Genomic DNA, 57,671 nt, shown 5'->3' on the forward strand with positions numbered 1-57,671 from the left:
ACTGTATATCCTTCCATAAGAGTCGGTTGGGCAGTCGCCGCCTGCGGTTTCGCAGGGGGAGGAAAGTCCGGGCTCCATCGGGCAGAGTGCCAGGTAACCCCTGGGGGGCGTGAGCCTACGGAAAGTGCAACAGAAAGGATACCGCCTGAGGGCTTCCCGGCTGTCAGGTAAGGGTGAAAAGGTGCGGTAAGAGCGCACCGCGCGGCTGGCAACAGGCGTGGCGATGGTAAACCCCACTCGGAGCAAGGCCAAATAGGAATCCAGCGCTGTGGCCCACAGTGGATTCGGGTAGGCTGCTTGAAGCCAGCGGTGACGCTGGCTCTAGATGAATGACTGTCCCAGACAGAACCCGGCTTACAGACCGACTCTTTTTTTCTCTTCATCGCCGTCCGGCGATACCAATCCTATATCAGTCAGTACCTGTCAATAAACTCTTAAGAGTTTACCTGAGGTTTGCGCCTTATTGCCTTGATTCTTATTGGGATTGAGGGTTTTCAGGGTGGGCTTTTTTCAGACGATGCCTACATTTTTACCGTAAATTCCAGATAAATCAAAGCATTTACAGTGTATTTCCCTTGACACCCCTCTTCGACCGTCCCTATAGTGTGCAAAAGTGGAGAAAAGTGGTTTTTAGTGGTTTTTAGTGGTCTGCAAGGCCATAGGGGTGGGGACTGGTGTTCACCGGTAGTAATAATGTCACGATGGATACGAAGGGGCGTTTGGCGATTCCAGCCAAAATTCGCGATGCCCTTGCGGATTCCTGTGGCGGCCGGATAGTGATCACCGCTCATACCGAAGACCGCTGCCTGCTGGTCTATCCCGAGCAGGAGTGGGCCGAACTTCAGGAAAAAATCGCCGCTCTTCCCAATATGAATGCCAAGGCGCGCCGTATTCAGCGCCTCGTGCTCGGCTATGCCACACCACTTGAGCTGGATTCCAATGGCAGGGTCCTGCTGCCACAGACGCTTCGCGATTACGCCCAGCTGGAGAAGAAACTGATTCTCGTTGGCCAGAACAACAAACTTGAGCTCTGGAGCGAAGCGCTCTGGAACAGCTGGGTAGATGAGGATGAGCCGGAAGGCGACATCCCGGATGCCGTCAGTGCTCTGTCACTGTAGGCGAGCAGAATGAACGAACATTTGTCGGTGTTGTTGCATGAGGCCGTGGAGGCGTTGGTGACCAACCGCTCGGGGTTTTACATAGATGGCACGTTTGGCCGCGGCGGGCACAGTCGGGAGGTGCTGTCCCGGCTGGACAAGTCCGGCACGGTGCTCGGGGTTGATAAGGACCCTCGGGCCATGGCCACCGCTCACTCCATGCAGGCGCAAGACAAGCGCCTGCTGTTTTATCGGGGGTCCTTTGCGGAATTTGATCGGGCCCTGGTTGAGCAGGGTGTGACTGAGGTTGACGGCATTTTGCTGGATCTCGGTGTTTCGTCGCCGCAGCTGGACGAGGCAGAGCGTGGTTTCAGCTTTACCCGCGACGGCGCTCTCGATATGCGCATGGATCCCGAGTCGGGTGAGAGTGCGGCGGATTGGCTGGCGCGGGTGGAAGAGAAAGAGCTGGCTCGCGTGCTGAAGGTTTACGGCGAGGAGCGTTTCGCCCGTCGAATTGCGGGAGCGATTGTAAAAGCCCGGGAAGAAGAGCCGATTACCCGCACTCTGCAGCTGGCGAAACTGGTGGCCGACGCCAACCCGGCCTGGGAAAAACATAAGCACCCGGCGACAAGGGCGTTTCAGGCAATCCGGATACAGGTGAACAACGAGTTGGGAGATCTGGAGTTGGCCTTGGCCAAAGCACTGGATTATCTCAAGCCCGGTGGCCGTCTGGTGGTGATCAGCTTTCATTCGCTGGAAGACCGCATTGTTAAGCAGTTTATGAAAAAAGAAAGTCGCGGACAGGTTGTTCCTGCCTATATCCCTTTGCAGGACAGTGAGGTCGAGCGGCGATTGAAGTTGATAGGAAAGGCGCAAAAGCCTGGCCGCGAGGAAATCGACAATAACCCTCGCGCGCGCAGTGCTGTAATGCGCGTTGCCGAAAAGATTCACTGACCGCGCTGGAGAGCCCGGTATATGACAGGTCGAATAGCGATGACAGCGATTTTGGTTGGAGCCATTGTGGTTTCAGCCAGTGCTGTTATTGACAGCTCTCATGATTCGAGGCGCCTGTTTAATGAGTGGCAGGGTTTGCAGAAGCAGGCCTACCGATTAAATGAAGAGTGGGGACGCCTGCTGCTGGAGCGCAGCACCTGGGCGGCCCACGATCGTGTGGAGAGACTGGCGAGTGATCGCCTGATGATGGTTGTACCCGAGGATGAAGCCTTGCAACTGGTGAGAGTCGATGGCCAAGCAGGTAACTGAACCCGTTCCGGTGTGGCGTCTCCTGGTGATGGTGCTGGGGCTGGCAGCACTCGCCTGCATGCTGGTCTGGCGCACACTGCACTTGCAGGTTCTGGATGCTGACCGCGGGCGCGAGTTTCTGCAGGGGCAGGGCAATGCGCGCACCATTCGCACGGAGCAGATTCCTGCCCACCGCGGCATGATTACAGATCGCAACGGCGAACCTCTGGCGGTGAGCACGCCGGTGGCTTCCCTCTGGGCCGATCCGAAGGAGCTGGTGGCCGCGATGGGACGCTTGCCGGAGCTTGCGCAGCTGCTTGGCCTGAATCGCAATGAACTGCGCGAGAAAATTGAGCGTGTCGCCGGACGCCGCTTTGTGTACCTGCGCCGCCACCTGACGCCGGCTGAAGCGGAAAAGGTTCTGTCGGCGGGTATTCCCGGCGTTTATATGCAGCGCGAATATCGCCGTTACTACCCGGCCGGTGAAGTCACGGCTCACCTTATCGGTTTTACCAATATTGATGACCGCGGTCAGGAAGGGCTCGAGCTGGCTTACGACGAATGGCTGCGCGGTACGCCGGGCAGCAAGAAGGTGTTGAAAGATCTCTATGGCCACATTATTCGCGATCTCGATGATGGTCGTGCGGCCAGTCCCGGCAATGACCTGCAATTGACCGTAGACCTGCGCCTGCAATACCAGGCCTACAAAGAACTGAAGGTGGCGTTGCAGCGCTCCCAGGCCAAGGCGGGTTCTGTGGTCATGCTCGATGCCCGGACGGGCGAAGTGCTGGCGATGGTTAATCAGCCGGGTTTTAACCCGAACAATCGCTCCGAGCTGCGGCTGGCTGCGCTGCGTAACCGTGCGGTTACCGATGTGTTTGAGCCGGGCTCCACCGTCAAGCCCTTTACCGTAGTGGCGGCGCTGGAAAGCGGCAAGTTCAATCAGGACTCGGTCATTGATACCAGCCCGGGTTATATGCGTATCGGCTCCAAAACACTGGTTGATCCGGTGAACTACGGTGAGCTGAACCTTGAAGGCATGCTGAAAAAATCCAGCCAGGTCGGGATCAGCAAGCTGTCGCTGGCACTTAATGAACAGTGGGTGTGGGACGTATTTCAGCGCATCGGCCTGGGACGTTCCACCGGCATCGGCTTTCCCGGTGAAAGCAATGGCCTGTTGCCAAACCGGCCCAAATGGCTGCCGATTGAGCGGGCCAACTTTGCATTTGGCTATGGGCTGTCGGTTACCGCTCTGCAATTGGCCCAAGCCTACGGGGTGCTCGCCAACGGCGGTGTGCTGCAGCCGGTCAGTCTGATCCAGCGCGCGCAGGCAGCGGAGTCGTACCGCGTGATCGAAGAGCCTGTAGCGCGCAGTGTATCGCGCATGCTTGAGTCAGTGATTCGACCGGGCGGAACCGGCACCCGAGCGCGTATCAACGCCTATCGCGTGGCGGGTAAAACCGGCACGGTGCACAAAATCGGCGAAGGTGGTTATGCCGACGACCGCTATCTGTCGCTGTTTGTTGGCATGGCGCCGGCCAGTGATCCGCGGGTGGTGACAGTAGTCACCATTGACGAGCCCGAGAGTGGCAAGTATTACGGCGGCGAAGCTGCGGCACCCGTTTTTTCGCGGGTGACGGGTGAAGCCATGCGCCTGCTCAACATCGCCCCCGATGCGATGGATGAAATGGTCGCTGAAAAAACAAAAAGCAAGAAACCGGGTTCGGCGTAAAATGGAAGCGCTCATGGGACTAACAGCAACAGTACTTGGCGATTTGCTCGACGGGATCACCCCGGCGCAAGCGGCGGTGCCCGTCAATGGGCTTGCGCTAGACAGTCGTCAGGTGGTTGCCGGCAATGTGTTTCTTGCGGTGCGCGGTCATAAGCTGGACGGGCGCGACTTTATTGACAAGGCGATAGCCAAAGGTGCGGCGGCGGTTATTGCCGATGCACCAATAGATGAATCCCGCTGGCCCTTGCCGGTTATTGCGGTCGACAATCTGGCGCAGCAACTGAGTGATATTGCGGGACGCTTCTACGGCCATCCTTCGCGTGCGATGAGTCTGGTTGGCGTGACCGGAACCAATGGCAAGTCAAGCGTGACCCACTACGTTGCCCAGCTGCTGGAGGCGCTCGGCCACCCCTGTGGGGTAATGGGCACCCTGGGAGCGGGTCGAATCCAGCAGTTGGCGTCTGCCCTCAATACCACGCCTGATGCGGTCAGTGTGCAACAAACGCTTGCACAGTGGCGCGATGGCGGTGCTCGCTGGGCGGCGATGGAAGTGTCCTCTCACGGTCTGGTGCAGGGTCGAGTGTCGGCGCTGCAGTTCAGCTCGGCAGTGTTTACCAATCTGAGCCAGGACCACCTTGATTACCACGGCACAATGGAAGCCTACGGCGCTGCCAAGACCAGACTGTTTTCCATGCCCGGCCTGCAGAACGCTATTCTCAACGCCGACGATCGCTATGCCGCCGGTGTTGAACAAACGCTGCCAGCCTCTGTGCATGCCATCCGGTTCGGCTTTGGCGAAACCGCGCATGTGCGGGCACTCTCACCCGTTTATACCGCGCAAGGTATTCAGGCCGATATTGTGACGCCCTGGGGGGCGATGCAGCTGACCACCTCGCTGTGTGCCAACGTCAACCTGCAGAATATTCTGGCGGCGGTAGCGGTGCTGGGCGCTGAAGGATTTGCCTTGCGCGATATCGAACAGGCCTTGCCGAAACTCAAGCCGGTTCCCGGGCGTTTGGAGAAGCTGCCGAGCGCGGGTGATATTCAGGTTGTGGTGGATTATGCCCACACACCCGATGCTCTGGAAAATGTTTTGCTGGGGCTGCGTCCGCACTGCAAAGGCAAATTGTGGTGTGTATTTGGCTGCGGCGGCGATCGCGACAAAGGCAAGCGACCCTTGATGGGGCAGATTGCCGAGCAGCTGGCGGATCATGTGGTATTGACCAGCGACAACCCGCGCAGCGAAGCCCCTGAAACGATCATCGCTGATATCCGCGCCGGTCTCACCCGGAAGCCGCGTATCGAATCGACTGACCGACAGGCTGCCATAGAGTCTGTGATTGCCGAGGCTGCCGCGGGTGACCTGATCGTAATTGCAGGAAAAGGGCACGAGGACTATCAGGAAACCGCAGGTCAGCGTTTACCGTTCAGCGATGTGCAGTGTGCGCGATTGGCATTGGCCAGGAGGGCGTCGTCGTGATCAGCCCACTGACACTTAGCGATATTGCCAATGCGACGGGCGCCCAGTGGGCGGGGACCGAGGCGAAGGTGTCTGCGGTAAGCACAGATAGCCGCTCAATCGGTCCAGGCAGTGTGTTTGTCGCGCTGCGCGGTGAACGTTTTGACGGGCATGCCTTTCTGAGCGATGCGGCCAATGCTGGCGCTGCCGCCGCGATTGTGGAAGAGACGTCGGCCGCTGACGTGACGCAGCTGGTTGTTGATAACACGCTCAAGGCCTATGGACAGATCGCTGCCCTGAATCGTGATCGCTTTAAAGCCTGTGGCGGTAAAGTCATCGCGCTGACCGGCAGCAGCGGTAAAACCAGCTGCAAAGAAATGCTCGCGGCCATTTTGAAACAGCAGTTTTCCGTGCTCGCGACCCGGGGCAACCTGAATAACGAAATTGGTGTGCCGAAAACTCTACTGGAGATAGATGCCAGTCATAATCTGGCTGTGGTTGAAATGGGTGCGGCCAAGCGCGGTGATATTGGCTACTTGTGCGATTTCGCCAAGCCCGATATTGCACTGATTACCAATGCCGGGCCCGCTCATCTCGAGGGTTTTGGCAGTGTGCAGACTGTTGCCGAAACCAAAGGTGAAATTTATCGTTCGCTGGGTAAAGACGCCACCGCGGTTATCAATGCTGACGATCACTATGCAGCTCTGTGGCGCGACTACGCGGCTGCGGCGCAGGTGGTGAATGTCAGCCTGGGTGATCCTGAAGCCGATGTGTATGCGAAAGATCTGCAACTGTCGGACAAGGGTACGCGATTTACTCTGGTCATGGATCAGGTGTCGACCCGTGTAAGGCTTCCTGTACTGGGACAAGCGATGGTCCGCAATGCCCTACTGGCTGCAGCGGCGGCGCGAGCCGCAGGAGCCTCTATCGACGCCATCCAACAAGGTCTTGCCATGCTGACGCCGGTAGCCGGGCGTGTTTTTCCTATGCCCCAGCCTTGGGGGACCTTGATCGACGATAGTTACAACGCCAACCCGGCTTCCGTGAAGGCTGCAATCGATGTGCTGGCCGAATTTTCCGGTCGTCGCCTGCTCGTACTGGGCGCCATGGCGGAGCTGGGGCCCGACAGTGTCGCGTTGCACCGGGAAGTCGGCGAGTACGCGCGAAGCAAAGGCCTGGACTGTCTCCTAGTCTGCGGTGAGGTGGCCTTGCCGGCCAGTGAGGGAGCAGGCGAAATCGGCGAATACTTTTCCACTAAAGAGACTCTGCAAAAAGCCCTGCTTGAAAAGATTACAGCGGGAGACACCGTGTTGGTTAAGGGTTCGCGTTCGGCGGGGATGGACTCAGTAGTAAAAGCGGTTGCCAACGCTCAGGTAACTGGGGGGAACCTACCATGTTAATGATGTTGGCAGACTACCTAACGCAATATATCAGCGGCTTCGCGGTATTTCAGTACCTTACCTTCCGCGGCATACTCGGCGTGTTAACGGCGCTGGCAATCTCCTTGCTGGTCGGACCGATCATGATTCGCCGCCTCAACTATCACCAGATTGGTCAGGCAGTTCGCGACGACGGCCCGGAAAGCCATTTCAGCAAATCGGGCACGCCAACCATGGGTGGCGCCCTGATTCTGATCGCCATTGCGACAAGTACCCTGTTGTGGTCAGACCTTTCCAATGCCTATGTCTGGGTGGTGCTGGGCGTCATGCTGACGTTTGGTGCTGTGGGCTGGGTTGACGATTACCGCAAGGTTATCGAACGCAATCCGCGGGGCCTGCCAGCGCGCTGGAAGTATTTCTGGCAGTCGGTGGGCGGGCTGGCTGCGGCTATTTATCTGTATACGCTGGCAACCGACCCCGCGCACACGGATCTGATTATTCCCTTTTTCAAAGATGTGACCCTTGAGCTGGGCGTGTTGTTTATTGTGCTGACCTACTTTGTGATCGTAGGCTCAAGTAATGCGGTCAATTTGACCGACGGCCTTGATGGTCTGGCGATTCTTCCCTCGGTGATGGTGAGCGGTGCGTTGGCCATCATTGCCTATCTGGCCGGTCACTATACCTTTGCCGAATATCTGCACATTCCCTATATCGAAGGGGCTGGCGAGCTGATTGTTTTCTGCGGGGCGTTGTCGGGCGCGGGCTTGGGTTTTCTCTGGTTCAACACCTACCCGGCTCAGGTGTTTATGGGGGATGTGGGTGCGCTGGCACTGGGCGCCGCGTTGGGCGTGGTGGCGGTGATCGTTCGCCATGAAATCGTGTTCTTCATTATGGGGGGCATTTTTGTACTGGAGACGGTCTCGGTGATATTGCAGGTTGCGTCGTTCAAATTGACGGGCCGCCGTATTTTCCGGATGGCGCCGATCCATCATCACTATGAATTGAAAGGTTGGCCGGAGCCGCGCGTGATTGTGCGGTTCTGGATTATCACCGTCGTGCTGGTCCTGTTTGGACTGGCTACGTTGAAACTGCGGTAACGAATATGAGCCTGATAGCGTCAGATACACAACGCGTGGTGGTCGGTCTGGGTGTGACCGGGCTGTCCTGCGCGCGTTTTCTGGCGAACAAAGGGCTCAGCTTTTCGGTTGTGGATAATCGCGAGACCCCGCCGGGTGTTGAGCAGTTCCGCCAGGAATTTCCCGAGGTGGATCTGACTCTGGGCACTTTCTCAACCGGCCAGTTCGACAGCGTAGACGAATTGTACGTCAGCCCTGGGGTGTCGTTGCGCGAGCCCGCCATTGCCAGCGCCCAGCAGGCGGGTGCAAAAATATCCGGTGATCTCGATCTCTTTGTGGAGTCCGCCCGTGCACCGGTAGCGGCGATAACCGGTTCAAACGGTAAAAGCACGGTCACCACCTTGCTCGGTGCCATGGCGCAGGAAGCGGGCGTCAAGGTTGCGACCGGTGGAAACCTCGGCACGCCCATGCTCGACCTGTTGAGCGACGAGTGCGAGCTATATGTACTTGAGCTATCCAGCTTTCAGTTGGAGCGCTGTGCGACCGTCAATGCCGAGATAGCCACGGTGCTGAATGTGAGTGAGGATCACCTGGATCATCACGGGTCGCTCATTGCTTACCATCAGGCGAAACACCGTATTTTCCGCGGCTGCCAGCAGGTCTTGATCAACCGCGACGATATGCTGACTCATCCGCTGGTGCCGGACAGTGTGCGCCAATGGAGTTTTGGTTTACAGACGCCCGGCCGTCAGGCCTTTGGTTTGCGGGAAGAAGAGGGGCTTACCTGGCTTTGTTTCGGGGACGATCGCCTTGTGGCCGCCGACGAGATTCATCTTGCGGGCCGTCATAACCTGGCCAACGCGCTGGCGGCGCTGGCGCTGGGTTATGCGCTGGGTTTGTCGATGGATGCGATGCTGAAAGCACTGCGTGACTTTCGCGGCTTGCCCCATCGTTGCCAACACGTGGCTGATGTTTCAGGCGTTGCCTATTACAACGATTCAAAAGGCACCAATGTCGGTGCCGCCATCGCATCGCTTCGCGGCCTCGGCGATCGCTTCCGGGTGGTGTTGCTCGCGGGCGGGCAGGCCAAGGGCGCCGATCTGGAGCCGCTGGTTGAAGCGCTCCAGGAGGTAGGCCGTGCGGCCGTGTTCTTTGGCGAATCCGCGCCGGTACTGAACGAGCTGCTGGATGAAAAGCTCCCTTCGCGCTGTGTTTCAAGCATGGATGAGGCGGTGGAGGCTGCCAGTGTCTTAGCTCAATCCGGTGATGCCGTGCTGTTGTCGCCGGCCTGCGCAAGCTTCGACATGTTCCGCAACTATGAACATCGCGGTGAATGTTTTGTCGATGCGGTCAATAAACTGGCTCAGGGGAGGCTGCACTGATGGAAAGCCTGCGCCTGGATAAAGCTGGGACTGAGCATCTGGATGGTCTGTTGACCGGTTTGGTTGTGGCCCTGCTGGTGATCGGCTTTATTGCCATGACCTCGGCCTCGATTGAATTTGCCAATCGCCAATACGGCGACGGCTTCTTTTTTGCCAAGCGCTTCGGCATCTACCTGGTGCTGGCGAGTGTGCTGGCGATGCTGACCTACCAGGTGCCGATGGATACCTGGCGCAATAGCAGCTGGTTGCTGTTGCTGGTGGGATTTGTGTTGCTGGCCCTGGTGTTGATTCCGGGTATCGGTCGGGAAGTTAACGGCAGCCGTCGCTGGCTCGCCTTTGGCCCACTCACCCTGCAGGTTTCCGAGTTTGTGAAGCTGTTTGTGGTGTTGTATCTGGCGGGGTACCTGGTGCGTCGCCAGGAAGAAGTCAAAAGCAAATTCGCCGGTTTTGTGAAACCTATGGCGGTGGTTTCTGTGGTGACCCTGCTGTTGATGATGGAGCCGGATTTTGGTGCCACGGTGGTTACAGTGGGAACCGCGTTGGCACTGCTGTTTCTCGCCGGGGTCAAGTTGGTTCAGTTTCTTGCGGTTATTGCCGCCTGTGTTGCGGTGTTGGTCGCCACAGTCATGATTTCCCCTTACCGCATGAAACGGCTGACCGCTTTTACCGATCCCTGGGCTGATCAATTCAACAGCGGCTATCAGTTAACCCAATCGTTAATAGCCTTTGGCCGCGGTGAATGGACGGGGCTGGGGCTGGGTAACAGTATCCAGAAGTTGTTTTACCTGCCCGAAGCGCACACGGATTTTGTCTTTGCGATCTGGGCTGAGGAATTCGGTTTTCTGGGCGCCATGTTTGTGCTGGCTTTGTTCGTGGCATTGATCGGTCGGATATTGCGTATCGCGCGCCTGGCCGAAAAAGTCGGGAAGCCCTTCAATGCCTTTGTCGCCTATGGCATTGCGATCATGTTATCGGCACAGATCTTTATCAATATCGGTGTGAATACCGGCTTGTTGCCCACCAAAGGCCTAACCCTGCCGTTCATGAGTTACGGCGGCAGCAGTTTACTGGTCTGCGTGATCATGATGGCGATGGTTGCTCGCATCAGCCAGGAGAACGGAGGTCGCCATGACAAACGTTGATACCTCCGCAAAACGCGTGCTGGTGATGGCCGGCGGCACTGGTGGACATGTCTTCCCGGCGTTGGCGGTTGCCAAAGCGCTGCAGGCCGACGGCGTGGACGTGCAATGGATTGGCACCGAGCGCGGCATCGAAGCGCGGGTGGTTCCTGCCAACGACATTATTTTGAACCTGTTGCCGGTGCAGGGCATTCGTGGCAAGGGGCTGCTTTCGCGTCTGACAGCGGTCATGCGAGCCGGTGTCAGCGTGTTCTCCGCCATGTTTTTGATTCTCAGACTGCGTCCGGCCTGCGTGATAGGTTTAGGTGGCTATGTGGCGGGCCCCGGTGGTTTGGCTGCCTGGCTCACGCGGACTCCCTTGCTGATTCACGAACAGAATGCAGTGGCCGGCACGACCAACCGGTTGTTGGTGCGCTTTGCGAAACTGGCGCTGACCGGTTATCCGATTGCGTTGGGCGAAGCGAAGAATCGCTATATCGGCAATCCGGTGCGCGAGGAAATTGCGGCACTGCCGGAACCCGAGCAGCGCTTTGCCAATCGCGACGAAAAACTGCGGCTTCTGGTGTTGGGGGGAAGTCAGGGAGCCCTGGCCATTAATCGCGCGGTAATTGAGACCCTGATGCGGTTGCCCGCCGATTTTCCTTTGCAAGTCTGGCATCAGACAGGCGCAGCTCACATCGACACGGTATTGGAACAAGTTGCCCAATGCGCTGTCGACGTTCGAGCAGAAGCCTTTATTGAAGACATGGCCGCAGCCTACGCCTGGGCCGATATCGTGTTGTGTCGGGCTGGCGCTCTGACAGTGGCAGAACTGACTGCCGCCGGTGTCGGCGCCTGGCTGGTGCCACTGCCGCAGGCCATTGACGATCACCAGCGCGCTAATGCGCGCTGGCTGGAGTCGGAAGGCGCGGGTGAAATCATTGAGCAGACCAGTCTGGATGCAAGCCTGCTTGAACAAAAACTGCGGCAGGCCGTTGTTGAGCGAGAACCCTTTTTGAAGATGGCCGTGGCCGCCAGATCATTGGCGAAACCCGATGCAGCCCGCGTGGCCGCACAGTTGTGTATGGAGTGTGCCAATGGCTAAGAAAGATTCCTTTGTGATACCGGAAATGCGACGTGTTAAGCGCATACATTTTGTTGGCATCGGCGGTGCCGGTATGAGCGGAATTGCCGAGGTACTGAACAATCTGGGTTACACCGTGTCCGGTTCTGATATTCGCGAATCGGCAACTGTAGCCCATTTACGCTCGTTGGGTATGACGGTGGTTATTGGTCACCACGAAGACAATATTGCCGGTGTGGATGTGGTCGTTGTCTCCAGTGCCGTTGATCGGCAAAACCCGGAAGTAGCCGGCGCTGCCGCATCGCGGGTTCCCGTTGTTCGCCGCGCCGAAATGCTGGCCGAGTTGATGCGTTACCGCCATGGTATCGCGGTGGCCGGTACTCACGGCAAAACCACCACGACCAGCATCATTGCCAGCATTTTTGCTCAGGCCAGCCTCGACCCCACCTTTGTTATTGGCGGCAAAGTAAACAGTGCCGGCACCAATGCCCAGCTTGGCGAGAGTCGGTATCTGATTGCCGAAGCCGATGAGAGTGACGCGTCATTCCTGCACCTGCAGCCGATGGTGTCGGTGGTTACCAATATCGAAGCGGACCATATGGGCACCTACGGCGGTGACTTTGAAAAGCTGAAAAAGACCTTTATCGAATTTTTACACAATCTGCCCTTTTACGGTGTGGCAGTGGTCTGCATTGATGATCCGGTTGTTCGGTCAATTCTGCCAGACATCTCGCGTCAGGTGCTTACCTACGGCTTCGATGAAAAAGCCGATTTTCGAATCCAGAATTTCCGCAAGGACGGCTTGCGCTCGCACTTTGAAGTTGCGCGGGTCGCTCAGGGCGATGTGCTGTCACTGACGATCAATCAGCCGGGTGTTCACAATGTATTGAATGCAGCAGCGGCGCTTGCCGTGGCGACCGATGAAGACATTGCCAGCGAACATATCTGTGCGGGTATCGAGGCCTATCAGGGTGTTGGTCGACGCTTCCAGATTTACGGTGAGCAGCCGCTGGCCGATGGCAGCGCCATGCTGGTTGACGACTACGGCCACCATCCGACCGAGGTGGAGGCGACTATCAACGCGGTACGTCAGGCCTGGCCGGATCGTCGCTTGCTGATGATCAATCAGCCTCACCGCTATACCCGCACCCGCGACCTCTACGATGATTTCGTCAAGGTGCTGGGAAAGGTCGATATGCTGCTGATGTTAAATGTGTACTCTGCCGGCGAGCCAAGTATTCCAGGCGCGGATTCGCGGAGCCTTTGCGGCAGTATTCGACAGTTAGGCAAGCTCGACCCGATTTATATGGAAGACATGGACCGGCTCCCTGAAACCCTGCTATCGGTTGTACGGCCGGGCGATGTCGTACTGACGCAGGGGGCTGGCAATATCGGCGCTATCGCACAGCAGTTAGCAGGAATGAAGTGGCAGAAATGAGTAAAGCGAAGTTGCAGACATCGCTGTTGAAAAAATTGCCCGGGACGGTCGCGATCCTAGCGGGTGGGCAATCGGCTGAGCGCGAGATTTCGCTGCGCTCCGGTCGCGCGGTGCAGCAGGCCTTCGAGCGGATGGACTTGCCACAGCGCTTTGTGGATACCGCTGAGCAGGATTGGTTGCAGCAACTCGAGGGTTGCGCCGTCGCCTTTCTGGCGTTGCATGGCCCTGGCGGTGAAGACGGCACAGTGCAGGGCGCCCTTGAAGTGAAAGGGGTCAGGTATACCGGCAGCGGCGTACTCGGTTCGGCGCTGGCGATGGATAAACTGCGCACCAAACAGGTATGGGCCGGTGCCGGGTTGCCGACTCCGCGCTTTGCTGTGCTCACAGCAAGCACGGATCTGGAGGCTGTATTCGCCGACTTGGGTGAATGCATTGTGAAGCCCACCAATGAAGGCTCCAGCATTGGCATGATGCGGGTGTCTTCTGAGGAGGAGCTCAAGCAGGCCTGGGAACTAGCTCGTCGCTATGGCGTCACTCTGGCAGAGCAGTGGGTCAGCGGTGCGGAATATACCGTCGCCATTGTGGGTGAGCATGTGCTGCCCGCGATTCGTCTGGAGACCGACAACCGGTTTTACGATTTCGAGGCCAAGTATCAGTCCTCGTCAACGCGTTATATCTGTCCCTGCGGTTTGTCCGATGACGAAGAAGCGGAGCTTGGCGAGTTGGCACTGACTGCCTTTACTGCGGCGGGCTGTGAGGGCTGGGGCCGCGTTGATGTTATGCGCGATTCAGCGGGGACTTTCCAGTTACTGGAGGTAAACACCATTCCCGGCATGACCGATCACAGTCTCGTGCCGATGGCGGCGAAAGCCTTTGGCTGGGACTTTGATGAGCTGGTAATGAGAATTCTGGAGCAGGCTATCTGATGGCACGTAAAGAGCGAAAAGGCGCAGTCAGAAAACGCAGCAGAGTCCAGCGTCGCGAACGCCAGTTTGGCCGGCGTTTGCTGTTTGTGTTGAAGCCGGTTTCGCTGTTGATTCTGCTTGGTGGCCTTGGTTTTGGTGTCAGCCGCTTCCTGATGTCGATCGGCGATATCTCTGTAGAGCGTGTCGCCTTCGCCGGTGATATTCAGCATACGCCGCAGGCACAGTTGGTTGAGCGAGTGAATCCGCATTTGCACACGGGCTATCTGGGGCTGGATCTCGATGCGATCAAAGACAGTCTTGAAGAAGAGCCCTGGGTGTTGCATGCGCGGGTTGAACGGGCCTGGCCTCGTTCGCTCAAGGTGACGGTTGAAGAGCAGTCTCCAATTGCTTACTGGGGACGCAAGGCTCTGCTCAATCACCGAGGCGAAATTTTCGTTCCGGAGAATTTGCCGAAGCAGCTGGCGCTGCCGACCTTGAACGGCCCGGATGCCGCCTCGGTGGCCGTGATGCAGGCCTACCAACTTACCGCGCAGCTGCTCGGTGATACCGGGATAGCGCTGAGCCAGTTTTCGCTGGATGAACAGGGGCAGTGGAGTGCGGTGACCCGGGACAGCGTGGTAATTCGTCTGGGACGGGAGCAACCGGTACAGAATATGCGCCGTTTTCTGCTGGTGTATCGCGAAGCACTGAGCAGCCGTTTTGCGGAGGTGCAGCAGGTTGATACCCGTTATATCAACGGGATCGCTGTGGACTGGCGAGGAAAACGCTCGTGAAAACTAGAATATTTGCATTACTCAAAGCGATGAGCTGGGGGAAGGTTTAAGCATGGCGAGTACTCATTCAGATCGCATGATTGTCGGGCTTGATATCGGCACATCGAAAGTGGTCGCGATAGTGGGCGCAATCAACGATGAAGGCGTGCTGGAAATCGTCGGTATCGGATCGCATCCCTCTCGCGGCATGAAAAAAGGCGTGGTGGTCAATATCGAATCGACCGTGCAGTCCATTCAGCGCGCGATAGAAGAGGCTGAGTTGATGGCCGGCTGCCAGATTCATAGCGTGTATGTGGGAATCGCGGGCAGCCACATTCGCAGCCTGAACTCACACGGCATTGTCGCCATCCGCGACCGCGAAGTGTTTCCGCTGGATCTTGAGCGCGTCATTGACGCGGCCCAAGCGGTAGCGATTCCGGCGGATCAGAAAGTGCTGCATATCCTGCCGCAGGAATATGTGGTCGATGATCAGGAAGGTATTCGCGAGCCGCTCGGCATGTCCGGTGTTCGGCTCGAAGCCAAGGTTCACCTGGTGACCTGTGCGGTAAACGCGGTACAGAACATTGAAAAATGCATCCGTCGCTGTGGGCTGGAAGTGGAAGACGTCATTCTGGAGCAGCTGGCGTCCAGTTACGCGGTGCTGACTGAAGACGAGAAGGAGCTGGGGGTGTGCATGGTGGATATCGGTGGCGGCACCACTGATATCGCCATCTTCACCGAGGGGGCCATTAAACATACCGGCGTGATTCCCATCGCCGGGGATCAGGTTACCAACGATATTGCGATGGCGTTGCGAACGCCGACCCAGTATGCCGAGGAAATCAAGATCAAGTACGCCTGCGCACTGACCCAGCTTGCCGGCGAAGATGAAACCATCAAGGTGCCGAGCGTCGGTGAACGACCACCGCGCGATCTGTCGCGTCAGCAGTTGGCGGCGGTGGTAGAACCCCGTTACGACGAGCTCTTTACCCTGGTGCAGGCAGAGTTGCGCCGCAGTGGTTACGAAGATCTGGTGGCTGCAGGGATTGTGCTGACTGGCGGTACCTCAAAGATGGAAGGTGTTATTGAGCTGGCCGAGGAAATTTTTCATATGCCGGTACGGCTCGGGGTACCCCAGGATATCAGTGGTTTGACGGACATTGTTCGCAACCCGATTTATTCAACCAGTGTTGGTTTGCTGCAGTACGGCTTCAAGCAAACCAACAGTGATGTAAGCCGAAAACGGAAACGCTCGTCCGTGAGTTTTGTCGAGCGTCTTAAACAGTGGATACAAAGTAATTTTTAAGTTTAGTAACCGGGTGTGGCAACACGCCCAATCGCTAAAAAAGGGAGAAAGACCATGTTTGAACTCGTAGATAACGTACCGCAAAGTGCAGTTATTAAAGTCATCGGTGTTGGTGGTGGTGGCGGCAATGCTGTTAAACACATGATATCCAATCAGGTGGAAGGGGTGGATTTCATCTGCGCTAACACCGACGCACAGGCGCTGACAGACATCTGTTCGCGCACCGTGCTGCAGTTGGGCAACAATATCACCAAAGGTTTGGGTGCGGGTGCGAATCCGGAAGTTGGCCGCAAGGCGGCAATGGAAGATCGCGACCGGATCCATGAAGCACTGGAAGGTGCCGATATGGTATTCATCACCGCCGGCATGGGCGGTGGAACGGGTACCGGTGGTGCGCCGGTGGTGGCGGAAGTTGCGCGCGAACTCGGCATTCTGACGGTCGCGGTTGTGACCAAGCCATTCCCCTTTGAAGGTCGCAAGCGAATGGAAGTAGCCGAGCAGGGTATGCGCGAGCTGCGTGAGCATGTCGATTCGCTGATCACTGTGCCCAACGAAAAGCTGTTGAGTGTTTTGGGCAAGAGCACCAGTCTGTTGGACGCCTTCAAAGCGGCCAACGATGTCTTGCTGAATGCGGTGCAGGGGATTGCCGACCTGATCATTCGCCCCGGTATGATCAACGTCGACTTTGCTGACGTGCGCACGGTAATGTCCGAGATGGGTATGGCCATGATGGGCTCGGGTGTCGCCAGCGGTGAAAATCGTGCGATCGAAGCAGCCGAAGCGGCCATTCGCAGCCCGCTGCTGGAAGATGTCAACATTCAGGGCGCTCGCGGCATTCTGGTGAACATCACCGCGGGGCTCGACCTGTCGCTGGGTGAGTTCTCGGATGTGGGTGATACCGTCAAGGAATTTGCCTCCGACCAGGCCACTGTGGTGGTGGGTACGGTCATCGACCCTGAGATGCACGACGAGCTGCGGGTGACAGTCGTTGCTACCGGTCTCGATGGCGGTCCTGATATCCCCTTGAAAGTAGTGGAGAATAAGTCAGCCGAACCCAAAACGGCCAGCGACTATCGCCAGCTTGATCGACCGACGGTAATGCGCCAGAATGCCGCCCATCGGGAGCAGCAGGCGATTGCCGCCGCGGTCGAAGATCGGGATATGGAGTATCTGGATATTCCGGCTTTTCTCCGCCGTCAGGCAGATTGAGAAGGGCGTGATTGATCACAATTTGGCCAACTGACGTTTGGTGAATGGCGTTAGCTCTGTTAACATGCGCAAGCTGGCGCATTATGCGAGAAAATTGCTGGAATAATGATTAGACAACGAACTTTGAGAAACACGATTCGCGCCACGGGCGTGGGTCTGCACACGGGTGAAAAGGTGTATCTCACCCTGAAGCCGGCCCCGGTGGACAACGGCATTGTGTTTCGCCGTACGGATCTGAACCCCGTTGTTGAAATTCCAGCGCGCGCCGAGAACGTTGGCGACACGACCCTGTCCTCTACTCTGGTAAAGGATGATGTCCGCGTCTCCACGGTCGAACACCTCCTGTCAGCTATGGCCGGATTGGGTATCGATAATGCCTATGTCGAGCTCAGTGCGGCAGAAGTGCCTATCATGGATGGTAGTGCAGGCCCCTTTGTTTTTCTGATTCAGTCCGCTGGTATCGAAGAGCAGAATGCGCCGAAGAAATTCATCCGCATAAAGAAAGAGATCACGGTTAAAGAAGGCGATAAAGTAGCCAGTTTCCTCCCTTTTGATGGCTTCAAAGTCTCCTTCACCATTAACTTTGATCACCCGGTGTTCCGTGATCGGAAACCGAAAGCTGAGCTCGACTTTTCAAGCACCTCCTTTGTCAAAGAAGTCAGCCGTGCACGCACCTTTGGTTTCATGCATGAAATCGAATACCTGCGTTCCAAGGGGCTGGCCCAGGGCGGTAGTGTCGACAACGCCATCGTGGTCGACGAGTACCGCATCCTGAATGAGGACGGCCTGCGTTACGACGACGAGTTCGTCAAACACAAAGTGCTCGATGCGATTGGTGATCTTTATCTGCTCGGATACAGCCTGATTGGTGAGTTTCGGGCCTACAAATCTGGTCACGGATTGAACAATGCCTCGCTCCGTGCCTTGATTGCTCAGGAAGATGCCTGGGAGATGGTTACCTTCGACGATATTGCCGATGCCCCCATTTCCTATATGAACCCCGTCGCCGCCATCGGCTAATTTCCCTCTTGCCTTATCAGGCGTGGAAATCACCGCTCGTCTATGCGATATTGGCGCACTTGCCAAGGCAGCGCTACGCGCTGTCGACAGTGGCCGATTAACTCTCGGTTTTTGGATTGGGCGCGCGATTCGGGCGAAGTTCCGATCCAGTCCTTTCTGGAACCATTTCACGATTACCTGAAGGCGTAACAAGCGAAGTCATCAATGATTGCTGGTGTATTCAAGAAAATATTTGGTAGTAAGAATGACCGCGAACTCAAGCGCATGGGGAAGCTGGTAAGCCAGATTAACCAGCTTGAGGACGAATACACTGGGCTGGACGATTCGGCCCTGCAGGCTAAAACGCCCGAGTTCAAGCAGCGTCTTGAACAGGGTGAGGCGCTTGATGCGATTCTCCCGGAGGCCTTTGCCGCTGCCCGCGAAGCCAGTCGGCGGGTCATGGGTATGCGTCACTTTGATGTGCAGCTAATCGGTGGTATCACCTTGCACGAAGGGCGTATTGCCGAAATGAAAACCGGTGAGGGCAAAACCCTGGTGGCGACCCTGCCAGTCTATCTGAATGCACTGACTGGAAAGGGTGTCTTCGTTGTTACGGTCAACGACTACCTGGCCCGCCGCGATGCCGAGTGGATGCGTCCGCTCTATGAATTCCTGGGCTTGACGGTTGGTGTTGTCGAGTCGCGGCAGGACTCCGAAAAAAAACGCGCCGCTTACCAGGCCGATATCACCTACGGTACCAATAACGAGTTCGGCTTTGATTACCTGCGCGATAACATGGCCTTCTCCCTTGAGGAACGCTATCAGCGCGGGCTGAATTTCGCCATCGTCGACGAAGTCGACTCCATTCTGATCGATGAAGCGCGCACGCCGCTGATTATTTCCGGTCAGGCTGAAGACAGCTCGCGCCTGTACAAACGCATCAATCAGTTCATACCGAGTCTGGTACCAGTACCGGAAGACGACAGCGAGGGCGAAGGCCATTTCACCATTGATGAAAAGTCCCGTCAGGTAGAGCTGACCGAGGCGGGTCATGAGCTGGTTGAAGAGCTGATGTTGAAAGACGGATTGCTCGAAGAGGGCGACAGTCTGTATTCGGCCGGCAACCTGAACCTGCTTCATCACGTGTATTCCGCGCTGCGCGCCCACATCCTCTATCACCGCGATGTCGAATACATTATTCAGGACGGGCAGGTGGTACTGATTGATGAGCACACCGGTCGCACCATGCCGGGCCGGCGCCTGTCTGAGGGTTTGCATCAGGCAATCGAGGCCAAGGAGAACGTCAATATTCAGGCGGAAAGCCAGACTCTGGCCTCCACCACTTTCCAGAATTACTTCCGCCTGTTCGACAAACTGGCGGGTATGACCGGTACCGCCGACACCGAGGCGTTTGAGTTTCAGCAGATTTACGGTCTGGATGTGGTGGTGATCCCCACCAACCGGCCCAGTCAGCGCCGGGATCTGAACGATCTGGTATTTCTCACTAAAGATGAAAAATACGACGCGATTGTTGAAGAAGTTAAGGAGATCACCGAGCAGGGCGCCCCGGTCCTGGTAGGTACCGCCTCAATCGAAACCTCAGAGGAAATGTCGCGCCGCTTCAAGGCCGCCGGCGTAGCGCACAATGTGCTCAACGCCAAATTTCACGAGCGTGAAGCGGAAATTATTATTCAGGCCGGTCGCCCCGGTGTGGTGACGATCGCCACCAATATGGCGGGCCGGGGTACAGATATCGTATTGGGCGGTAATGTCGAGGCGGAAATCAAGGAGCTGGATAACCCAGCTGAAGCCGATGTGGCGCGCATGCGCAACGAGTGGGAGGTGCGCCATCGTCAGGTAATAGAAGCGGGTGGTCTGCATATTATCGGTACCGAGCGTCACGAATCTCGGCGTATCGATAATCAGCTGCGCGGCCGGGCCGGGCGCCAGGGCGATCCGGGTATGTCCCGTTTTTATCTGTCGCTTGAAGACAACCTGATGCGCATTTTCGCCTCAGACCGGGTTCGCAACATCATGCAGGCGCTGGGTCTGGAGAAAGGCGAAGCCATTGAGCATCGCATGGTCTCCAACGCGATTGAGAAAGCGCAGCGCAAGGTTGAAGGCCGCAACTTTGATATCCGCAAGCAGTTGCTGGAGTACGACGACGTTGCCAATGATCAGCGCCGCATCATTTACCAGCAGCGCGATGAGCTGCTGAACGAAGACGATATTTCACCGATGCTGGATGCCATCCGCGAGGATGTTGTGAACAGCGTAATCGACGAATATATTCCGCCGCAGAGTATCGAGGAGCAATGGGATATTCCCGGCCTGGAAAAACGCATGGAAGCTGATTTTTCGGTCGCGGTACCTGTTCAGCAGTGGCTGGATGAAGACAACTCGCTGCACGAGGAAAGCCTGCGCGAAAAACTGGTCGCTGCGGTGACTGACGCTTATCGCGAAAAATGCGCCACCATCGGCGCGGATATGCGAAGGGTAGAGCGTCATATCATGTTGCAGGTGCTGGACACACTCTGGAAAGAACACCTGGCCACCATGGATCATCTGCGCGCCGGTATCCATCTGCGCTCCTATGCTCAGAAGAACCCGAAACAGGAATACAAGCGCGAAGCGTTCGAGTTGTTCCAGTCGATGCTGGAGTCCCTCAAGCACGAGGTGATCCGTTTTCTGTCGCATATCCAGATTCAGAGAAATGACGAAGTTGAAGAGCTGGAGCGGGAACGTCGCGAAGCCGCTGCCCGTCAGGCGATGGAGTTTCAGCACGCCGAGTCTTCGGCGCTGGACGAGTCAGCCGACGAAGCCGGCAAGGCTGCTGGCGACGGCGCTGCACCCTTTGTACGTGAAGATCGCAAAGTGGGGCGCAACGAACCCTGTCCCTGCGGTTCGGGTAAAAAATACAAACATTGTCACGGTCGACTGGGTAGCTGAGTCATGGCGGTAGGAAGTGACGCACTGCCCGAATTGCATGCCATAGCCGGTGTGCGTATTGCGATTGGCAGTGCCGGTATCAAAAAGCCCGGCCGCAAGGACCTGGTACTTTTTGAGTTGGCCGAAGGCAGCGCAACGGCTGCTGTTTTTACGCAAAACCGCTTTTGCGCCGCCCCGGTGCGGGTGGCCAAAGAGCATCTGGCGAGCATCCCTCCGCGTTATCTGCTAATCAACACCGGCAACGCCAATGCGGGCACCGGTGAGCGCGGAATGCAGGCGGCCCGTCGCAGCTGCGAGGCTTTGGCTGAGGTAGCAGGCTGCAAGCCCGGCGAAGTGCTGCCCTTTTCTACGGGGGTTATAGGCGAGACCCTGCCGCTGGCCAAGATTGAAGCGGCCCTGCCCAGCCTGCCAGGGCTGCTCGGCGAGGGGAACTGGCTGGACGCGGCAAAAGGCATTATGACCACAGACACCCGGCCCAAAGCCTATTCGGTGAAAGTGCCAGGTACGCCCTATACCGTGACCGGAATTTCGAAAGGTGCGGGCATGATCAGGCCTAATATGGCGACCATGCTGGGCTTTGTCGCCACCGACGCGCCGGTCTCAGCGCCCCTTCTGCAGCGTATGCTGAGTGACATTGCAGAGCGGTCTTTCAATCGCATTACCGTGGACGGTGATACCTCGACCAACGATGCCTGTGTTCTGGTTGCAACCGGTAAGGCCGGCGGCGAGCTGATTGATTCAGAATCCGACGCTCACTATCGCGCTTTGCAAGCGGCGTTGCAGGAAACCTTTGTCGCGCTGGCGCAGGCCATCGTGCGCGATGGGGAAGGCGCTACCAAGTTCGTGTCAGTGGTGGTTGAAGGCGGAGCAAACAAGCCGGAGTGCCTGAAAGCGGCCTTTACGGTTGCCGAATCGCCGCTGGTGAAAACGGCCCTGTTTGCCAGCGACCCCAATTGGGGGCGCATTCTGGCGGCGCTCGGTCGCGCTGGTATCGATGATCTGGACGTCGACAAGGTCAGTGTATCCATCAACGACGTGATTGTCGCTGAGGCCGGAGGGCTGGCCGAATCCTATACCGAGGCGGCCGGACAGTCAGCCATGGCCCCGGAAGAACTCACTATTCGCATCAATCTGGCTCGGGGTGAAGCCGTCGAAACCGTCTGGACCACAGATTTCTCCCACGATTATGTCTCCATCAACGCATCCTATCGCAGCTGAGCTTCGTCGCGTTCACGTCGCGGCGGGCGTTATCCTGCGCGACCGACAGGTGCTGATCGCGCGGCGCCATCAGCAGGCCCATCAGGGCGGGCTCTGGGAATTTCCCGGCGGCAAGTTGGAAGACGGTGAGTCTGTAGCTGAGGCTCTGAGCCGTGAGCTCCAGGAGGAAATCGGTATTACCGTCGAAGCCGCTGAGCCGCTGCTGCAGATTTCCCACGACTACAGCGACAAGCAGGTCTTGCTCGATTTCTGGACGGTTTCAGCTTTCTCGGGTGAACCGGCCGGGCGCGAGGGGCAATCCTTGGAGTGGTGCAAGCTGGAGCGCTTGCGCGAACGGGAATTCCCAGCTGCGAATGTTCCGGTCGTAGACCGTCTACTCGAACTTTTCGAGATCCTCTGAAAAGATATCACTTACCTGGCTGTCTCCAGGAATATGGCGCTCGCCGTGTGCCCAGGCAATAAAATCCAGGTTCTTGCATTGCTCAGAACAGAAGGGCCGGTAAGGGTTATCCGGGTTCCATTGAGATTTTTCGCCGCATTGCGGGCATTTGATTTCAGGCATGATCAGTGGCCAGGCTCAGGTAGCGTTGATGAAGCAGGTCTACCTCCTGTTCGAGGTATTTTAGGTCGCGATCGTTGCAGATCACGTCGTCGGCCATCGCCAGGCGCTGTTCGCGCGATGCCTGTGAGGCCATAATCCGCTCGACCTGATCGCGGGGGTTATTGTCGCGATGTATGGTGCGCTCAATCTGTAGATCTTCGGGTACGTCTATTACCAGCAGGCGCTGACAGAGAACCTTCTGTCCGGATTCTACCAGAAGCGGCGACACGAACAGTACATAGGGACTGTTGGCGGCTTCCAGTTGGCGCAGGGTCTCATTGGCAATCAAGGGATGCAGCAGGCCTTCCAGCCAGGCCTTTTCATCCGGGCTGGAAAATATCTTCTGCCGCAGGACGGCTCTGTCCAGGGAGCCGTCGTCCAGGAGAATACTTTTGCCATGACGATGCTCAATGGCCTGTAAGGCCTCACTGCCCGGCTCTACCACCTCCCGTGAAATGACATCTGCATCAACAGCGGTAATGCCGAGCTGTTCAAAGCGTCGCGAAGCGGCTGATTTGCCGCTGCCAATGCCGCCGGTCAGGCCTACCACAAACATCAGCGCAGCCCGGCAAATTGCAAGTAGCTGTCAACAATCCACTCGCCCCAGAGCAGGGTAATCAGACCCGCGCCGGCCAGATAGGGGCCGAAGGGTATGGTTTTGTTGCGCTCGGACTTGGTTATCGCGAGATAGATAGAGCCAACGATGGCGCCGACCAGTGAGGACAGAATGACGATAACCGGCAGCTGCTGCCAGCCAAGCCAGGCACCCAGGGCTGCCAGTAATTTAAAATCACCATAGCCCATGCCGTCCTTGCCGGTGATCAACTTAAACAGCCAGTAGACGGACCACAGAATCAGGTAGCCGGCTGCGGCGCCCCAGACGGCGTCCTCCAGTGATACCGGGCTGAGCGACAGCGCGCTTAACAGCAGGCCCGCCCACATTAACGGGAGGGTAAGCTGATCGGGAAGCAGTTGGTGGTCAAAGTCGATAAAGGTGAGGATCAGCAGCGTCCAGCAAAAGGCGGCAGTTGCAAAACCGTAGGGCCCTAGGCCGAAAAGATAGAGGCAGAGCACACCGAGCAGTGCTGTGGCCAGTTCAATAACCGGATAGCGAAGGCTGATGCCTGTTTTGCAGTTGGCGCAGCGACCGCGCAATAGCAGATAGCTAAGAATCGGGATGTTCTGCCAGGCTTTAATGGGTGCTTTGCAGCTGGGGCAGTGGGAATTGGGAATAGCGATATTGAACTTGCTGTCCGTTTTACCGTCGCCAGGCGTTTCCAGCAGGAGCTCGCATTCCCGGCGCCAAGCCGACTCCATCATCAGTGGCAGGCGGTAAATGACCACATTAAAAAAACTGCCGAAAACAGCAAAAACCAGAAAACTGACGACGTAGGTCAGCAGCACATCGTCAGGCATTATTAGACAGCGGCCCCCATGGCAAAGATTGGCAGGTACATGGCGATCATCAGGCCGCCGACCAGTATACCGAGAACTGACATGATCATCGGTTCCAGCAGCGCAGTCAAACCGTCTACCGCATTATCCACTTCGGCTTCGTAGTAGGTTGCGACTTTGTCGAGCATGGTATCCAAGGCACCGGACTCCTCGCCGATAGATACCATCTGCAGCAGCATACTCGGGAACAGGCCGGTCATCTTTATCGACATATACAGGCTTTGACCGGAGGTCACATCCAGTCGAATGCGATCGATGGCGCGCTTGTAAACGGCATTGCCCGCGGCGCCACTGACCGACTGCAGTGCGTCTACCAGCGGAACACCCGCAGCAAACGTGGTAGCGAGTGTGCGCGAGAAGCGTGCCACCACCGCGTTGTTAACGATATCGCCCACGACTGGCGCTTTCAGGGCAAAAGCGTCCACCTGATCAGAAAATTTCTTGGAGCGCTGCCGCGCCTCTTTGAAACTGAAAGCAGTGCCCACAATGATGCCCAGACAGATAAACCAGTTGGCTTGCATCCATTCTGACATGCCAACCACCAGCTGGGTGAATGCGGGCAGCTCGGAGCCGAAGCTCTCAAAAGTAGATGCGAACTGGGGAACTACCTTGACCAGCAGGATGCCGGTGACGATGACCGCTACGCAGATTACAGCAATGGGGTAGTTCATCGCTTTTTTAATCTTTGCCTTGAGGGCCTCGGACTTTTCCTTGTAGGTGGCGACCCGATCGAGCATGGTTTCCAGCGTACCGGACTGTTCACCGGAATCCACCAGGTTGCAGAACAGGTCGTCGAAATATTTCGGGTGTTTGGTGAGCGACTTTGCAAAGCCGCCACCGGAGGCGACGTCGTTTTTGATTTCGTTGATCAGCTCGCGCAGGGTCGGATTGTCTGCGCCTTCGGCGACAATTTCAAAGCTCTGAATCAGCGGGACACCTGCCTTCATCATGGTGGCCATCTGCCGCGTAAAAATGGCGATGTCCTGCGGTGTAATCTTCTTTCTGTTTTCAAACAGGGGCTTGGGTTTTTTCTTGACACTTTTGGCGGTAATGCCCTGCTTGCGTAACTGAACCTTGACGATGGTTGGACTGGCCGCCGTGACCTCGCCTTTGGTTTTGTTACCCTTGCGATCCACGCCTTGCCAGACGTAGGTAACATTATTCTTGGAGGCTGCTGCTGTCGTGGCCATTGTTTAATCCTTGGTGACGCGATTGACTTCTTCCAGGCTGATGATGCCTGTGGCGCATTTCTTGAGGGCAGATTGACGCAGGCTGTTAAACCCGTGTTTTTGTTGTTGTGCCGCTATCTGCAAGGAATTGCCGTCCTCCATGATAATTTGAGCGATCTCCGGTGTAATGCGAACTACTTCATAAATACCGGTACGCCCCTTATATCCATTGTTACAACGAGAGCAGCCGACCGGTTTATTGAAGGTGCCGGTGGCAATCTGTTCCTCAGTAAAGCCCGCCTCTGCCAGTGCCTCGGCGGGAATCTCGGATGGTACGGTGCACTCGCTACACAGACGGCGGGCGAGCCGTTGGGCAATAATCAGGCTGACTGACGTGGCGATATTAAATGAAGGGACGCCCATGTTGCGCAGGCGGGTAAGCGTCTCAGCCGCGCTGTTCGTGTGCAGAGTGGATAGCACCAGGTGACCGGTTTGCGCCGCTTTTACGGCAATTTCGGCAGTTTCCAGGTCTCGTATCTCACCGACCATAACGATGTCAGGATCCTGGCGCAGGAATGAGCGCAGCGCGGTGGCAAAATCGAGCCCCACCTTGGCATTGACCGCCACCTGATTGATGCCTTCCAGGTTGATTTCCACCGGGTCTTCGGCAGTGGAGATGTTGGTTTCCGGTGTATTGAGAATATTCAGACCGGTATAGAGCGATACCGTTTTACCCGAACCCGTTGGGCCGGTGACCAGGATCATACCCTGGGGCTGACTTAAGGCGTCGAGGTACATTTCCTTCTGATCAGGGTCGTAGCCGAGCGCATCGATACCCATTTGCGCCGAAGAGGGGTCGAGAATACGCAGTACAATTTTCTCGCCCCACAGAGTTGGCAGGGTGTTGACCCGGAAATCGATGGAGCGATTTTTGGACAGCTTCATCTTGATGCGGCCGTCCTGGGGAATCCTTCGCTCGGAAATGTCCATTTCCGACATGATTTTCAGTCGCGCAGAGAGTTGTCCGGAGATCGACTTTGGTGGCTTGGCCACCTCGTGCAGAATGCCATCAGTACGAAAACGCACCCGATAGGTTTTTTCATAGGGTTCGAAGTGAATATCCGAGGAGCCGCCGCGGATGGCATCCAGCAGGACTTTGTTGACGAAGCGTACCACCGGAGCGTCGTCGCCTTCCTGGGAGACATCGTTGCCATTGTCGCCGTCCTGGTCGACTGCTTCGACTTCCAGTGCATCGAGGCTTTCATCATCCAGGTCACCAAAGCCGGAGCCGAGAGGCTCTTCTTCGGATTCTATAAATTTGGTGACCTGCTCGTGTAGCCGCTCTTCCTCTACGACTATGGGCTCTACCGAGAGGTTAGTGTGAAACTTCAACTCGTCCAGGGCGCGCAGGTTGGTGGGGTCAGACACGGCAACAAACAGGCGTTTGCCCCGCTTCAGCAATGGCAGAACCTTGTGTTTGCTGAGCAGCTTGACGTCGACAATGTCCCGGGGGATATGGGTCAGATCAAAAGCGGTCAAATCCAGTAAGGGAAAGCCAAATTCTTCGGCGGTCGCTTTGGCCACCAGAATGCTTTCGACCAGTTCCTTGCTTGTAAGGTATTTGGCCAGGCTGACTTTTTCTTCCTGGGCAGCCGCAGCGGCGTCGAGAGCCTTTTCCTCGGAAAGAATGCCGTCGGCGACAAGCCGTCGCGCCAGGCTGTTCAGGGAAGCTTTCTGCATGGTTACTGCCATAGTTGCGTCTACCTAGCTTAGTATAGCTGCATCAGCGTGAGGGCCCGAGGTCGTTTGCTCTGTTTATGGCAACCACGGCACATATGCTGCTGCTTGGAACCAACCGCATAGACTGGCGGTCAATAGTTTGTCGGTCGCCAGAGTTTCAATCATTTTTCCTTTTAAATCAAGGTGATTGCTGCGCCAGTTAAAGTTGGGAGCATTGACCCACACGGCGCCTTGCGCGACGCTGGGCTCGCTTGCTTGCACAAAGCAGGCCGGGCAGCTGCGAGCGGAACCTCTGATGGGGCTAAAAGGCAGTTGTGTCAGTGCTTTGCATGGGTAAAGTGCTTGGCATCCGGGCCCATGGCTCAGTATGATGCCACGCATAACGCGATAAAAGGATCTGCTTGTGAACGGAAAAATCATTCTTGCCATTCTGGTAGCAATTTCAGGGGCTGTCGGTTACGTCTTCTATACGTCGTCGCAGTCGGAGTGGAATGAGGTCAGCGAGCCCGAGCCTGTCGTCGAGCCGGTGGCGCCCAAAGCTGAACCCGAGCCGGAGCCGCCCAAGTCGGAACCCAAGCCCGAGCCGGTAGAGAAGCCCGAGCCGGTTGCTGAGGAGCCTGAACCGGTGGAAGTGGCTGAAGAGGAGCCCGTTGCGCCCGAACCCGACCTGGTGCAGGCGCCCGACTCGCTGGCAGGCAGCGATGCCACGGTAAAGCAGGCAGTCACGGACCTGGCGCAAAAAATGGTTCGCTGGTTGACGCCGGCGGAACAGATTCGCAAGTGGGTGCTGACGGTTGACCTGTTGGCCAGTGACAAGATTCCCTACAAGCATACGCCGGTCAAATACGAGAAGGACCCCTTTCTGGTACTGCCTACCGGCGACAAGACCTATGTGGCAGACAGCGGCAACTATTCACGCTGGAATGAGATTGTTGCGGTAGTTTCTGAAATTCCGGTACAGGACGCAGCCCGCTATTATCGCGAGTGGTCTCCGCTGCTGGAAAAAGCCTACGACGAGCTGGGCAAGCAGGGCAGTTTCCACGAGCGATTTATGGTGGCTCTGGCCAAGATGCGCGCAGTGAGCGAACCGCCAGTGGGCGCTACCTTGGTGCGACCTCATATTTTTTATCAGTATGCAGACCCTGAACTGGAGGCGGCGTCTCCCTTGACCAAATGGATGTGGCGTCTAGGCCCGGACAATATGCTGGAGCTGCAGGACTTTGCCCGCAATCTGAGTGCTGAACTCAAATATCGATGAGGGTAGAATAGCGCGGGGGCTTAAAATGCCCGCGCTCACACTGACAAACAAACTCTCATTGCGAAGTAAAGAGAACGATTCATGGATACCTCTCGAACCCTTCTGGAAAACAACAAAAACTGGGCTGCAGCCATCAAGGCTGAAGACCCAACCTTCTTTGAACAGCTTTCTGCCCAGCAGTCTCCTGAATACCTGTGGATTGGTTGCTCCGACAGCCGCGTTCCGGCGAACCAGATTGTCGGCAAAATGCCGGGCGAAGTGTTTGTGCACCGCAATATTGCCAATGTGGTGATTCATACCGACCTGAATTGCCAGTCGGTCATTCAATACGCGGTTGAAGTGCTGAAGGTGAAGCACGTGATTGTGTGCGGTCACTACGGCTGTGGCGGCGTCATGGCGGCCATGGGCAGCTCACAGTTCGGCTTGATCGACAACTGGCTGCGCAATATCAAAGATGTGTATCGCCGCCATGAGCAGGAACTGCTCGCCGTTGAGGATGAGGCAGAGCGTGTTAACAAGCTGTGCGAGTACAATGTGCTTGCCCAGCTTGAAAACGTCTGTCACACAACGACCATCCAGAACGCCTGGGCCCGCGGTCAGGAGTTGTATGTGCACGGCTGGATTTACAGTATCAAGGATGGTCTGATTCGCGATCTGCGTTCAACCGTTTCCGGCCCCGGTCAGCTGTCTGATGTGTATCAGGTAGAGTGCCAAAACGGCTAGGCCCTGCCGCTTGACCCCGTCACCCGTATGGGTGGCGAGCTCCCCCCGATGACCCCATTACAATCAGCCTTTTGCAAAGAGGCTGGTTGTAATGGCTGTTACCCCCGTTGATCTTACCAACAAGAAAATCCTGATAACCGGCCCGACTGGCCAGGTTGCGCGGCCGGTTGTTGAGGCTTTGGCAAAACAGGCTCAGGTGACCGCGCTGGCGCGCTTCAGTGACGAGGCGCAGAGAGCCGAGCTGGAAGCGCTGGGTGTTGCCACGGTCAAAGCCGATCTGGCAGACCGAAATTCCCTTGCAGACTGTCCGAAGGATTTCGACTACGTGCTCAATTTTGCCGTGGTTAAAAGCGGTGATTTTGACTACGACCTGAAGGCGAACGCGGAAGGAGTCGGCAATCTGATGAGCCATTGCGCCGGGGTGAAAGCCTTTCTGCATTTCTCCTCTACCGCAGTTTATGAGTATGCCGGTCATGAGCCGCGCAAGGAATCAGATCCGCTGGGTGACAATCACCGGGTGATGTTTCCTACCTACAGTATCTGCAAGATTGCGGCAGAGACGGTCTGCCGTTTCGTGGCGCATCAACAGGGTATCCCCACGACCATTGCGCGTCTGAGCGTACCTTATGGTGACAACGGTGGGTGGCCATTTTTCCATTTGCTGATGATGAAAGAGGGGATGCCCATCGATGTGCATCCGGAGCAGCCCAATACCTATAATCTGCTCCATGCGCAGGACTATATCGCCAAGATTCCCTACCTGCTCGCGGCTGCCACGCCTGAGGTGACAACCACCAATTTCGGCGGTTCACAGGCGGTCAGCATTGAAGAGTGGTGTGCCTACCTGTCTGAGCTCAGTGGTTTTGAGCCGGTATTCAACCCCAATCCGAAGGCCTTTGGCGCCTTGCAGATAGATACCACGCGGATGCACGAGCTGATCGGCGAAACCTCAGTTGATTGGCGAGAGGGTGTTCGTTCGATGATTCAGGCGCTGGCACCAGACCTGATTAAATCCTGACGGGGGAAGGGAATAAGGCGCGCCGCAGGGGCGCGCCCGACGGGCTGATCAGGCTTTTGCTTTGGCGGCAGCCTTTTTCTTGGCGGGAGCCTTCTTCTTAGCAGGTGATTTCTTGGCAGCGGCTTTTTTCGCGGGGGCTTTCTTCTTGGCTGGAGCCTTTTTGGCAGTAGCCTTTTTCTTGGTCGGTGCTTTCTTGGCTGCAGCCTTTTTCTTGGCAGGGGCTTTCTTCTTCCCTGAGGCTGTTTTCCTGCGAGCAGCCAAGCGAGCTTTGCCGACCGCGATCGCTCGGTTGTACTCGGTTTTCACCGCGTCGAAATCTTCTTTGGTCAGTGACAGCACCGCGCGAGCGTCCTGCTCCAGATCCTTGGCTTTGTCGAGAGCGTCCTTGGCTTTGTTGATCTGCTGCTCCAAGCGGGAGTTGAACTCCTTCTTCGCTTTTGCCTGCAGTTCCTTAAGCCGTTTTTGCTCGTCGGAAATACGCTTGCGCGCCTTTTCAACTTGGGATTTAGCCTGATTTACCGCTTTTTCAGCGTCTTTGACCAGGTTGTTGCGCGCTGTTTCCAGCTTGCTTTCCAGGGCTTCTATTTCTTTTCTGATTGCAGCTATTGGGTCTGAGGATTTTCGAGTGGCCATCCGAAGCTTCCTTATTTGCGTTAAGTGACAGCGTTGCGGTGAATCATCGGATCACAAAGTGATCACTGCTGATTAGCCATACAATAGCAGAAACACAGAATTTGAACAGGATTTGATCAATCGGAAATGGGTAAAAATAAAAAAGCCCCGGTGCGTCAGCAGCGGGGCTTTGTGTTGAGCTGGGTTCTGGTCTAACCGTTTTCCAGTGCAGTGGTAATATCCACTACCGCTTTTTTACCGTCACCGAATACCATCAGTGTGTTATCCAGAGCAAACAGCGGGTTGGGCAGACCGGCAAAACCGGCACTCAGGCTGCGCTTGATAACGACGACGGTGCGGGCTTTGTCCACGTTCAGAATCGGCATGCCGTAGATAGGGCTGCCTTTATCTTCGCGCGCCATCGGGTTGGTTACATCATTTGCACCCAGAACGATCGCTACATCGCAGTCATCAAACTGCGGGTTGATGCGCTCCATCTCGACCAGTTTCTCGTAAGGTACTTCGGCTTCTGCCAGCAGTACGTTCATGTGGCCAGGCATACGGCCCGCAACCGGGTGAATCGCATAAAGCACCTCACCACCGTTGCGCTCGATAGCGTCAGCCAATTCACGCACGGCGTGTTGGGCTTGCGACAGGGCCATACCAAAACCGGGCACGATGATAACTTTCTGGGCAGTTTCCAGCAGCATACCCACTTCATCGGGGCTGGCGCTGGTGATCTTGCCTTCGTAGATTTCATCGCCGGCACCTTCGCCGCCGGTATCGGCTCCCATGCGACCAAACAGTACGTTGGGCAGCGAGCGGTTCATCGCCACACACATGATGTTGGTCAGGATCAGGCCTGAGGCGCCAACCAGCGAACCGGATACGATCAGTACCGTGTTGCCCATAACAAAACCGGCAAACGCAGCAGCAATACCGGAGTAGCTGTTCAGCAGGGCGATAACCACGGGCATGTCGGCGCCGCCAATCGGCAGTACCAGCGTCAGACCGAGGATCGCGGCCAGGCCAATGGCCAGCCAGAAGTACATGGCATTGCTCGGATCGATGGCCAGCATCACAGAGCTTGCCAGGGCGCCGATCAGCAGCAGACCGTTAAAGCCAGTCATGCCGGGGAAGCCGATGGGCTGGCCGGGCATGATTTCCTGCAGCTTGGCGAAGGCGATCAGTGAACCGGTGACGGTCAGTGAGCCGATGATGACAGTCAGGGCGATGGTGATCAGCGTGATGGTACCCAGAGCGCCTGCGGCAAATCCAGCGCCGCCGACAGTCTGCAGGTAGCTGGCTGCGGCCAGACCGAGTGAGGCGCCGCCGCCAAAGCCGTTCAGTACAGCAACAAGCTGGGGCATCGCAGTCATCTGAACTTTCTTGGCCAGCACGGCACCGATGCCGCCGCCCAGCAAGGCGCCTGCGATGATCAGATCGAAGCTGACAATGCTGTTATCCAGCAGCGTAACCGCGACCGCCACAAACATACCGGTGGCCGACAGCATATTGCCGCGCACTGCAGTTTTCGGGCGGGTCAGCCCTTTAATACCCAGAATAAACAGGATCGCTGCTGCCAGGTAGGCGAGGTTCATCCCTATATCCAGCATGGTTTAATCCTTCCTCTTGAACATGGCGAGCATTCGGTTGGTGACCATATAGCCGCCAACCACGTTGATGGATGCGAGTACCACCGCGACAAAGCCGAGCCAGCGGGCGATTTCACCGCCATCGGCATTACCGGCCGCCAGAATGGCGCCGACCAGGGCGATACCTGAAATGGCGTTGGTGCCCGACATCAGCGGGGTGTGCAGTGTGGGTGGAACCTTGGTGATCAGCTCCACGCCGAGCATGAGGGCGAGCACAAACAGGCTCACCTGCATAATCAGAATTTCCATGCTTACTCTCCTGTTTTCTCTTCGGCTTCTTCTTGGGGAGTGCCCAGCTGCATGGCCGGAAGCCCGAGAATGTTGCGGATCATCGCGTGAGTGACCTCGCCGTTGTGGGTAACCACGGTGCCGGCAACCACTTCGTCGTCAAAGTCGAACTCGAGTACGCCTTCGTCGTTCAGCAGCAGGTTCAGCAGGGTAGTGAGGTTGTTGCCGAACATCTGGCTAGCGTGGAAGGGGTGACGGGCCGGCAGGTTGAGCGGGCCGGAGATGATCACGCCATCGACGTTAATGGTTTCGCCCGCCTTGGTGGCGGCGCAGTTACCGCCGCGCTCGGCAGCGATATCGACAATCACGGTGCCGGGCTGCACGGATTTCAGCATCTCTTCCGTGATCAATACGGGCGAGCGGCGACCGGGAACGGCGGCAGTGGTGATAATGATGTCCTGCTCGGCCAGCACTTTGGCCAGCGCGGCTTGCTGCTGAGCCAGTTGCTCGGCAGTCTGCTCTTTGGCGTAACCGCCGGTGTCTTCTGACTCGTCGGTTTCCAGCTCCAGGTCAACCGGCTTGGCGCCAACAGAGAGGATCTGGTCGCGGGCTGCCGGGCGAATATCGTAAGCCGATACTACAGCGCCCAGGCGCTTGGCGGTGGCACAGGCCTGCAGGCCGGCAACGCCGGCGCCGAGAACCAGTACCTTGGCGGCTTTCAGGGTGCCCGCTGCGGTCATCATCATCGGGAAGATGCGCGGCGCCAGTGAGGCACCGTGCAGTACCGCGTGGTATCCGCCGATGGTCGCCATCGAAGACAGCACATCCATGCTCTGGGCGCGGCTGATTCGGGGTACCATCTCAAGACCGAGGGAAGTTACGCCGGTTTCAGCAATTTTGGCGGCGGTTTCAGATTCGCCGAGCGGATCCAGCATACCGGCGATGATCTGACCTTTGCGCAGACGCGCAAGGTGAGCATCGCGCACACTGGGGTCGGGGCTGACTGGCTGAATGCCGAGAACCACTTGCGAGCGCTCGAAAATCGCGTCGGTAGACTCAACGATTTCCGCGCCGGCGGCCTTGAAATCCTCGTCACTGATACCAGCGGCCAGTCCGGCTCCGGTCTCTACGAGGCAAGTCTGGCCTTTTTCAACCAGGGTTTTGATATTCGGGGGTGTGAGCGCTACACGGGTTTCTCCGGCGGCGTGCTCACGGCACAATCCAATTATCACACCAAGCTCCTTTATTTGCTGCTTGCGGGATGCCGCAGTAACGTTGGAAACAGGTTACCGCTGGCGTAGAGGGGGAGGGACTACTGCCCGAGATATATGCCGAAAACTCCCCCCCAGGAATCAGGCATAGCGCGCGCAGTATACGTTCTTACATTTTATTCAGGCAATTAATGGTGGTTATAATACCCATCAATTCTTGTGATGGGTTTGCACCTGCCGAAAATGACGCCGTATTGTGCCTAAATTCGTCGGCAGCGTCACATTTTTTTCTAGGCTAAACGAAGTAGGTAGATAGGAGGTATTTCATGTCAGACCGTGATACAGCGATTGAAGCGGCGGTTTTCAGGCGCCTGCTGGCGCATCTCGATGAGCGCAAAGACGTTCAAAACATAGATCTGATGAATCTGGCGGGCTTCTGCCGCAACTGTCTTTCCAAGTGGTATGTGGCTGCTGCGGAAGAGGAGGGGCAGAGCATCGACTACGAGGCCGCTCGTGAGCGGGTATACGGTATGCCCTACAGTGAGTGGAAGACGAAATATCAGAAAGAGGCCTCTGCCGAGCAGCTGGCCAAGTTCAATCAGACCCAATAACGTCGAAGTGCGGGCTGCGGCCTAGTTTTGGGAATTTTCCCACTCACGCCGCGATATCCCCAAGTGCCATTGTCATACCCTGAAAGCTTTCACGTAAAAAAGAGGGTGTGATATGAAAACCGGGATAGCCAGTGTAGTTTCGATGCTGTTGCTGACTCTGCCTCTGGCGGGCTGCAACGGCGACGGGAGTGGCTCCCCCAGTGCGCCTGCCACGGGCGAAGCCAGCCTTGCCATAACCGATGCCCCGGCAGATAACGTCAGTCGGGTGAGGGTCACCTTCGATCGTATCGAGCTCAAACCCAAAGAGGGTTCAAAAGTTAGCATTGAGCTCGATCCGGCGGTAACCATAGAGAATCTGCTTGATCTGACGGGCAGCAATGCCGAACCTCTGCTGGGCGTTACTACCCTGCCGGCGGGTGATTACAATTATGTGCGTCTTTTTGTGCAAGGAGGCTCGCCTAATTCTGAGGTAGAGGAAGATACAGGCGGCGTTTTCGATTTGCTGGTTCCCGGTCAGCAGGCAGGGGCTGACAACCGGTTCCTGCAGCTGGTATCCGGCTTTACCGTTCCCGCCGGTGGTCGGGCCGATTTCACGATCGACGTCGACCTGCGCAAGGCGCTCACCAAGCCCAGTGGCCAGAGCCATTACCTGCTGCGGCCGGCGCTGCGCATTGTGAACAATGTTGAGGTGGGCACGATTGCGGGGACCGTTGATCCAGCCCTGTTCAATGACGCGAGCTGCACCAATGACCTAGCTGCGGATGAGGGCGTGGCGATCTATCTCTATGAGCGCGATGCCGTGGGTTTTGGTGATGTCTATGTCAACAGTGCGGGAGAGTGCCAGCACTGCAATGAGGGCTCCGAAACCGAGACGTCACCGCTGACCACCGCCAATGTTACTCAGGATACCCAGGCTGGGAACTACACCTATGAGATTGGATTTGTGGAGGCAGGTGAATACAGCATCGCGTTGACCTGTCAGTCACGCGACGATGACCCCGCGCTCGACGATAACATCAGCTTTCTGCAAAGCGCCGGGCTGACAGTCGTGGCGAAACAGACCACCGAAGTAAATTTTACCGCAGCGCCCTGAGGCTTTTTCGCGCGGTGCTAGCAGGCCGCTGGCACCGCGTTCAAGCGCCTAGATGGCCCCGTTGGGGATAAAACGGTTCGTGGTATTTTCGCGAATCCACAGCAGGTCTTCTTTCGTCAGGCGGTCACCGCGTTGTCTCAGCAGTTTGTTGGCCCAGATGGCCGGCGACTGGTCCCCGACTTCGCAGCCGGGTATCAGCATTTCTGCGCGAACAAAAAAACGCAACAGGGCCTTTAGCTGCTCGCTGTTGTAATGCTCCAGAGCAAGCAGCCACTTTTCCTTGGGTAACTGCAGTTGGCTGGCCAGGTTTGCTTGCTGATCCGGGTTCAATATCTGAGCCAGCTCTTCCAGTCTTCCTTCCATGCTGGTAGTCAAGCCTGCTTCCAGCAACGTCGTATCGATCTCTGCGTCAGGGTTGGTGGGCGTCCAGTTGCCAATACTCATGTGTGTTCTCGTCTTCAAGTCAATGATTTGTCAGGCTATGCTGTAAGCCGAAGCCACCATGCTGTGCTATTTTAGCCTTCAGAAGCAAACCCTAAGGTCGGGTCTGTGGTACGTGTTCGATGTCAGATGGAGAATAGGATGAGTGAAGTGGATCCCGTAATGCTGGTTGACTACGGCCCTTTGAAAGCCTTGATTGGTGTGTGGGAAGGGGATCAGGGGATGGATATTTCGCCTGAGCCGGCCGACACGGAAGAAAACCCCTACTACGAAACCATTATCTTTGAGGCGGCCGGGGATGTTACCAACGCCGAATCCCAAAAACTGGCCATCCTGCGCTATCACCAGGTGGTTAAACGGAAAAAGAACGATCAGGTTTTTCACGACCAGATTGGCTACTGGACCTGGGACAAGGCCGACAACACGATCTCGTTTTCACTCGCTATCCCGCGGGCGGTCACGGTGCTCGCCGGTGGCACCTGGCAGGAGGGCAGTGACAGCTTGAGCGTTAAAGCCAGCGCTGATGGTGCTGACTGGGGGATTGCTCAATCACCCTTCATGCTGGAAAAAGCCAAAACCACTGCCTTTGAAATGGATGTGACGGTCAAAGGCGACAGCCTGCACTACAAGCAAACCACCTTTCTCAGCATTTACGGGCGCGAGTTTCCGCACACCGATGAAAACACGCTCAAGCGTGTGGGTTGAATCTGATTTCTGCCCGGCTTTTGCCGGGCACTCACTGCCATAACGGTTACTTATGTCTCAAGCTCCCTGTGTATGGGTTGATGCAGATGCCTGCCCAAAAGTAGTTCGCGAAATCCTGTTGCGCGCAGCCCAGCGCACCGGCATTCAATTGACCTTCGTTGCCAATCAAGCCGTGCCGGTACCGCCAGCGCCTAATATTAAGGCTGTGCAGGTGCCGTCCGGCTTTGATATTGCCGACAATGAGATTGTGCGTCGGGCTTCTGCAGGGGATCTGGTTATCACCGGAGATATCCCGCTAGCGGCAGAAGTGATGGAAAAGGGCGCAGAAGCATTGAACCCTCGCGGTGAACTGTACACGGAAAACACCATTCGCCAGCGCCTGAACATGCGAGATTTTATGGATACCCTGCGCGCCAGCGGCGTGCAAGGCGGTGGTCCACCTCCCCTGGGGCAGCGCGAGCGCCAGCAGTTTGCCAATGCACTGGATCGGTATCTGGCAAAAGCCGGGTTGGATTAAAAATTGCGTCGACGCATTATTTTGGGGCTATTCTCCTTTGTTGTTTTCCCGCGGCGTGAACCTATTTCGAACGAGGTTCTGAACTCTTTCAGTGCAGAACGGTGCTCGCTGGTCTTGGCGTTGTGCTACCCAATGCGGTGCGGAGCAGAAGGTTTTTCTGCGTGCAAGTAAAATAAACTCACGCAATTCATAGGGTTAAACGCTGCGGTCACGGGCGTGGTCGCAAGTTGGCAAGCAAATTGCTGACGGCTAGAAGTAACTAAGCAGCCGACCGAGCCATGAACCCGAGCGTACCCGAACCACCCAGCAACTCACCGATTATTGTGATTGGCAGTGGGCCCGTTGGTGTAGCGTTCGTACAGAAACTTAAAGCTCGGTTGCCCGCCGTTCGCATTAAGTTGTTTGGTGCCGAAGAAGCGCCAGCCTATGACCGAATTCGGCTATCTGAACTACTGGCCGGGAAATCCTCTCTTGCCTCCTTGTCACAGGGCATATCCCTGGATGATGTAGAGTGCTTTTTTCACTGTGCGATTGTCAGTATTGATCCCGAGTCCCGTCACGTTGTCGATCAGAACAACCAGATTCACCCTTATTCACGCCTGATCATTGCAACCGGTTCGCGGCCTTATCGGCCCTCGATCCCCGGTGTCGATCTCAAGCGTGTATATACCTTCCGCGATCTGCGCGATACCGAACACCTGGTGGCACGTCGCGCCGCCAGCCAGCATACGGTTGTGGTGGGCGGTGGCTTGTTAGGACTGGAAGCGGCGGCTGCCATGGCGCGGCTGAATACGCGTGTCAGTGTGGTGCAGCAGGCGAGCCACTTGATGAATCGACAGCTGGATGAGCGAGCGGCGAGCTTGTTGGAAGCGTCCCTGCGCGAACGGGTTTCCGAGGTGTACACGGGGAGTGGTGTGCGGGAAATACTGCCTGCGTCGCAATCTGCGCATGCCGTTGGCGGAGTCGTCTTGCGCAATGCCAATGTGATTGCCTGTGACACGGTGATTATCGCGGCCGGCATCGAGCCTAATACCGAGCTGGCAAAGGCCAGTGGTATAGCGGTTGGCAGAGGCATCAAGGTGAATACTCGCCTTGAGACCAACGTCGCAGGCATTTACGCCATCGGTGAATGTGCCGAGTTCGCGGGTCAGCTCTACGGATTGGTTGCCCCAGGGATAGAGCAGGCGGGGGTGCTGGCCGCGGCAATCGCCGGTCAGGAAGTTGCCTATCTGGGATCACTGAGTGCGTCCAAGCTTAAGGTTGCCGGTGAGTCTGTTTTCAGCGCCGGTGAGATCCACAGTGACGAAACCACACTGCCATTGCAGTCCGTCGAATACTATGACCCCGAAAAATTACTTTATCGCAAGCTGCTGGTCAGTCGCGGGCAATTAGTCGGTGCGCTGGGCTATGGGGAGTGGGAAGAGACACCGCGCCTGCAGAGCGCCATAAGCGAGCAACGTCGGGTATTTTTCTGGCAGCTTTGGCGTTTCCAGAAGACGGGCAGTTTATGGCCTCAGCTTGAGCAAACCGAGGTTGCATCCTGGCCTGCGAGTGCGCGGGTCTGTAATTGTCGCGGTGTTACGCGTGGTGAATTAAGCCGGGCAATACAGGGTGGTTGTCAAACCGTTACTGAAATTACTCAGGCAACCGGCGCTGCAGGTGTGTGCGGCAGTTGTGAGCCCTTGTTGCAAAACCTGCTGGGCGAGCCGGAACGGTCGTCCTTTTCGAGTGGCTCCACCGCACTGGCTTTATTGGCTGCACTGGCGAGTGTATTGCTGGTCGGCTTTGTACAAATCGATATGCAGCCCAGCCCCTCCATTCAATCCCTGCCCTGGTGGGAGCGACTCTGGTCTCATTCCGACTATAAGCAGTACACGGGCTTTACCCTGCTGGGTCTGCTGGCGCTGGGTTTACTGGTTTCATTAAAAAAGCGTCTGTTACCGGACAAACTGCGGGGCCACTTTTCTTACTGGCGCTTGTGGCATGTATTCAGCGGTGTAACCGCGCTGCTGCTACTTGGCCTGCATACGGGGTTCGAGCTCGGCGACAATTTGAATCGTTGGCTGATCTTGAATTTTCTGGCGCTGAGCGCGCTGGGTGCTGTGGTGGGTCTGGTGGCCTCTTTTGAAGGAAAGCTCCCCGCCCGCTTGGGTAAACAGGCGCGGCACTGGAGCCAATGGGCACATCTGCTGGTGTCCTGGCCACTGCCTGCGCTGCTCTCTTTTCATATTCTTTCGGTGTATTACTTTTGAAGGCGCTCTCGACAAAAACAGTGCTCTGGAGCCTGTGGACGACGGCTGTTATCGGGCTGAGTGTCTGGTTGTCCTGGCCGCTGATTTTTGAAGAGCAGCAGGATATCTTTCTGGCGGGCGCAGCGACACACGGGCATCACCAGATAGAGCTGGCTTGCAATGCCTGTCACACCTCACCGTTTGGCGGCAAAGAAGTGCTGCAGAGCGCCTGTATTGCCTGTCACGGAGCTGAACTCAAAGCGGTGAGTGACTCACATCCCACCAAAAAATTTACCGATCCGCGCAATGCCGACATTATCGAACGGCTGGATGCGCGTTACTGCATTGCCTGTCACGCCGAACATCAGTTAGAGCGAACGCGGCCCATGGGGGTGACACTGCCGGAGGATTTCTGTTTCGAGTGTCACGAGGACGTTGGACGTGAGAGACCCTCCCACGCCGGCATGGGTTTCGAAACCTGTGCATCAGCTGGCTGCCACAATTTTCACGACAACCTCGCCCTCTATGAAGATTTTTTGCTGAAGCACAGCAGCGATCCCTGGCTGCTCGAAACGCAGCGGATGCTGGAGCAGCCACCTCAGCGAGGAGACCTCGCGGCGCGGGTGGAGCCGGATGCTCCGAACTCTGTTGTGACTGACGAGGCAGTGACTGCGGAATGGCAACACTCGGCTCACGCTGCGGCTGGTGTGAACTGTAGCGACTGCCACGGTAGTGAACAGCAGTGGCAGCCCAAGCCGCTACAGTCCGTTTGCGCGGGCTGCCATGAACAGCAATTCGCGGGATTTACTGCTGGCAAGCACGGCATGCGCTTGGCGCAGGGGCTTTCGCCAATGGTGGTGGATCAAGCCAGAATTGCGATGAAACCAGAAGCGGGGCACCGTGAACTTACCTGCAACAGTTGTCATTCGGCGCATGCTTATGATCGCCAAGTCGCGGCAGTCGATTCCTGTCAGTCCTGCCACGATTCAGAGCACAGCCGAAACTATGCTCAGTCCCCTCATGCGGGCCTTGAAGCGCCGGTGACCTGCGCTACCTGCCATATGCCCCGTCAGGAAAGCCCGGGCGGCGGATTTCACGTGCAGCATAACCAGAGTGACAACCTTCGCCCCAACGAAAAAATGATCCGCAGTGTTTGTCTTGACTGCCACGGCCTCGGCTTTGCCATTGATGCCTTAGCAGACGAGGCTTTGATCAATCGCAATTTTACCGGTCGTCCAGCCCTCCATATTGAATCCATCGACATGGCGGTGGATCGGGCAAAAGATGCTCCGACTCTGGATAAAAGTTACCAATGATGCTTCTCAAGCAAGGAGAAAACCGATGAAAAATACGCTTAAATCTCGCGCAGCTCTGTCTGTTCCCCTGTTGTGTGCCACCTTACTGATAACAGGTGGCTGCGGGCAGAAAGAAGCCGCAGGTATTGATCCCAAGTTATATACCGATTCGCTGTTTGCCGTAATGAATGCAGACAGAGCCAATTACACAAAGCTTATTATCGGGCGTCTGGGGCCAAAGGGGGCTGATGCGATCAAGCCGAATGAGCATTGGGAGGATCTTGCCAATGGTGCGCCCTTGCCCGCCCAAATGTTCCGGTTCGGCGCAGAAGTTGTTGCGGAAACCACTGATGACTTCACCTATTCGCTGCAATCCATCTGGCCGATCAATAGCCAGAATGCGCCGCGCACTGACATAGAGAAAGCCGGTCTGCAACACATTGCGGATAACCCGGGCTCCAATTTCTACGGCGAAGAGCAGCTGGGTGGGGTGAATTACTTTACCGCGGTCTACCCGGATGTTGCTGTGGCGGCGCCCTGTGCTGACTGTCACAACAATCACAAGGATTCGCCTCGTCGCGACTTCAAATTGGGTGACGTGATGGGCGGGGTCGTTATTCGCGTACCGCTGGACTAACACTGCACGTCAGGAGGGAATCATGGTGCCCAGGGCGATGATCGTATTCGGCTGTCTCATCCTGTTGGCAGCCTGTGACAGCAAGCAGACGCCAACGACTGCATTGACGCCGGAGTTGCAGGCTGGCAAAGGGGTTGTCGAGGCTAATTGCGTTGTTTGCCACAAGCCCGGCATCAATGGCGCTCCCATTATTGGCAATCCGAAAATGTGGCAGCGGCGGATCGCCCAGGGACAGGACGTCCTCGTTCAGCATGCGATTGACGGCTACAACTACGACATGATGCCGCCGCGGGGCGGCAATCCGGAATTATCCGACAACGATATACGCCTGGCTGTTGCCTATCTGGTCAGCCAGGTTGCAGATCACTAAAAGAGGACCTACTCGTGGACGCAAAAACCATTACGCTGGTGCAGGAAAGCTGGGCCAAAGTTGAACCTATCAGTATGACAGCCGCAGATCTGTTCTACGCCAAGCTGTTTGAGCTCGACCCCGGCCTGGAGCCACTATTCAAGGGGGATATGACCCAACAGAAAGGAAAATTGATGCAGATGATTGGCACTGCGGTAAAAATGCTGAATCGCCTGGACGAGCTGGTGCCGGTGGTGGTCAAGCTGGGTGAGCGCCATATCGACTATGGTGTGGCGGCCAAAGACTACGATACTGTCGGCGCAGCCTTGCTGGATACCCTTTCCAAAGGCCTGGGAGATGAATTCACGCCAGAGGTTGAGAAGGCCTGGACAGAGGTTTATGGCGTGCTGGCAGAAACGATGTTGAGCGCGGAAAGTACACCGGCTTAAAAAGAAAAAAGCCGCGGATCACCGGGACAGTGACCGCGGCTGAAAACATAAAAATAAAAGTGACTAGTTTTTGGCGAGGTTGCTAAATCGGACAGATTGTTGGTTGATGCCGTCGGCGAGAGATTTCAACCTGCCAATATGATAATTATAAGAAAAGCAACTGAGCTGTGCGCAGGCAGTCAGTACTTGTTCCGCAGAACGGATGTAGTGTTGAATGATGCTGACCGCTTTTTTCATTTCTTCGTAGCTCGCCTCCTGCGCAGTCGGGACTGCAGGCGATCCTTTAAAGATGGATAGAGAGCAATCGGCAAATGCCGGTTTGGTGCCCGCCAAAATCAGCAGGGCTAACAAAGTGTGTTGTAAAGAGCGCTGTCGTGGTGCGATATCAATTTAGTAGACTCTATATTTTCCGAAACACAGTCAGGGTGATTAATGGCCAGTCAGAAGAAAGACAACGCTCTCCCGAAAGTCTGCATATACGGTGCCGGCAGTATTGGTGTCTATGTAGGTGGGCGGCTGCAGGCCGCTGGTGTTGAAGTCAGCTTTATCGGACGTCAGCGCATCGCTGACCAGGTGGCAGCGCATGGACTGCGACTGACGGACTGGCAGGGGGCCGATATTCAGCTGCCTGCGAAGGCGGTTCACTTTGCGACCGATGATGCGGCGATTAGCGCGGCGGATATCATTATTGTGACGGTGAAATCTGCGGCTACTGACGAGGTCGGGCGGGCATTGGCCGGCCGAATCAAGCCTGATGTTGTGGTGGTCAGCCTGCAGAACGGCATTGGCAATGCGCGTACGCTGGCAAAGTACCTGCCGGACAACCCTGTGTTGACCGCGATGATCTCCTTCAATGTGCTGCAGCGAGGCGATGGCCATTTCCACGCGGGTACCGAAGGGGAGTTGATGTCTGACCCTCACCCCCAGCTAGAAGTGCTGCTGCCGTATTTTCAGGCCGGTGACCTGCCTCTGGAGCTGAGGGCCGATATGCATGAAGTGCAGTGGGCCAAACTGTTGATGAACCTCAACAATGCGCTTAATGCGCTGTCCGGTATCCCGCTGCACGATGAATTGTCACAGCGGGACTACCGCCGCTGTCTGGCGATGTTGATTGAAGAAACGCTGACGATACTCAAGCGCAGTGACATTCGCCCGGCCCGGCTGATGCCCGTGCCAATGCGGATGCTGCCCTGGATTCTGAAATCACCCGACTGGCTATTTACCCGCCTTGCCAAACAGATGCTGGCAATTGACCCGCTGGCGCGTTCGTCCATGTGGGAGGATCTGGAAGCGGGACGTGTAACCGAAATCGACTGGATCAATGGTGAAGTCGTCCGCCAGGCAGAGAAAGCGGGCGCCACTGCACCGGCGAATCAGCGAATAATTGCGTTGATCCGGGCCGCAGAAAGCGGCGGCAAGCGCGACTGGTCCGGCGCTGAATTGCTGCGCGAATTGAAGGAGGCGGTATGAGTCTGGCAGGAAAGTCTGTGATGATCACCGGCGCGGCCTCGGGTATTGGCGCCGCCTGCGCACACAAAGCCGCCGCCGACGGGGCGCGCTTGTTGCTGTGTGATATGGACGTTGAGCGCGGCGAAGCTTTGCGTCAGGACTTGGCATCAAAAGGCGCCGACTGCTACTTCCATGTCTGCAATGTGACGGCGGAAGAGGATATTGAAACGGCGGTGCGAAAGGCCAACAAGTATTTCGGTCAGCTCGACTGTGCCGTCAATAACGCTGGCATCACAGGCCCTGCGGCGGCGCTTGAAAGCTATCGACTTGAGGATTGGAATCAGGTTATCGCCACCAATCTGACGTCTGTATTTCTATGCGTTAAACACCAGCTGGCGACCATGAAGGCGCAAGGATGTGGCGCTATAGTCAATGTGGCCTCGGGGGCGGGTTTGATTGGCACGGCGAATCTGGTGGCCTACTGCGCTTCCAAACACGGGGTGCTGGGTATTACCAAAACGGCGGTGGCGGAAAACCCGCGCTCGGGCGTGAGAATCAATGCCGTACTGCCTGGCTCAACCCGCACGCCGATGCTTGAGCAGAGCATGGCCAACCCTGAGGTCGGAAAAATGATCCTCGGCAGTATCCCCTGCGGCCGGCTGGCTGAGCCCGAGGAAATTGCCGAAGCGATACTGTGGTTGTGTTCCGATGCGGCCGGGTACGTGAACGGGCAATCGCTGGTGGTTGATAACGGCGGCCTGTCGCGTTGAGATCACACCCGTTCCTGGGGCACCTTGAAGTAATCCATGTAAGGCTTGAAGCGGCGTCGCTCTTCTTCAAGGCGCAACCCTGTTGCCATGAAATGATAGCGGTGGCGGTCGTACCTCAGGTAGTCGTGGGATTCCAGTAGCGATTCCATGGCTTCCCGGGCAGTTTCACTCAGCGGCAGGTTGAAGTGCCGATAGATGCGTTCTACCACCTCAAGCGGCGCGTTTTGAATGTCCTGGAATTGCACGTCCAGGATCTGCTTGGCCGGGATTTTACCCGATTGCCTGAGCGTCAGGTTTTTGCTCAGCCCCTGGGCAGTCAGATCGGCCTGGTGGCGCGAGATATCGCGGAGATCAGGCGCGTGAGAGGCAAGGCTGCGCAGGGTATAGGTGAGATTGCTGAGTGCGCACACTGACTTCAGCGGGTCGCGGTGAACCTGTACCACCATGGCGTCAGGGTAGCGTTTCAGCGCGGCATCCATGTGCCAGAGATGGCCGCTGGACATCAAAACCCAGCGCTCGGTTTTGTGGCGCCACTGCAAATGTTGCAGGAACTGGTAGTGGAGGTTGTAGGCGCCGCGAAAATTCGCGTGCTCCTCCAGCCAGCGATTGTAGCTCGGCACCCGGTAGATCACGCCGAAATTCATCGACGTCAGATTCATCGCCGTAATCGACACGCACTCCTGGGGTCGCTGTGCCCCCATCGGGTACAGGCGTTTCAATTCCGGCATTAGCCGCTGCGAATTGCTCAGCTCGCGGTTAACGCGGGCAATGCGGGAATCCGAGTGATAGGTTTCCGTACGCGGCGGCGGGAAGGGGTAGCGCATTTCCCAGCTTAGCGGTACCCGATTATCCGGGTCCTGGGCCAGCAGATCGTGCAGCAGCGACGAACCGGCGTGATGGATGCCGGTAATAATCAGCGGCCGTGAAATGGGTGACCCGCTCAATTCGCGATTGACTTTAAAGGAGTGGATAAGCTTGAGTCGATTCTCCAGCGCGTGAAGAATATCGGCTTGGGCTACCAGCCTGCCAAAGGTGGTCAGTTGTGCCTCGGTTTCGAGTGACTGGCAGAGTACCTCCAGCCCTTCGCGAAAGTCGTCGGGGCCGAAGTCGTTCAGATTGGTGTTGCGGCGAGCGCGTTTAAGCAAATCCCGCGGGCTCAGGCTCGCTCCCCGAATCCCGACCAGGCGCAGACTGCGGCCAGACAGGTTGAGTAGTTTCAAGTTGAGGGGGAGTGACGCTTTATACATCCAACGGCGGTCCATGGCGTGGAGGGGCGACAGTCTACCGCAGCCCATACAGCCGAGGCCAGCCGACGACGCGTTTAGTGTCACCCATTGAGAGGATGGTAGGGCGCCCCGCGCCGACTATAGTGTGGTAACAGCAAGCAAACTGGAGAACGACCATGATAGATCTAGAAGCGATCGAGCTGATCAAACAGCTGAAAGCGCGTTATTTCCGATTTCTCGATACCGCCAACTGGGAGGGGATGAAGGCCTCGGTGTTTGTCGACGATGCCACCATCAACTTCAAAAGCCCGTCCTACGACATCAGCTTTAACGGCTGGGGCGATATCGAAGCCTTCTATAAAAGCGCGTTTACCAAAACCCGCTTTGGCATGCACAACGGCCATCATCCCGAAATTACCGTCGATGGCGATACTGCCGTCGGTCTGTGGTATTTGCACGATATCTTCGTCAATCTGGACGACAACACCCAGTTTGAAGGCAGTGCGCTGTACCGTGATGAGTACATCAAAGTGAACGGTGAATGGCGCATCAAAAACTCCGCCTATGAGCGGCTGTTCGAGCAGATCAGCAAGCGCCCGGATGACGTCAAGGTAACCGCCATACCCATCGGCAATCGCTTTGCCTGCGACTGATGCGCTACTTTGAAGATATTGTGGTCGGCAACCGCGTAGTGGGCGAAGACCGCTATACCCTGACGGCGGAGGAGATTAAAACCTTCGCCGGGCAGTGGGACCCCATGCTCTTCCATCTGGATGAAGAGGTGGCGCGCCAGTCCCCCATCGGCGGCCTGTTTGCCTCCAGCATTCACACCGTGGCCATTGGTGTGAAATTGAGCCACGCCATCCAGCAAGAGCCCATGGCGGTTGTCGCAGGCCTGGGTTGGGACGAGGTTCGCTTTCACCAGCCGGTGTTTGCCGGTGACACCCTGCGGGTTGAGGCCGAAATTCACAGCAAGCGCGAGTCGACGAGCAACCCCGAGCGCGGTATCTGCGTCTCCCGTATCGAGCTATTCAACCAGCGCGACGAATTGGCCGTGGACTATAAAATCGCCAGCCTGCTGCTCAAGCGCGGCAGCTGAATCCTTTCCGAATCGTCATCTTGGGGGTGCTTGCGGCATTGACTATCCGCCCGTATAGTCAATGCCAGATGTAGTTAACAATAAACCACGACTCCCCACGGTGACCCCCATGATTACCAGTTTCGACGATTACTGCATTCACCAGACCGCTTACCCGGTAGCTGAGCCGTCCACCAGCGACCGCAACTTCTACGACCGCTACTGGTTTAATGGCTTCGACGAGAGCGGCGACTACCTGTTTGAAATTGGCTTTGGTCTTTACCCCAATCGCCATATCATGGACGGCCATTTCAGCGTAGCCGTGGGCAATAAACAATACGCCTTCCACGCCTCGCGGCGCGCCCCGAAAGACCGTAAGGAAACCGTCGTTGGCCCGCTGAGCGTGACCATCGAAGAACCCATGCGGCAGGTGCGGGTAAAGCTGGAAGCCAACGAGCACAACATTGAGTGCGACCTGCTGTTTACCGCCTCTAGCGTTCCCCATCGTGAGCCGCCCAATATCATGCATGACGACGGTCATCTCATCATGTTCACCACCCGCTTCACGCAAATGGGAAGCTGGGACGGCTACTTCAGTATTGATGGCAAACGCACCGAAGTGAAAAAAGCCTATGCCGTGCGCGACAAATCCTGGGGCGTGCGCCCCGTCGGCGAACCTCAGGGCGGCGCTCCGGGCCTGCTCAACGAAGACCCCGGTGTGTATTGGGTGTGGAACCCCATCAACTGGGGTGACTTCTGCACCCAGATGGGCACCTTTGAAGACCGCGACGGGCGGCCCACCCAGGTCAGCGCCGATCTGGTGCCGCTCTACAATAATCCCGACGATATTCCCCACGGCGAAGAGCCCGGCATCAAAGCGATGAGCGATGTGCAGCACAGCGTCAGCTGGAAAAAGGGCACGCGCATGGCCGCCGGTGCGCAAATGAATTTTCAGGACAAAGATGGCAACAGCTACGAGTACACCCTCGAGCCGCTGCAAAAGTTCTACATGCTGGGCATAGGCTACAACCACTTCGAATGGGGCCACGCCTACTGGAAAGGCGAGCTGGCCACTGCCCGTGAAGAATGGGACCACAATGAGGTAAACCCGCTGGACTACCAGTTCATCCACAACCATCAGGTAGTGCGCGCCACCATGGGTGACAAGGTGGGTATGGGTGTTCTTGAGACTATCGTTATTGGCCGCCACGAGCGTTCGGGCTTCAAGGAGCTGTTTGACGGGGCGGAGTAGTGGCAGTTTGATGTTTCAGCCACAGATTGTGACGCAAGTATGAAATTTTCATCTGTCACTTCACATTCTTTAAATTCCGCTATAGCATCGTGAACCAGTAGATACATCATTCGGCAGGGACGCCGGTTGAATCCTTTCTGTGATTCAGCGCTTAAGCATGGATGCGCATTCCTGCACGAAATAATTCGAACAATAAGCTCTGGTGGGCCTTGTCGTGTGCAGGATAATATTTTTAATCTCCTTTCGTCTCTTTGTGCTTTGCCTTTGCCTATCGGCACCGGTTCACTCGCACGATGGTGAAGTTCACTCTCAGGAAAGCGTTGGCGCCAATCTTCAGGCAGCAATTCACTGGCTGGAGTCCAGGCAGCGTGATGACGGTTCCTTTAGCTCTAGCTCCGACTCGGCCTCGGTTGATCAAGCTACTTCGCAGGCCGCACTCGCCTTGTTGGCGCATGAAACAACTACTTTCGCTCCTTCCGCGGCGCTAAGAACCCTGCAGTCCAATCTGGAGCTGTTGTCTACGGAACGTCTGGCCAGATTGATTCGGGTTCTGACTGCGATGAATGAACCTGTTTCAGACGCGCTGACTGAATTGTTGAAGCGGCGAGGTGCTGATGGTGGTTTCGGCTACTTCAGCGGCTACCAGAGTACCCCGCTGGACACAGCCCACGCCCTGCTTGCCCTTCAAAAAGTCGGGGCGGATACCGCCTATGCAGCGGCTGCGGTGAACTATTTGTCTTCTGCCCAGCTTGCCAGTGGCGCATTCGGATTATACGAAGATCAGGCGTCGCTGGAGGTTACCGCTCAGGTTGTGAAAGCGCTGAAACCTTATCTTTATCGCTTCGCGCTTGGCGATACGCTCCGTTCTGCAATGGCAGTGATGTATTCAAGCCAGCGCAATGTTCGCTGGGGCGATGATTGGGAGACCGCACTGGCGCTGCAAGCACTAGTTCCCCTGACCACTGATGTAACGCGTTATCAGCCTGCGGCGCGCGGACTGGCTGAGAGGCAGGCTCAGCAGGGGCATTGGGATGATTCAGTTTACACGACAGCCTTGGCTCTCAGCGCTTTCACCCTGTTGGGATCGGTGGATGTACCGGTTGATCCGGAAAAAGCCGTGATTACAGGTGTCTTGTTAGACGCTGATTCCGGGCAGCCCATTGGCAATGCGAGCGTTGACCTGTTGAATGGCTCGGCGCCGGGCAATCAACTCAACGATGACGGCAGCTTTGCAATCAGTGGTTTGGAACCGGGGGCCTATATGCTCGGTTATTCCGCACCGGGCTATCTCAGTGCCTCTCAGAATGTCAGCGTAAAAGCGGGTCAGTTTGTAAACGTCGGTACGATTCGTCTGTCAGTAGCGCCATCCACTTCATTGATAAAAGGCATTGTAAAAGATGGTTTAAGCGATCAGCCGCTGAGCGGTTCCGTGGTTGAGGCTGTGGTCGGCGCGAGCCGGAGTAGCGCGGTTACCGATGAGGAGGGCCGCTACCAGCTTCTCAGTGAGCCTGGGCCGGCAACTCTGACGGCATCGCTACCTGGCTACCATACAGCGGTGGCAAACTCCGACTTGAAAGCAGGCTCAGTGGTAAATTTTTCGCCTCCCTTGCTTCCCTCAAGTCAGCCGGAGATCACCGCATCCAGCATTCACGGGCGTCTGATTGACTCTAATGGATTGCCCTTGGAACTGGTCAGCATCCAGCTGAGTGACGGAGCCAGTGTTGTTTCTACTCAAAGCGATGCCCAGGGTTATTTTGAAATGCTGGATATCGCTCAGGGTGACAAAACGCTCCAACTCCAGAAGGCGGGCTATGAAACCATGGTTTCGAATCTCGTTGTCCCACAGAAAAGCAGGCTTAATGTCGGTGATATCACGCTTAAAGAGAAAACAACCTTGCCGGTCAGCTCCGTTACCGGACGAATAACCGATATGAGGACAGGAAGCCCGGTAGCCGGTGCGCAGATATCGGTGAATGGGAATAGTACCCGCAGTGATAATAATGGCTATTACCACCTGTCAGATATTCAGGTGCTTGAGTTTACGGTGTCGGTGACAGCCTCGGGATACCTGTTTACAGATAAGCTGTTGTCGCTAAGCGAACACACCGATATTTCGCTGGACATCCCGTTGCGCAGCGCGTCGCTGCGTGGCGTTACCATCGCAGAAGTCGCAACGGACAAAAAATCCTACACTGCGTATGAGCCGGTCTATATCAGTGCGGTACTGGAAAATAACACCCAGTTAACCCAGCGAGCGAGGCTCTTTGTGCGGGTGTTGGACGAGGATGGCGCCGAGTTGGCCAGTTTTACGGCGAGCTATCTTCCACCGCTTGATCCGGACAGCAGCCCCGACGAAATTGCCCATTATCAGCAGCATCTGGAAGACACTATCGAGGAGGTTCAACCTGGACAGCAGCGTGAGATTTCATTTGAACAATGGTGGAACACCCAGCGGATAGCGCCCGGTAGCTACCTCATTACCGTGCAGGCCTTTGACGGTGCGACCAGTAATCTTGTGTCAGAGAAGAGCACCTCGGTAGAGGTGATGGAAACGGGTAGGCTGCTCTCTGTCGCAGGCCATGCCGCTCCGGGATATGCCTTGCTTCATCGCGAAACGTCTATCGAGCTATATGCCGATATTCACAATCAATCCAATATTCCTGTCACTTTGAACTTCAGCTATGTATTGCGACACCCTGACGGCAGCGAAATCGTGCAGGGTAATCAGTCAGTCCAGCTTGGGCCAGAACAGACTAACAGTCGAATTGCGTTGAGTGACTTTCCTTACAGCTTTGCCGAAAGCGGTGACTATCTGCTGGAAATTGTCGACCTCAATGGTGCGGCGGTTGATGATCTTGCCACCGGTCTTGTCTTTGTACCTCCCTCTATCCGGCTGGAGGCCTCGCAGTCATTGAATCCCGCTGAGATTTTGCCACTGGAAGGCATTTCTGTGGACAGCAGAATCGAAATAAAAGGAGTTGACGGTGAATAAGGCGTATGACCATTTCCTGTTTCCGGCAGTTGGCCGATGGCTGTGCATAGTACTGTTTTTCGCGGTAAGTGCGAGTAGTCAGGCCAGTCATTTTCGCTTTGGGCATTTCTCATATCGCGCGGCGCCAGAGGTATCGCCGTCGACTGCGGATTTCACAATGACCGTAGCGTTTCGTAGCAGTGCGTTTGGCCATCCGAATATTGGTCAAACTTTTCGTCCCGGTTCCTTTTCATTTGGTGATGGTCGTTCGGGGCGCCATTACTACGAGGTTATTGCTCGCAACCTCCAGGAAGACTGGATTGTCGGGCGAGCCATTCAAACTGGCAGTGGCACCGACTACATACGTCATACCTATCCGTCGCCGAACTCCAACGGTAGTCCTTGGCTGGGAAGTTTCTCAAGCTGTTGCAAGATTGGCGCAATTCGAAACGGGGGCAATGCCAGTTGGCGTGTCTATACGCGCGTAAATCTCGAGGACGGTAACTCCTCTCCCGTCAGCAATCTGCCTCCGATAGTCAGCTGCCCCAAGTACAACTGTCGCTTCCTTGTTCCTGCGGTAGATCCAGACGGCGATACCTTGAGTTGGCGTATGTCTACACGTTCAGAATCCGCGATTCCCTCTATTCCCGGTGGAATGAGCATTGATCCAAATACAGGCATCTTTAGCTGGGAGGGTGCCGAGTCATTCAGTAATGGTTTATATACCGTTCAGGTAACCATCGAAGACCGTGATGAGAACGGTGCGCTAAAAAGCACTAGCGCGGTAGATTTTCTGATCAGACTGCAGGATCAGGGAGCCAATTCCGCACCAGCATTCGATCATCCGCCTACGCCGGAAGCGGGTAGTGTTATCACCGCTATTGTGGGTCAGAATCTGACGATTCGGGTTCAGGCCAGCGATGATGACAGCAATGATGTGGTTTATCTGAATCACGTTGGTCTGCCACGTAGCGCGACGTTTGAGCAGACCACATCCAACGGTAGTACGGGAATTGCTCAGTTGTCCTGGACACCAGCGGTAGGCGATATAGGTGAGCATCTTGTTACCTTTCTAGCGAACGATAATCGCGGTGGAGCAGCGATTCCTGTATCAATCAAGATTAATGTAATCAAGCCTGCTATCTCTGATGTTCGCGTGATCAGCACAATCAAGTCGTCGGGAATCGAGATCGACAACAGCGCGTTTACGGTACAACCGAGTTCGATAAGCTATCTCGATAAACAGATGATCGTAACCTGGGAATTTCCATCCTTTAATGTGGGTCAGCTCGAAGCGTTGGTTTCAACGTTAAAGCTGTTCGACCTGGAGCCGGGTGAGCAACGTTTGGTTACCGAAAGTCTGGAGCTGCATTACAAGGACATTGACGGTAATCCGGTATACCAGAAGCTCGATGAGCAGTGGGTCAACATTGCACCGTCTTTGACTAGTATTGATATAGAAACCGACAAGACTGTATATGCACCTTCCGAGCAGGTTCGGGTCAGCGCCTGGCTCACCAATCTCAGTGAGGCGCAGACCGACGCGGAGACATCACTTCTTATTATGGATAGCCAAGGCAAATTGGTTGTCGATTTAGGTCGAGGCGTGACTACCGACCTGGCGCCTGGTGAGCAGCGGTATTTGCCGGATCAGTACTTTGATACCCAGGGATTCTACGCAGGCAACTATCAGGCGATTGCCCGAACGTTAGATGAGCATGGGGATGTGGTTCAGCAAGCCAGCGCGCCGTTTGCCCTCACCACGCAAAATGGAGACTTTTCCCACGTGGGGGCGTTGGTCAGTGCTGACAAGCCTCGGTATCAAGCCTGGGATCAGGCGTTTATCTTCTTGCGGACATTAAACCTTGCCGAAAATGCTTCGTTTGAAGGCGGGGAAGGCCGTCTGGCTATCTATCGCCCCGGCGGAGAATTGCTTCGCGAAGAGCTGTACACCATTGGTAGCTTGTCACCCCAGGACGCCACTGATCGACAGCATCGTCTGGCCTTGGTTGATCGTGAGGCGGGTACCTACCGGGTTGTCTGGCAAGTCAGGCAGGATGGCGAGATGGTGGCAAGTAATGCGACCACCTTTGAAGTCGAGCGCTCTGAGTTGCAAGCCCTTATCGGGCAGGCTTCGGTTGTTGAGTACCCGACGGGTGAGGCCAAGAGTTGTCATTTTCAAACGGCCAGCCGCAGTAATGCGTCGCCAACGATAGCAACGCTTGTTTATCAGATCGTGAGCCTCGACAGCGGTGAGGTGATCTACGAGATACGTGAAAAGAACGTCAGCATCGGCACAGAACCGGCCCATCCCTATCAGATTATGTTGGCAGATCCACCTGCTTACGGCGCATACGGTTGTATATTGATGGCCGAAATCAACGGTGAACTGTCTCAGCTGGCTGCCGCCGGATATGAAGTTGTACCACCTGAGCTGGATGTTGATGTAAAGAGGGCCAGCCGAGGCTACCTGCTTGTGCTTATGGATTCTGAGACCGCGCCCCACGACAGTGAACCGGTGGAAGGTCAGCGGGCCTATCTCGAAACTCTTCTTCACCGCGAAGGCTGGCAATTTGCCATTACCGATAACGCTGAAGACTTTAACAGGGAGTTTAACTCAGGCCGATATAGCGCGGTAGCGCTCTTGTCTGAGATGGTTGAGTTGCACCCTCAGACGGAGCAACTACTGGTGGAAGCTAACTATAGTGGTACTGGTGTCCTAATTAGCGGGGCATGGAACCGCAGAAATAGTCAGCTCGAAAGAGCTCTGGGGATTAAACTCACCGGTAAAAATAATCAATCCAGTGCAATCAACTTGATCGGCGAATCGTCAGTGGAACCCGGATCAGAAGTGGTTGCCACCGGTGCCTACGCACTAGCCCATTGTGGCGCCCAGGTCTGGGCTGTATTCAACGGCGCAAAGAATGCCAGTTCCGAATGCGCATATCCGGACGGTCCCGCAGCTGTAACCGCTGCTCACTATGGGCGTGGCAGAAACAGTTACTTTGCTTACGACGTGCTTACTGAAGCGAGCCTTCGGCAGTCATTGCATGAGACGCTTTTGCTGCGCGCGCTGGATACTATTCAGCCGAACATATGGCCGGTAGCAGCGGGCCGAATACTTCCTATTGAAGTTACGGTACAGAGCTTGGGGCGCAAGGCCGCTGTGAATGTGCAGCTGACATTACCTGCGGGAGCGGCCATTGAGTACGCGGATGGCTTGATTCAATTGTCTGACAATGCCTGGCTATGGCAGCGGGATTTCCATGCTCCTGCGGAGCAACGCAAGGTTTTTTACAGCCGGGTTCCCGAGGGATTTAGCGGCGACTTTGTGGTCGCGATAGATGTCGACGCGGGTCTCAATCGCAGCTTGATGGTAGATGACAGTGAGTATTCACTGAGTTTTGGTGTCGCAGAGCCGCAGGATAGCGAAAACACTGCGCTTTCTGCGCTGCAGGTGTTGCAGGAAAGCGCCGCCGGGGAGGTTAACTACAAGGCGATTCGAAATAAGCTGGAAAGCGCGGCGACATATGCTCATAACAGAAAGATTGATAAAGCCATCAAGTCATTGCTGTTGGCCCTGGAGAAGTCTTCGGGGTTGGAAGGCGCTACTGCTATGGATTTCAGACTCGCGGTGGGTGCTTGGCTCTACCAGCTGCAGCGAGAGTTATAAGTTTGTGCTTTCGGCGCAGTTGGGAAGCTCAATGCATCACGCAGTGCCCTTATAAAGAACAAGACCAAAATTTCGATTGAGGATGTAACAATGACAGGGATGACACTGGATGTGCTCCGCTTTGGACAGCTGGCAAAGGGCACATCCCTCTTCTCAGCTTGCATGTTTACCTTTGTTTTTTATCTTTCCCCCGTCGGCTCGGCAATTGCCGAACAGGGAAATAAAGACAGGCAAAGAGACGAGAAAATAGAAGGTATTCTCGAAAGCACACCGGAAAAGAAGCTGTCGTATCGCCTGGGCAAACTGCAAAGAATGCTGGCCAGGGAGCTGCCGGATTCCGTATCCAACTACCGGCAGAATCAGAGTTGGCTGTCTCGTATGCTGGAAAAGCTGGGATTGGGCGACGGGCCATTGTCCAAAGAAGATCTAGAGGAGGTTGAGGCGCTGGCGGCGCAGGTAAAGCAGGCCTATGAGGAAGCAATTCAGCGCTTTGAAAACGAAGGTCAGAATCTGGAGGCCAGGGCCAAGGGGCAGGTTAAAAAGCTGATTCGTGAACGACACGCAAAGGCCATTGCCGAAGTAAAAGCGAAATATGGGGCATTGGACAGGAGCCTTCAAGATTTCACAGCCTCCTCAGACGCCAAGGAGCAATTGGAGTCGCTAAAAGCATTAGGCGAAAGCCTAGCGAACGAAAAGTTCAAGCGTACGCATACCGCGGTCGATCCTAACAACCTGCCATGGCGAGCGCCCCGCGATGAGGTTCGAGCCCCCAAAATGAGTAAGCCGGGTCTGCAGGCCGTGCTAGGAATTGATTCACTGGTGGGCCACACGCAACTTGCCTCCGCGTCGCTGACGCATGAGATGTGGCTAACCCCAGAGGACAATAAACCGAGTGATGCTGATCTGGCCCCGTCTATCGATGTAGTCATTACCGATGAGATCAAGGCCCTGGCTGAAAGTCTTAACAACAACCCGGTGGAGATTTATAGCTGGGTACACAACAATATTCGGTATGTCCCCAGTCATGGGTCCATTCAGGGCGCCCAATACACACTTGAGAATCGCCGTGGCAATGCCGTGGATACTGCCAGCCTGCTGATCGCCCTGTTGCGCGCGGCCGGCGTGCCTGCCCGTTATGCCTACGGCACGGTGGAAATTCCGGTTGAAAAGGTCATGAACTGGGTTGGAGGTGTTCATGTTCCGGAGGCCGCGCAAAGTCTGCTGGGGCAGGGCGGAATACCCAATACGGCATTGATCTCGGGCGGTCAGGTCAGGGCGATCCGCATGGAGCATACCTGGGTCGAAGCCTACGTCGATTTTGAGCCCTCGCGAGGCGTCAAGAATATTCAGGGGGATCGGTGGATTCCAATGGATGCGTCATTTAAACAGTATGAGTTCAGCGAAGGCATGGCGCTTGAGCAGAACGTACCGTTTGACCCGCAGGCACTGGCCAGCGATATCGAGCAAAGCGCGGTCATCAATGAAGAAGAGGGTTGGGTGCAGAACATTCCCCAGCAGGCTATTGAACAGCATCTCCAATCTTTTCAGTCAGAGCTTGAAGCTTATATCAATAACCAGAACCCGGATGCCACTGTTGGCGAAGTGCTGGGCTTGCAGGAAATCAAGATTCTGCCCCCGCTGCCGCTGGCTGCAGGACTACCCTACGAGCACATCATCACCCAGCAGGTATTCTCCGAGGTCCCGGATTCCTTGCGGCACCGCTTTAAATATGAACTGGCTACACAGAATTCCGGCTACCCAAACACACCGTTCATCGTCCTTAACGAGCCGACAGTCAAACTCGCCGGCAAGAAGTTAGCGCTCAGCTTCCGTCCGGCAACGGAAGATGATCAGGAGGTGATCGAAAGCTATCTGCCCGCGCCCGACCCGGAAACTGGAGAAATCGACCCCAATGATTTGCCGGACACTCTACCAGGCTACTTGATCAATCTGGTTGCCGAGCTAACTGCGAACGGAGAGATCATCCAGAGTGGTCCCGCACAAACCATGGGTACAGAGCTATACGAAACCATGGGCTTGTATAGCCCCGCCCATAAATGGTTTACCTCGGTAAATCATCCGATCGCCGGCGAATACAGGGCAATCGGCCTTGATCTCCAAGGTATCAGCGCCGATCAGGCTGAGTCACTCCGGGCAAACCTGGAAAGCACGAAAACCAAGCTGGAGTCCGGTGATGACAACCAGCTGGTAACTCTCACCAAGCACGATGTTATGGGTGATCTGATCTACGGCACCATCATGAGCTACTTTGCGCTCAATGACGTGCAGGAGGAAATCCAGGCTCAGTCGGCAGGTATGGTGACCTATCGCTTGCCCAGCTACGGTATATTTTCCACCACACTACAGCCTCAGTATTGGTTTGGTGTGCCTCGAAACACCTCTTTTAGTGGTCTGACAATGGATGTGGATGCGGTCACTTTTCATGGGGCTGCTAAAAGCGGAGATAGATCTGAAAAAATCAACTTTACGCGGGCCAGCGGCGCTCGATTAAGCGCGATGGAGCATTTAGTGCCGGAGCAGATGTTTAGCACCGATGAAAATCCCGCACATGGTATTTCTGCGGTTAAGGCACTTGCTATTGCAGCAGCGGAAGGGCAGAAAATCTGGACAATCACTCAGGATAATCTCGACGAGGCTCTGGCGGCAATAAATTTAGGTGTGGAAGTAGAGTCAGAAATTAGAAATTCGGTGCTGGCAGGTAATGTGGCTACAGCACATGAAGACAAACTTGCATATCATGGTTGGGCAGGTAGTGGCTATTTACTCATAGATTCCAATACTGGCGCTGGAGCCTACAAAATATCTGGAGGTACTAATGGTGGGTTCTTGATGGCGTTGCCATATATACTTGCTGGAGTTTTCTTGGT

50 protein-coding genes, 1 other RNA gene and 2 pseudogenes (1 of these 53 running past the window's edge) are annotated in these 57,671 nt (G+C 56.0%); 41 read left to right on the top strand and 12 right to left on the bottom strand.

Annotation, left to right across the window (positions count from 1 at the left end):
* Positions 1 to 18: 18 nt before the first annotated feature.
* From rnpB to mutT, 20 genes and pseudogenes are all read left to right on the top strand, one after another.
* Positions 19 to 373: RNase P RNA component class A (gene rnpB / locus ABY734_RS09170), an RNA gene on the top strand.
* Positions 374 to 674: 301 nt separating this feature from the next.
* On the top strand, positions 675 to 1,118 hold the full coding sequence (gene mraZ / locus ABY734_RS09175; RefSeq protein WP_372778696.1) for a division/cell wall cluster transcriptional repressor MraZ: 444 nt from the start codon (positions 675 to 677) through the stop codon (positions 1,116 to 1,118).
* Between the two features lie 9 nt (positions 1,119 to 1,127).
* A complete protein-coding gene (rsmH, locus tag ABY734_RS09180) occupies positions 1,128 to 2,051 on the top strand; it encodes a 16S rRNA (cytosine(1402)-N(4))-methyltransferase RsmH (protein ID WP_372778697.1) in 924 nt (307 codons plus the stop codon).
* 21 nt (positions 2,052 to 2,072) lie between these two features.
* Entirely contained in the window at positions 2,073 to 2,360 is a 288-nt protein-coding gene (gene ftsL / locus ABY734_RS09185; protein WP_372778698.1) for a cell division protein FtsL, read from the top strand.
* Positions 2,341 to 4,071, top strand: coding sequence for a peptidoglycan D,D-transpeptidase FtsI family protein (locus tag ABY734_RS09190; protein ID WP_372778699.1), 1,731 nt, complete (start codon positions 2,341 to 2,343; stop codon positions 4,069 to 4,071). The genes ftsL and ABY734_RS09190 overlap by 20 nt, the downstream gene beginning before the upstream one ends.
* A 13-nt stretch (positions 4,072 to 4,084) precedes the next feature.
* Positions 4,085 to 5,551, top strand: coding sequence for a UDP-N-acetylmuramoyl-L-alanyl-D-glutamate--2,6-diaminopimelate ligase (locus tag ABY734_RS09195; protein WP_372778700.1), 1,467 nt, complete (start codon positions 4,085 to 4,087; stop codon positions 5,549 to 5,551).
* Positions 5,548 to 6,930, top strand: a complete 1,383-nt coding sequence (gene murF / locus ABY734_RS09200) for a UDP-N-acetylmuramoyl-tripeptide--D-alanyl-D-alanine ligase (RefSeq protein ID WP_372778701.1) — start codon at positions 5,548 to 5,550, stop codon at positions 6,928 to 6,930. Before ABY734_RS09195 ends, murF begins: the two co-directional genes overlap by 4 nt.
* The gene (gene mraY / locus ABY734_RS09205; protein ID WP_372778702.1) at positions 6,924 to 8,006 is read left to right on the top strand and encodes a phospho-N-acetylmuramoyl-pentapeptide-transferase; all 1,083 of its coding nucleotides are present in this window, start codon (positions 6,924 to 6,926) and stop codon (positions 8,004 to 8,006) included. The genes murF and mraY overlap by 7 nt, the downstream gene beginning before the upstream one ends.
* A gap of 5 nt (positions 8,007 to 8,011) precedes the next feature.
* Positions 8,012 to 9,367, top strand: a complete 1,356-nt coding sequence (gene murD, locus ABY734_RS09210) for a UDP-N-acetylmuramoyl-L-alanine--D-glutamate ligase (RefSeq protein ID WP_372778703.1) — start codon at positions 8,012 to 8,014, stop codon at positions 9,365 to 9,367.
* Positions 9,367 to 10,509, top strand: a complete 1,143-nt coding sequence (gene ftsW, locus ABY734_RS09215) for a putative lipid II flippase FtsW (RefSeq protein WP_372778704.1) — start codon at positions 9,367 to 9,369, stop codon at positions 10,507 to 10,509. The genes murD and ftsW overlap by 1 nt, the downstream gene beginning before the upstream one ends.
* Positions 10,496 to 11,590, top strand: a complete 1,095-nt coding sequence (gene murG, locus ABY734_RS09220; protein ID WP_372778705.1) for an undecaprenyldiphospho-muramoylpentapeptide beta-N-acetylglucosaminyltransferase — start codon at positions 10,496 to 10,498, stop codon at positions 11,588 to 11,590. Before ftsW ends, murG begins: the two co-directional genes overlap by 14 nt.
* The gene (gene murC / locus ABY734_RS09225; RefSeq protein WP_372778706.1) at positions 11,583 to 13,007 is read left to right on the top strand and encodes a UDP-N-acetylmuramate--L-alanine ligase; all 1,425 of its coding nucleotides are present in this window, start codon (positions 11,583 to 11,585) and stop codon (positions 13,005 to 13,007) included. Before murG ends, murC begins: the two co-directional genes overlap by 8 nt.
* The gene (locus tag ABY734_RS09230; RefSeq protein WP_372778707.1) at positions 13,004 to 13,933 is read left to right on the top strand and encodes a D-alanine--D-alanine ligase; all 930 of its coding nucleotides are present in this window, start codon (positions 13,004 to 13,006) and stop codon (positions 13,931 to 13,933) included. Before murC ends, ABY734_RS09230 begins: the two co-directional genes overlap by 4 nt.
* Positions 13,933 to 14,706: a cell division protein FtsQ/DivIB gene (locus ABY734_RS09235; protein ID WP_372778708.1), complete on the top strand. Its 774-nt coding sequence runs from the start codon at positions 13,933 to 13,935 to the stop codon at positions 14,704 to 14,706. The genes ABY734_RS09230 and ABY734_RS09235 overlap by 1 nt, the downstream gene beginning before the upstream one ends.
* Before the next feature lie 52 nt (positions 14,707 to 14,758).
* The gene (gene ftsA, locus ABY734_RS09240; protein ID WP_372778709.1) at positions 14,759 to 15,991 is read left to right on the top strand and encodes a cell division protein FtsA; all 1,233 of its coding nucleotides are present in this window, start codon (positions 14,759 to 14,761) and stop codon (positions 15,989 to 15,991) included.
* Between the two features lie 54 nt (positions 15,992 to 16,045).
* Complete coding sequence (gene ftsZ / locus ABY734_RS09245; RefSeq protein WP_372778710.1) at positions 16,046 to 17,200, top strand: cell division protein FtsZ; 1,155 nt, start codon at positions 16,046 to 16,048, stop codon at positions 17,198 to 17,200.
* Positions 17,201 to 17,305: 105 nt separating this feature from the next.
* Positions 17,306 to 18,220, top strand: coding sequence for a UDP-3-O-acyl-N-acetylglucosamine deacetylase (gene lpxC / locus ABY734_RS09250; RefSeq protein WP_372778711.1), 915 nt, complete (start codon positions 17,306 to 17,308; stop codon positions 18,218 to 18,220).
* A 204-nt stretch (positions 18,221 to 18,424) separates the two neighbouring features.
* Complete coding sequence (secA, locus tag ABY734_RS09255; RefSeq protein ID WP_372778712.1) at positions 18,425 to 21,148, top strand: preprotein translocase subunit SecA; 2,724 nt, start codon at positions 18,425 to 18,427, stop codon at positions 21,146 to 21,148.
* Positions 21,149 to 21,151: 3 nt separating this feature from the next.
* Positions 21,152 to 22,366 carry a bifunctional glutamate N-acetyltransferase/amino-acid acetyltransferase ArgJ gene (gene argJ, locus ABY734_RS09260; protein ID WP_372778713.1) on the top strand — a complete coding sequence of 405 codons (1,215 nt, stop codon included), beginning with the start codon at positions 21,152 to 21,154 and terminating at the stop codon, positions 22,364 to 22,366.
* A pseudogene (gene mutT, locus ABY734_RS09265) lies at positions 22,335 to 22,733 on the top strand (8-oxo-dGTP diphosphatase MutT); the annotation flags it as partial. The gene argJ and the pseudogene mutT, both read left to right, overlap by 32 nt.
* Positions 22,734 to 22,739: 6 nt before the next feature.
* On the opposite strand, the gene ABY734_RS09270 reads toward mutT, so the two are convergent.
* The 5 genes from ABY734_RS09270 to pilB are packed head-to-tail and all read right to left on the bottom strand — an operon-like array spanning position 22,740 to position 27,331.
* Entirely contained in the window at positions 22,740 to 22,928 is a 189-nt protein-coding gene (locus ABY734_RS09270) for a DNA gyrase inhibitor YacG (protein WP_372778714.1), read from the bottom strand.
* The gene (gene coaE, locus ABY734_RS09275) at positions 22,921 to 23,526 is read right to left on the bottom strand and encodes a dephospho-CoA kinase (protein ID WP_372778843.1); all 606 of its coding nucleotides are present in this window, start codon (positions 23,524 to 23,526) and stop codon (positions 22,921 to 22,923) included. Before coaE ends, ABY734_RS09270 begins: the two co-directional genes overlap by 8 nt.
* On the bottom strand, positions 23,523 to 24,383 hold the full coding sequence (locus ABY734_RS09280) for an A24 family peptidase (RefSeq protein WP_372778715.1): 861 nt from the start codon (positions 24,381 to 24,383) through the stop codon (positions 23,523 to 23,525). Before ABY734_RS09280 ends, coaE begins: the two co-directional genes overlap by 4 nt.
* 2 nt (positions 24,384 to 24,385) lie before the next feature.
* Positions 24,386 to 25,612: a type II secretion system F family protein gene (locus ABY734_RS09285; protein WP_372778716.1), complete on the bottom strand. Its 1,227-nt coding sequence runs from the start codon at positions 25,610 to 25,612 to the stop codon at positions 24,386 to 24,388.
* Positions 25,613 to 25,615: 3 nt separating this feature from the next.
* Positions 25,616 to 27,331, bottom strand: a complete 1,716-nt coding sequence (gene pilB, locus ABY734_RS09290; RefSeq protein WP_372778717.1) for a type IV-A pilus assembly ATPase PilB — start codon at positions 27,329 to 27,331, stop codon at positions 25,616 to 25,618.
* A 403-nt stretch (positions 27,332 to 27,734) separates the two neighbouring features.
* Between pilB and ABY734_RS09295 the strand changes: the two genes are divergently transcribed.
* The 3 genes from ABY734_RS09295 to ABY734_RS09305 all read left to right on the top strand — a co-directional run bounded on the left by ABY734_RS09295 (position 27,735) and on the right by ABY734_RS09305 (position 30,330).
* On the top strand, positions 27,735 to 28,589 hold the full coding sequence (locus tag ABY734_RS09295) for a DUF3014 domain-containing protein (protein WP_372778718.1): 855 nt from the start codon (positions 27,735 to 27,737) through the stop codon (positions 28,587 to 28,589).
* 81 nt (positions 28,590 to 28,670) lie between these two features.
* Positions 28,671 to 29,312 (top strand): carbonate dehydratase, encoded by a 642-nt coding sequence (can, locus tag ABY734_RS09300; RefSeq protein WP_372778719.1) that lies wholly within the window; start codon positions 28,671 to 28,673, stop codon positions 29,310 to 29,312.
* Between the two features lie 91 nt (positions 29,313 to 29,403).
* Positions 29,404 to 30,330 (top strand): NAD-dependent epimerase/dehydratase family protein, encoded by a 927-nt coding sequence (locus tag ABY734_RS09305; protein ID WP_372778720.1) that lies wholly within the window; start codon positions 29,404 to 29,406, stop codon positions 30,328 to 30,330.
* Between the two features lie 48 nt (positions 30,331 to 30,378).
* Here the strand turns inward: ABY734_RS09305 and ABY734_RS09310 are convergent, their stop codons facing one another.
* The 4 genes from ABY734_RS09310 to ABY734_RS09325 form a co-directional block, all read right to left on the bottom strand.
* The gene (locus ABY734_RS09310; RefSeq protein WP_372778721.1) at positions 30,379 to 30,963 is read right to left on the bottom strand and encodes a hypothetical protein; all 585 of its coding nucleotides are present in this window, start codon (positions 30,961 to 30,963) and stop codon (positions 30,379 to 30,381) included.
* A gap of 191 nt (positions 30,964 to 31,154) precedes the next feature.
* Complete coding sequence (locus tag ABY734_RS09315) at positions 31,155 to 32,558, bottom strand: NAD(P)(+) transhydrogenase (Re/Si-specific) subunit beta (RefSeq protein ID WP_372778722.1); 1,404 nt, start codon at positions 32,556 to 32,558, stop codon at positions 31,155 to 31,157.
* Positions 32,559 to 32,561: 3 nt separating this feature from the next.
* Positions 32,562 to 32,846, bottom strand: coding sequence for an NAD(P) transhydrogenase subunit alpha (locus ABY734_RS09320; protein WP_372778723.1), 285 nt, complete (start codon positions 32,844 to 32,846; stop codon positions 32,562 to 32,564).
* 2 nt (positions 32,847 to 32,848) lie between these two features.
* Positions 32,849 to 34,057, bottom strand: coding sequence for an NAD(P) transhydrogenase subunit alpha (locus ABY734_RS09325; protein WP_372778724.1), 1,209 nt, complete (start codon positions 34,055 to 34,057; stop codon positions 32,849 to 32,851).
* Positions 34,058 to 34,362: 305 nt separating this feature from the next.
* Here ABY734_RS09325 and ABY734_RS09330 point away from each other — a divergent pair, with 305 nt between their 5' ends.
* Both ABY734_RS09330 and ABY734_RS09335 read left to right on the top strand, forming a co-directional pair.
* On the top strand, positions 34,363 to 34,647 hold the full coding sequence (locus ABY734_RS09330) for a DUF1244 domain-containing protein (RefSeq protein ID WP_372778725.1): 285 nt from the start codon (positions 34,363 to 34,365) through the stop codon (positions 34,645 to 34,647).
* Positions 34,648 to 34,759: 112 nt separating this feature from the next.
* On the top strand, positions 34,760 to 35,740 hold the full coding sequence (locus ABY734_RS09335) for a DUF4382 domain-containing protein (RefSeq protein WP_372778726.1): 981 nt from the start codon (positions 34,760 to 34,762) through the stop codon (positions 35,738 to 35,740).
* 48 nt (positions 35,741 to 35,788) lie between these two features.
* Here ABY734_RS09335 and ABY734_RS09340 read toward each other — a convergent pair whose 3' ends face one another.
* Complete coding sequence (locus ABY734_RS09340; RefSeq protein WP_372778727.1) at positions 35,789 to 36,184, bottom strand: hypothetical protein; 396 nt, start codon at positions 36,182 to 36,184, stop codon at positions 35,789 to 35,791.
* Positions 36,185 to 36,322: 138 nt separating this feature from the next.
* Here ABY734_RS09340 and ABY734_RS09345 point away from each other — a divergent pair, with 138 nt between their 5' ends.
* The 7 genes from ABY734_RS09345 (at position 36,323) to ABY734_RS09375 (ending at position 42,364) form a co-directional block, all read left to right on the top strand.
* Entirely contained in the window at positions 36,323 to 36,886 is a 564-nt protein-coding gene (locus ABY734_RS09345) for a heme-binding beta-barrel domain-containing protein (RefSeq protein ID WP_372778728.1), read from the top strand.
* 52 nt (positions 36,887 to 36,938) lie between these two features.
* Entirely contained in the window at positions 36,939 to 37,403 is a 465-nt protein-coding gene (locus ABY734_RS09350) for a YaiI/YqxD family protein (protein ID WP_372778729.1), read from the top strand.
* A 278-nt stretch (positions 37,404 to 37,681) separates the two neighbouring features.
* Entirely contained in the window at positions 37,682 to 39,655 is a 1,974-nt protein-coding gene (locus tag ABY734_RS09355; RefSeq protein WP_372778730.1) for an FAD-dependent oxidoreductase, read from the top strand.
* A gap of 20 nt (positions 39,656 to 39,675) precedes the next feature.
* On the top strand, positions 39,676 to 40,950 hold the full coding sequence (locus ABY734_RS09360) for a cytochrome c3 family protein (RefSeq protein ID WP_372778731.1): 1,275 nt from the start codon (positions 39,676 to 39,678) through the stop codon (positions 40,948 to 40,950).
* A gap of 25 nt (positions 40,951 to 40,975) precedes the next feature.
* Positions 40,976 to 41,566 (top strand): DUF3365 domain-containing protein, encoded by a 591-nt coding sequence (locus ABY734_RS09365; RefSeq protein WP_372778732.1) that lies wholly within the window; start codon positions 40,976 to 40,978, stop codon positions 41,564 to 41,566.
* 22 nt (positions 41,567 to 41,588) lie between these two features.
* Positions 41,589 to 41,936: a cytochrome c5 family protein gene (locus ABY734_RS09370; protein WP_372778733.1), complete on the top strand. Its 348-nt coding sequence runs from the start codon at positions 41,589 to 41,591 to the stop codon at positions 41,934 to 41,936.
* Between the two features lie 14 nt (positions 41,937 to 41,950).
* On the top strand, positions 41,951 to 42,364 hold the full coding sequence (locus tag ABY734_RS09375) for a globin family protein (RefSeq protein ID WP_372778734.1): 414 nt from the start codon (positions 41,951 to 41,953) through the stop codon (positions 42,362 to 42,364).
* A 63-nt stretch (positions 42,365 to 42,427) separates the two neighbouring features.
* On the opposite strand, the gene ABY734_RS09380 is transcribed toward ABY734_RS09375, so the two are convergent.
* Positions 42,428 to 42,715: a hypothetical protein gene (locus tag ABY734_RS09380; protein WP_372778735.1), complete on the bottom strand. Its 288-nt coding sequence runs from the start codon at positions 42,713 to 42,715 to the stop codon at positions 42,428 to 42,430.
* Positions 42,716 to 42,796: 81 nt separating this feature from the next.
* Here ABY734_RS09380 and ABY734_RS09385 point away from each other — a divergent pair, with 81 nt between their 5' ends.
* A complete protein-coding gene (locus ABY734_RS09385; protein WP_372778736.1) occupies positions 42,797 to 43,834 on the top strand; it encodes a 2-dehydropantoate 2-reductase in 1,038 nt (345 codons plus the stop codon).
* Positions 43,831 to 44,583, top strand: coding sequence for an SDR family NAD(P)-dependent oxidoreductase (locus ABY734_RS09390; RefSeq protein ID WP_372778737.1), 753 nt, complete (start codon positions 43,831 to 43,833; stop codon positions 44,581 to 44,583). The genes ABY734_RS09385 and ABY734_RS09390 overlap by 4 nt, the downstream gene beginning before the upstream one ends.
* Positions 44,584 to 44,585: 2 nt before the next feature.
* On the opposite strand, the gene ABY734_RS09395 is transcribed toward ABY734_RS09390, so the two are convergent.
* On the bottom strand, positions 44,586 to 45,803 hold the full coding sequence (locus ABY734_RS09395) for a sulfotransferase (RefSeq protein WP_372778738.1): 1,218 nt from the start codon (positions 45,801 to 45,803) through the stop codon (positions 44,586 to 44,588).
* A gap of 182 nt (positions 45,804 to 45,985) precedes the next feature.
* On the opposite strand from ABY734_RS09395, the gene ABY734_RS09400 reads away from it, so the two are divergent.
* The 7 genes and pseudogenes from ABY734_RS09400 to ABY734_RS09430 all read left to right on the top strand — a co-directional run.
* A complete protein-coding gene (locus tag ABY734_RS09400) occupies positions 45,986 to 46,462 on the top strand; it encodes a nuclear transport factor 2 family protein (RefSeq protein WP_372778739.1) in 477 nt (158 codons plus the stop codon).
* On the top strand, positions 46,462 to 46,908 hold the full coding sequence (locus tag ABY734_RS09405) for a MaoC/PaaZ C-terminal domain-containing protein (RefSeq protein WP_372778740.1): 447 nt from the start codon (positions 46,462 to 46,464) through the stop codon (positions 46,906 to 46,908). Before ABY734_RS09400 ends, ABY734_RS09405 begins: the two co-directional genes overlap by 1 nt.
* A 109-nt stretch (positions 46,909 to 47,017) precedes the next feature.
* Positions 47,018 to 48,139, top strand: coding sequence for a hypothetical protein (locus ABY734_RS09410; protein WP_372778741.1), 1,122 nt, complete (start codon positions 47,018 to 47,020; stop codon positions 48,137 to 48,139).
* Positions 48,140 to 48,392: 253 nt separating this feature from the next.
* A pseudogene (locus ABY734_RS09415) lies at positions 48,393 to 48,578 on the top strand (hypothetical protein); the annotation flags it as partial.
* Positions 48,579 to 48,698: 120 nt separating this feature from the next.
* Positions 48,699 to 51,131: a carboxypeptidase regulatory-like domain-containing protein gene (locus ABY734_RS09420; RefSeq protein ID WP_372778845.1), complete on the top strand. Its 2,433-nt coding sequence runs from the start codon at positions 48,699 to 48,701 to the stop codon at positions 51,129 to 51,131.
* Positions 51,132 to 51,288: 157 nt separating this feature from the next.
* Positions 51,289 to 54,783, top strand: coding sequence for a putative Ig domain-containing protein (locus ABY734_RS09425; protein ID WP_372778742.1), 3,495 nt, complete (start codon positions 51,289 to 51,291; stop codon positions 54,781 to 54,783).
* A 90-nt stretch (positions 54,784 to 54,873) separates the two neighbouring features.
* On the top strand, positions 54,874 to 57,671 hold the 5' portion of the coding sequence (locus tag ABY734_RS09430; protein ID WP_372778743.1) for a transglutaminase domain-containing protein. 262 nt of this gene lie beyond the right edge of the window; the window shows 2,798 of its 3,060 coding nt (coding positions 1-2,798); it begins with the start codon at positions 54,874 to 54,876; the stop codon falls past the right edge of the window.

This window comes from Litorivivens sp. (assembly GCF_041624475.1).
Lineage (GTDB): Bacteria > Pseudomonadota > Gammaproteobacteria > Pseudomonadales > Spongiibacteraceae > Litorivivens.

What these genes read in the sequence shown, in the direction of transcription:
- pilB (WP_372778717.1), bottom strand. Translation starts at nt 27,331, where the DNA reads ATGCAGAAAGCTTCCCTGAACAGCCTGGCGCGACGGCTTGTCGCCGAC.
- ftsZ (WP_372778710.1), top strand. Translation starts at nt 16,046, where the DNA reads ATGTTTGAACTCGTAGATAACGTACCGCAAAGTGCAGTTATTAAAGTC.
- mraY (WP_372778702.1), top strand. Translation starts at nt 6,924, where the DNA reads ATGTTAATGATGTTGGCAGACTACCTAACGCAATATATCAGCGGCTTC.
- murD (WP_372778703.1), top strand. Translation starts at nt 8,012, where the DNA reads ATGAGCCTGATAGCGTCAGATACACAACGCGTGGTGGTCGGTCTGGGT.
- lpxC (WP_372778711.1), top strand. Translation starts at nt 17,306, where the DNA reads ATGATTAGACAACGAACTTTGAGAAACACGATTCGCGCCACGGGCGTG.
- ABY734_RS09330 (WP_372778725.1), top strand. Translation starts at nt 34,363, where the DNA reads ATGTCAGACCGTGATACAGCGATTGAAGCGGCGGTTTTCAGGCGCCTG.
- secA (WP_372778712.1), top strand. Translation starts at nt 18,425, where the DNA reads ATGATTGCTGGTGTATTCAAGAAAATATTTGGTAGTAAGAATGACCGC.
- ABY734_RS09320 (WP_372778723.1), bottom strand. Translation starts at nt 32,846, where the DNA reads ATGGAAATTCTGATTATGCAGGTGAGCCTGTTTGTGCTCGCCCTCATG.
- ftsW (WP_372778704.1), top strand. Translation starts at nt 9,367, where the DNA reads ATGGAAAGCCTGCGCCTGGATAAAGCTGGGACTGAGCATCTGGATGGT.
- ABY734_RS09355 (WP_372778730.1), top strand. Translation starts at nt 37,682, where the DNA reads ATGAACCCGAGCGTACCCGAACCACCCAGCAACTCACCGATTATTGTG.
- ABY734_RS09235 (WP_372778708.1), top strand. Translation starts at nt 13,933, where the DNA reads ATGGCACGTAAAGAGCGAAAAGGCGCAGTCAGAAAACGCAGCAGAGTC.
- ABY734_RS09410 (WP_372778741.1), top strand. Translation starts at nt 47,018, where the DNA reads ATGATTACCAGTTTCGACGATTACTGCATTCACCAGACCGCTTACCCG.
- ABY734_RS09345 (WP_372778728.1), top strand. Translation starts at nt 36,323, where the DNA reads ATGAGTGAAGTGGATCCCGTAATGCTGGTTGACTACGGCCCTTTGAAA.
- rsmH (WP_372778697.1), top strand. Translation starts at nt 1,128, where the DNA reads ATGAACGAACATTTGTCGGTGTTGTTGCATGAGGCCGTGGAGGCGTTG.
- ABY734_RS09400 (WP_372778739.1), top strand. Translation starts at nt 45,986, where the DNA reads ATGATAGATCTAGAAGCGATCGAGCTGATCAAACAGCTGAAAGCGCGT.
- ftsL (WP_372778698.1), top strand. Translation starts at nt 2,073, where the DNA reads ATGACAGGTCGAATAGCGATGACAGCGATTTTGGTTGGAGCCATTGTG.
- ABY734_RS09390 (WP_372778737.1), top strand. Translation starts at nt 43,831, where the DNA reads ATGAGTCTGGCAGGAAAGTCTGTGATGATCACCGGCGCGGCCTCGGGT.
- ABY734_RS09420 (WP_372778845.1), top strand. Translation starts at nt 48,699, where the DNA reads ATGAATGAACCTGTTTCAGACGCGCTGACTGAATTGTTGAAGCGGCGA.
- ABY734_RS09310 (WP_372778721.1), bottom strand. Translation starts at nt 30,963, where the DNA reads ATGGCCACTCGAAAATCCTCAGACCCAATAGCTGCAATCAGAAAAGAA.
- ABY734_RS09190 (WP_372778699.1), top strand. Translation starts at nt 2,341, where the DNA reads ATGGCCAAGCAGGTAACTGAACCCGTTCCGGTGTGGCGTCTCCTGGTG.
- murC (WP_372778706.1), top strand. Translation starts at nt 11,583, where the DNA reads ATGGCTAAGAAAGATTCCTTTGTGATACCGGAAATGCGACGTGTTAAG.
- ftsA (WP_372778709.1), top strand. Translation starts at nt 14,759, where the DNA reads ATGGCGAGTACTCATTCAGATCGCATGATTGTCGGGCTTGATATCGGC.
- ABY734_RS09405 (WP_372778740.1), top strand. Translation starts at nt 46,462, where the DNA reads ATGCGCTACTTTGAAGATATTGTGGTCGGCAACCGCGTAGTGGGCGAA.
- ABY734_RS09305 (WP_372778720.1), top strand. Translation starts at nt 29,404, where the DNA reads ATGGCTGTTACCCCCGTTGATCTTACCAACAAGAAAATCCTGATAACC.
- ABY734_RS09425 (WP_372778742.1), top strand. Translation starts at nt 51,289, where the DNA reads ATGACCGTAGCGTTTCGTAGCAGTGCGTTTGGCCATCCGAATATTGGT.
- ABY734_RS09315 (WP_372778722.1), bottom strand. Translation starts at nt 32,558, where the DNA reads ATGCTGGATATAGGGATGAACCTCGCCTACCTGGCAGCAGCGATCCTG.
- ABY734_RS09280 (WP_372778715.1), bottom strand. Translation starts at nt 24,383, where the DNA reads ATGCCTGACGATGTGCTGCTGACCTACGTCGTCAGTTTTCTGGTTTTT.
- ABY734_RS09270 (WP_372778714.1), bottom strand. Translation starts at nt 22,928, where the DNA reads ATGCCTGAAATCAAATGCCCGCAATGCGGCGAAAAATCTCAATGGAAC.
- ABY734_RS09285 (WP_372778716.1), bottom strand. Translation starts at nt 25,612, where the DNA reads ATGGCCACGACAGCAGCAGCCTCCAAGAATAATGTTACCTACGTCTGG.
- can (WP_372778719.1), top strand. Translation starts at nt 28,671, where the DNA reads ATGGATACCTCTCGAACCCTTCTGGAAAACAACAAAAACTGGGCTGCA.
- ABY734_RS09335 (WP_372778726.1), top strand. Translation starts at nt 34,760, where the DNA reads ATGAAAACCGGGATAGCCAGTGTAGTTTCGATGCTGTTGCTGACTCTG.
- ABY734_RS09195 (WP_372778700.1), top strand. Translation starts at nt 4,085, where the DNA reads ATGGGACTAACAGCAACAGTACTTGGCGATTTGCTCGACGGGATCACC.
- ABY734_RS09385 (WP_372778736.1), top strand. Translation starts at nt 42,797, where the DNA reads ATGGCCAGTCAGAAGAAAGACAACGCTCTCCCGAAAGTCTGCATATAC.
- ABY734_RS09230 (WP_372778707.1), top strand. Translation starts at nt 13,004, where the DNA reads ATGAGTAAAGCGAAGTTGCAGACATCGCTGTTGAAAAAATTGCCCGGG.
- ABY734_RS09365 (WP_372778732.1), top strand. Translation starts at nt 40,976, where the DNA reads ATGAAAAATACGCTTAAATCTCGCGCAGCTCTGTCTGTTCCCCTGTTG.
- argJ (WP_372778713.1), top strand. Translation starts at nt 21,152, where the DNA reads ATGGCGGTAGGAAGTGACGCACTGCCCGAATTGCATGCCATAGCCGGT.
- ABY734_RS09350 (WP_372778729.1), top strand. Translation starts at nt 36,939, where the DNA reads ATGTCTCAAGCTCCCTGTGTATGGGTTGATGCAGATGCCTGCCCAAAA.
- ABY734_RS09370 (WP_372778733.1), top strand. Translation starts at nt 41,589, where the DNA reads ATGGTGCCCAGGGCGATGATCGTATTCGGCTGTCTCATCCTGTTGGCA.
- ABY734_RS09340 (WP_372778727.1), bottom strand. Translation starts at nt 36,184, where the DNA reads ATGAGTATTGGCAACTGGACGCCCACCAACCCTGACGCAGAGATCGAT.
- murG (WP_372778705.1), top strand. Translation starts at nt 10,496, where the DNA reads ATGACAAACGTTGATACCTCCGCAAAACGCGTGCTGGTGATGGCCGGC.